We start from the raw sequence: 57,671 nt of genomic DNA on the forward strand, positions 1-57,671 counted from the left end.
CCTGTTGTAAATCTAAGGTTTGTTGCAGCCGGGCTATGGTATCACTCAGGCTCTGGATGGTTTCTTCCTGCAATGCGCTTTGTATTTCCAACTCTTCGATGCGGTGCTGCAATTCGATATGTGCTTCATGCATGTTGTTTTCCATAGTACGGCCATTTAGTCGGTAAATCTGATTTGTGTTTTATTATCCCTAATGAAAAAAACCTGAGCAATAAACTGCTCAGGTTTTTCAAACCAGTATGAAACAATTATTTCAGTTTGGTTTCTTTGTACATTACATGCTTACGCACTACTGGATCGAATTTTTTGATTTCGAATTTACCAGTCATGGTACGTTTATTTTTAGTAGTGGTATAGAAATGACCTGTACCAGCAGATGATTCCAGTTTGATTTTGTCGCGCATTGCTCTATCCTTAAATCACTATATGATTAAGCTTCACCGCGAGCGCGCAGGTCGGCCAATACTACTTCAATACCTAATTTGTCGATGGTGCGCAGAGCGGCGTTAGAAACGCGCAGGCGAACCCAACGGTTTTCACTTTCAACCCAGAAACGACGTGATTGCAGGTTAGGCAAGAAACGGCGTTTGGTTTTGTTGTTGGCGTGTGACACGTTGTTGCCACTCATCGGGCGCTTACCGGTCACTTTACATACACGTGCCATGGTTAACTCCAAACTTCTAATTAATTTTGTAAAACGCGATTTATACCATGAAAAGCGGAATCTATTCAAGGGTTAAATCATTTTGTATAGCACGAGCAGGTAAAAATGTTGCTGTTAAATCAGGCATTGGCTGCTATAACCTTGTCCGTGCACTGGCTGACTGATACCTTCAGATGGTAGCCAGTGCTATATTTTCAGCCACTGCTCGCGCTGCTAAAAGGATAGCTGGAACAATGCAGCCAGCCATCCTGACTGAGGTCACAATTACTGCACCGTTGTCGTTGTGGTGGTAGTTGTTGTGGTTACGGTGGTGTTTGCAGCTGGTGCTACAGTTTGCTGGTTGAGACCACCGCCCAGTGCTTTATAGATATCAGCACGGTTTTCCAGCAGGGTTTGCTGGGTGCGGAGCAATGCCTGCTGGGCTGCGTAGCTGTCGCGCTCGGCGTCTAGCTGTTCCAGTGAGCTGGCAATGCCATGTTTATAACGCAGCTGGGTGAGTCTGTAACGGTTGGTTTGTGCCTGCTCGCCACGCAGTTTCGCTTCATACTGCTTTTGCAGCGAATCGCGTGCTACCAGTGCATCAGCCACATCACGGAAAGCAGCCTGTACTGTTTGCTCATACTGTGCCACGGCGATGTTTTTACGTGCAGTAGCTAAATCCAGATTGCCTTTGTTTTGCCCCCAGGTGAAAATCGGCAAGGTAATCTGCGGTGTGAAGCTCCATGTACGATTTGGGCCATTGAACAGATGGCCAATATCATTGCTGCCAGAACCAATGCCACCAATCAGGCTGATGCGCGGGAAAAATGCTGCCCGTGCTGCACCAATATTGGCATTGGCGGATTTAAGTGCAAATTCAGCTGCACGTACATCCGGCCGCTGATACAGAATGGTAGACGGCAAGCCTACCGGCAGTTCGGCATTAACAAACTGGCGGCTTAATGGTGCTGCTGCGGGCAGGTCATCTGGTAATGGTTTGCCTACCAGCAGGGTTAAGGCATTATGCGCCTGATCACGTGCCTGTTTGGCGGCTGCATAATCTGCGCGCGCGGCTTCAATTTGCGCTTCGGCTACATCGACTTCTACCTGTGAAATCACACCCGATTTGAATTGCAGATCGGTCAGGCGTTTGCTTTCTTGACGAGATATCAAGACACGATTGGATAAGTCCATTTGTGCCTGAGCGATGCGTTCATTAAAGTAGGCTTTGGCCACGCTGGCTATCAGGCTGATTTGGGTGGAATCGCGTACCTGTTTCTGCTGGAAATACTGATTCAGAGCTGCATCAGACAGGCTTTTCACCCGTCCGAATAAGTCCAGCTCGAATGCGGTAACACCCAAACCAACATTATACGATTCAGCAATATAGCTGGTTTGCTGGCCAGTAGCGTCACGCATGGCACTCAAATCCCGCGCAACACGGGAACGGCCGCCATTGCCGGTAGCAGCCAGCGCAGGCAGACGATCGGCGCGCTGGATAACGTATTGGGCACGTACAGCTTCTACGTTTAAGGCAGCCACACGCAAATCACGGTTATTGGTCAATGCCAGACTGATAATCTGTTTCAGGCGTTCATCAGCAAAATAATCCTGCCAGCCCAGATTAGCCGCCGCTACAGCACCAGCCAGCTGGTTGTTGGCAGCTGCACGGGGGAAAGTTTCTGCCATTTCTACTTGTGGCTGGTGATAGCGCGGTGCCATTGAGCAGGCAGACATTACCCCGGCTGTTAATACAGCCAGCAGGGTAGGTTTTACTAGGTGTTTCATGCTTTATCCTCTTTGTCTGTCTGTACGGTCGCGCTGCCATCACTGTTTACGGTAATGGGCAGGTTTTTGCTGTTATCAGGCGTATGGCCACCTTTATCGTTCTTTTGTCTGCTGAACAGGCTACGTACAGTTGAGTAGAACACGGGCACAAAGAATACGGCCAGACAGGTACCTACTAACATCCCCCACAATACGCTGGTACCAATTGCACGCTGACTGGCAGAAGAAGCGCCACTGGCAAAATACAACGGTACTACACCCATAATGAAGGCGATAGAGGTCATCAGAATCGGGCGGAAACGCAGGTGCGCAGCGGCCAGCGCAGCTTCCAGTGGCGATTTGCCCTGCTCTTGCAGCTCTTTGGCAAATTCCACAATCAGAATGGCGTTTTTAGCACTCAAACCAATCACGGTAATCAGCCCCACCTGAAAATAGACGTCGTTTTCCATGCCACGCAGCCATGTGCCCAATACTACGCCAAGCAGACCAAGTGGTACCACCAGCATAACAGACAGTGGGATTGTCCAGCTTTCATACAGTGCGGCCAGACAGAGGAATACCGCCAGCAGGGAGAACATATAGAGGACGGTAGACTGGTTACCGGCGTCTTTTTCCTCTTTGGACAGACCTGTCCATTCGTAACCAAAACCATCAGGCAGTTTGCTGGCCATTTTTTCCATTTCGGCCATGGCATCACCAGTACTGTAACCCGGAGCTGCATTACCGGTAATAGACATGGCGGTATAGCCGTTATAGCGGACTGTTTGCGCCGGACCGGTGATCCAGTGGGTTTTCATGATGCCAGACAAGGGAACGGGTTGTCCCTGTGCATTGTTAACAGTGAGTTTGCTCAGGTCTTCCGGTGTCATGCGAGAGGCTACATCGGCCTGTACAATCACGCGCTGCATACGCCCTTTATTCGGGAAGTCGTTTACGTAATTGGAACCCAGTGCGGTACTCAGTACGGTGGTGATATCACCAAATGAAACACCTTGTGCATTAGCTGCATCACGGTCGATATCAATCTGTAATTGAGGTTCGTCTTCCATGCCATCCGGACGTACCTGTGTCAGCACTTTACTTTCACGCGCCATGCCCAGTAGCTGGTTACGTGCTGCCAGTAATGCTTCATGGCCTTTACCACCACGATCCTGTAGGCGGAAGCTGAAACCGGTACTGGTACCGAGTTCAGGGATGGATGGTGGCACCAGTGCAAAGATATAACCATCACGAACTGAACCCATCATGGCACCGGTAATGCGTTTGGCCAGTGAGTTGGCACTGTGTTCTGCGCCGTCACGCTCAGACCAGTCTTTCAGTACCAGAAAGCTCAAACCTACGTTCTGCCCCTGACCAGTCATACTGAAGCCCAATATTGATACCATATTTTTCACTTCAGGCTGATGGAGCGTGAAGTCTTCCATTTTCTTGAAGGTATCCAGTGTACGATGCTGGGTAGCGCCCGGTGGTAACTGAATCAATCCAATAGAGTAACCCTGATCTTCTTCCGGCAGGAATGAAGTCGGCAGGCGCCCCATCACAAACAGTGCACAGCCGGTAAGAATGGCATAGATGATAAACATGCGCACACTGCGATGCAGCATGTATGCTACTTTGGATTCGTATTTTTTGGTGCCACTGTTAAATTTGCGGTTAAACCAGCCATAGAAACCTTTTTTCTCGGCCTCGTGTTCGGCAATCGGCTTGAGCAAAGTGGCACACAGAGCCGGTGTCAAAGACAGTGCCAGAAAAGCAGAGAAGAAGATGGCCACTGACATAACGATAGAGAACTGGCGGTAAATATTACCGGTAGAACCAGAGAAAAACGCCATCGGGATAAATACAGTAATCAGTACCACGGTAATACCTACCACGGCGCCGGAAATCTGTCCCATGGCTTTTTCGGTAGCCGGTTTGGGCGGTAAATGCTCTTCCGCCATAATACGCTCAACGTTTTCCACCACCACGATGGCATCATCGACCACAATACCGATTACCAGCACCATGGCAAACATGGTCAGTACGTTAATTGACAGACCGGCAACATACATGATGGAAAAGGCACCCAGCAAGGCAATCGGTACCACAATGGTCGGAATCAGGGTGTAGCGGATATTTTGCAGGAACAGCAGCATTACCAAGAATACCAGTACGATGGCTTCTACCAGTGTATGTACCACTTTTTCAATAGAAATACTTACAAAAGTAGAGCTGTCATACGGAGCAGACCAGCTCATGCCAGCCGGAAAATACTTCTGCAAATCAGCCAGTTTGGCCTTAACGGCATTGGCTGTTGCCAGTGCATTACCTTTGGAGGTTAGCTGAATACCGGCACCTACCACGTCTTTACCATTCAGACGCGCACCAGTAGAGTAATCCTGTTTACCCAGCTCTACCCGGGCAACGTCTTTCAGGCGTACCAGCGAACCATCGGTATTGGCCTTGACAATAATATTTTCAAACTGTTCAACAGTTTTTAGCTGGCCGGGAACGACGATGGTCGCTGTGGTCTGAATATTGTCAGGAGATGGCAAGGCGCCCAGACTACCGGCAGAAATCTGCTGGTTCTGTGCCGCCACCGCAGCATTAACAGCGCCCGGTGTCAGATTCACGCTGCGTAATTTGTCTGAATCCAGCCAGATACGTATGGCACGTTCGGAACCGAACACCATTACGTTACCCACACCGTCAATACGCTGTAATTCCGGCTGAATGTTACGTGCCACGTAGTCTGCCATGTCTGCCGGTGTCAGGTTGGGATTATCACTGGTATACATGGTTACCATCAGGAAGTTACTGCGTGATTTGGCAATCTGTACACCAGTCTGTTTCACCATGGCAGGCAAACGCGGCTCTGCCCGAGACAAGGCATTCTGCACATTCATCTGGGCGATATCGTCATCGGTACCCGGATAGAAAGTTAAGGTTAATGTACCTGTACCATTGGACAGTGATTTGGCCTCCATATAATCCAGATTTTCCAGACCATTCATCTCACGTTCAATACGCGACAATACAGTATCTTCAATAGTCTGGGCATCGGCACCCGGATAGGCAATGGTCAGGGTAATGGAAGGAGGTGCTACAGTCGGATACTGGGCAACAGGTAGCTTGGTAATACACACTATACCGGCAATGATGATGAACAGTGCCACCACCCATGCAAAAATCGGTCGGTTAATAAAAAATCGTGACATATTACATATTCCTTACTTGGCCTGAGAGGCAGATGCCGCAGAGGCCTTAGGTGCAGAGGCAGCCTGAACAGGAGCTGATGCCTGAACAGGAGCTGCTGCCGGAGCATTGGCTGATGCCGGTTTCCACGGCTGGGTCTGAACTTTCTTCGCACCGGTTAATTGCACCAGTGCCAGTCCATCCATTGCTACTTTATCACCAGCGCGCAGACCACCGCTGATTACCCAGTCTGTGCCTTTTTGCTGAACAACGGTTACCGGACGAATAGCCAGACTGCCATCGGCATTAACCACAGTAACAGTATCACCGCTGGCGCCACGGGTTACCGCTTGCTGAGGCACCACAATGGCATTCTGGATTTCAGCCTGCGGAATTTCTACCCGCACAAACTGGCCTGGCAATAACATATCGTTATCATTTGGAATTTCGGCACGTACTTTAACTTCGCCCGTGCCCTCATCCACAGTCATATCGGTAAACAGCAGACGACCTTTTTGCGGATATTCACTGCCGTCATCCAGCTTGATGGCTACTTCCACAGCACCATTGATGGTTTTCATTCTGCCCGCGGCAATATCCTGACGGATTTTCATCGCCTGTGTCGCCGTCTGGGTCAGGTCAACATATAAAGTATGGGTTTGCTGAATCAGAGCCAGTTTAGTAACATCATTCTGGCCAACCAGTGCACCTTCAGTAACCAGTGCCTTACCAATGCGTCCTGAAATCGGCGCACGTACATATGCGTAGCCAACATTAATCTGTGCAGACTTAATTGCAGCCTGTGCACTGTCAATTTGTGCATGTGCCAGACGCTGTTGGGCAATCGCTTGATCAAATTCCTGTTTACTGATGGCATTAGCGGCTACCAGCGGGCGATACCGGGCAACATCGGCATCAGCTTTCGCTGCATTGGCCTGTGCTGTAGCCAAACTGGCGCGCGCAGATTGCAGGGAGGCCAGATAAGGCGCATTGTCAATTTGGAATAATGGCTGCCCTTGTTGAACATAGGTGCCTTCTGTAAATAAGCGTTTCAGCAAAACACCGGCTACACGGGCACGCACTTCTGACTCGCGAATCGGTTTTAAACGGCCAGTCAGCTCGGTATCTATAGTTACCGTTTGCGGACGTACAGTCAGTACACTGACCATTGGTGCTTGTGGCGCTGGTGCATTTTCTTTTTTGCCACAGGCAGCCAATGCCAGCGCACTGGCAAGTACTATCGCACTGATGCGCCATTTATCTGCTCTTCGATTCGTTCCCATACTCACCTCAATATGTGCATATATACTTAAAGATTAAATGAATTTTTACTCTGCTGTGCTAAAAATATGACACAAATAACGCCAGTATCGACACCACAGGCAGCCAGAACAGAAACTTCAGGCAATCTGCGATGCGACAACAGACGATTAAATAAAAATGGCTTTACGCTGCGCATTATACATGCAACAATGTATGTATACCAGATGTAATAAATTTAATACTTTAGTTATTTTAATCAAAAAAACCTGTGCTAATCTGGATTAAATACAGATTTGCCTAAATTTAATTTACAGATTAACGGAAATTTATTATGCGCAAGACCAAAGAGGAATCCCTGCAAACCAAAGAGGCTCTTATGGCTGCGGCATTGGACATTTTTTATCGGCGTGGCGTCAGCCGAGCTTCGCTACAGGAGATTGCCAGCGCAGCCGGTGTCACCCGCGGTGCTTTATACTGGCATTTCAAGAATAAAGAAGACCTGTTTGATGCATTATTCCAACAATTTTTCAGTAAATTGAGCGAGCAGCTACAACATGACATCGACACCAGCTCCCCGAATGCATTAAACAACCTGATGCAGGCATTAAAACAGATGTTTCAGCGCATGGCGGCTGATGATAATTACTGTAAATTCTGTTACATACTGCATCTGAATTGTGAACATACCGCCGACAACAGTGCCATAGTCGCATTGTTGCAAAAATACCAAAATTTATGGTGGCAGAACTTGTGTGCTGTGTTTCAGGTGTGCTGTCAGCAACATGTTCTGCCCGCAAATATCAATATCCAGCAGGCTGCCCTGTACTTTCAGGCACTGTTCATGGGGCTGACGAACTTATGGCTAACAACTCCGCATACCATAGATATAACCAGCATCGCACCCAATTTTATTAATATTGCGCTTGAGTCACTGCAACATAATCCGAATCTGCGCCAATGACTTACTGGCCATATAATAAGGTGCACATGCAGCAATGCCAGACAGCATCTAGTTCTGGCATTTACCTACTACACTGTCTGGTCTGACTGATAACTGCGGACAGCTAATTAATCATCATCCCGTACACGTAATAACATCACGGGAATATCAGACTGGCGTAAAACACCTTCCGCAACTGAACCCATTAAAATATGCATAAAACCACTAAAGCCATGGGTACCCATCACCAGTAAGTCTACATTGTGTTCAGTAGCTTCCTGAATCAGCATATCGGCTATCTTGTCACCGGCACTTTCCACCACCTCAATTTCATGATGTAAGCCAGATTCTTTAAGCAATTTCTCAGCCTGTTCCAAACCTTTCTTACCAGCTGCATTTACTGCCTTGCGTACTTCTTCAGAAGGCAACGCGCCAACACCACCCCAGCTAAATTGAGCCAGATCCACAACATTAACCACACGCAAGACAGCATTACATAATCTGGCCAGCATAATTGCTTCCTGCAATGCACGCATGGCGGCTGCGCTTTCATCTACCGGTACCATAATTTTGTGATACATCGTGATTCTCCCTGCTCAACAAACATAATCCTGTTCGTAAGAAACTGAAAAACAGCTATATAACCAGAAAAATACTGACAAAGCTTAGCACAAATTTGTCTGTTGCAAACACCGGCCAGCCCAGGGCATTGTAAAACCTGTTACTATCCAGCCTAAATTAAGTAAGGATAATCCATGAGCCGCATTCATATCGAACCACCTGAACACTGGTTATTTCATACCTGCATCAGTGTACATATCGGCGATATTAATTATGGTAACCATCTGGCCAATGATGCCATACTGCGCCTGTGCCATGAGGCACGCCTGCGTTTACTGGCGTCTTTAGGCTTCAGTGAGATGGATGCCGGTGGCACCGGCCTGATTATGCTGGATGCGGCACTACAATTTCAGGGACAGGGTTTTTATGGTGATAAACTCGACTTTGATTTGGGGATAACCGACCTGAACAATACTGGTTTCGGTCTGGTTTACCGCATTCGCCGAACCAATGATGGCACAGCCATTGCCATGGTAAAAACCAATATGGCCTTTTTTAACTACCAGCGCCAGCGTATCAGCCGTACACCGGAAATTTTTCGCAACGCCCTTGCCCAGAGTCATTAAATGCAGCCAGCACCTTCTCCGAACTGGATACTGTGGAATGAATTTTTCCAGCACCTACAGCAGCGCGGCTTATCACCGTTAACCAGCTCAGCCTATAACCGTGATCTGATTCAGCTAAGTCAGATTTTGCCCGCTAACCTTACCTCCACCGGCATTACTCGCCTGCATCTGGTTGGCGCACTGAAAAAGCTCAGTGGCATGGGTGATAAGCCTGCCTCACTGGCACGCAAACTGAGCACATGGCGCACTTACTTTAATTTTCTACAACAGCAGGGGCAAATTACCACCAATCCTACCAGCAACATTAAAGCACCCAAAGCAGGCGCACGCTTACCCAAAGCAGTACCGGCTGAAAAACTCAATCATGCTTTTGACCAGCCCACGGCCAACGATCCCTTATCGCTGCGTGATCAGGCTATCTTCGAACTGCTGTATGGCAGTGGTTTACGCTTGGGCGAACTGGTACAACTGGATTTACACCACCTGATGCTGGATGAACACTGGGTACATGTGCAAGGTAAAGGCAACAAACAGCGTCAGGTTCCCTTAGGCCAAAAAAGTATCGCAGCCTTACAGCGCTACCTGCCCCACCGATACGCAGTTGCCGGCGAAAACGCGGTATTTACCAGCCAGCGTGGCACACGCCTGAGTGCACGCCAAATTCAGAATCGCCTGAATGTCTGGTCGATTACCCATAGCAGCGACCGCCACCTATCTCCGCATATGTTGCGGCACAGTTTTGCCAGCCATGTGTTACAAAGTGCTCACGATATCCGTGCCGTACAAGAGCTGCTCGGCCATAAATCTATCAGCACCACCCAGCAATACACCAAACTGGACTTCAACCATCTGGCACAAATTTATGACAGCACCCATCCACGCGCCAAACGTCGTAACAAATAACCGTTTAATATCTGAACCTGCTTATACTTAGTTAAACCCAATCCATAATCGCCATTATCACTTTGCTGAACATGCTGGGACAGTTATTCCCAGAGCAAGAGATACTGCTTATCAGCAAAACTGCCCAAAATCATTCTTTAATCTGGGCAACGTTGCATCAATGGCAATGGTAGATACACACAAATCCACATCAAATATGCCTTTATAATTATTCTACAGCATTGGATATTACTTCCCCTGTGCTCACTGATCTGGCCGTTTTCATGACCACAAAGCGCATGAAAAATTAGGGTTTAAGTATAGACTTGTAAAAAGAAAAAAATATACTTTTCAACTCGATTGTTTCAGCTATTTGCCATTATTTATTAACCAGTCAGACCTAATTAAATTCCGCTTAAAAAAACTGAACAACTCAACTACCAAGTTTTTTAAGTAATGCCGTCAATCGACCGGACGCATTTTTATACGGAGAAGATGTATTCAGTTGAATCATTCGTCCTCGCGTGTATTTACCATACCAAGTAACCTCATATAAAGCTTCATTACTAAAGCCTTCAATAAGCTTGATTATGTCATTTTTATTTTTGTCCAAAAGACGAAGTAACGCATTATAATCATTTATATTTTTGTAGTCATAATAAAATTTCTGCGCTAATTGTCCTAATTCATTCCACTTAAAACCGACTTCAGGAAAAATGATTTCCTGCCCTTTCTCTTCCTGAACATGCCAAGACAATACTAATTCTCCCCAGCCAATTAAATAAGAAACCAATTGTGCCACACTCATCGTACTGCCTTTAACATGTCCTTGCATAAGAGGTTCAAATGCCTTTTGCGCAGGAACAGACATCAATTTTTTGATTAATAATGCATAATTCTTATTTATCGCTTCTATTAATTCATTTTTGGATTCAGGTATTGCCACAGTCTCCTCCCAATGGTCTATTCTGCATATTTCTAACTATTCTGTTCTATACCGCGCACAATAATTCTACTGCCTGTTGCAGCGTTTCCTGTTGCTTGGCAAAACATACCCGCACACACTGCTGGCTAAAACCATCATGATAAAATGCTGCCAAAGGTATCGTCGCCAGCCGGTGCTGAATCACTAGCTCACGCACAAACTCATTTTCTGGCGCAGAACTGATGGCACTGTAATCCAGCACAATAAAATACGTTCCCTGAGGCACATACACCCTAAAGCGCGAATCATGCAAACCGGCCAGCAGAAAATCACGTTTCTGCTGGAAAAACCGGCCTAAATTTTCATAGTGTGACGCATCGGCCAGATAATCAGCAATAGCATACTGCGTGGGGGTATGCACACTAAACACATTAAACTGATGTACTTTGCGAAATTCTGCCATAAGTGCCGGCGCAGCCACACAATAACCTACCTTCCAGCCAGTTGCATGTAACAGCTTGCCAAATGAACCCACAACAAAAGTCCGCTCGCGCAGCAATGGATGTCTTAACAGAGTTTGTGGCTGAATATCATCAAAAACCAAATGCTCATACACCTCATCACTTAGCACAAAAATATTATGGTTCTGCACCACCTCAGCCAAAGCAGCAATGTCAGCCATACTGAATACCCGACAGGCCGGATTATTCGGATTATTCACAATAATCAGCCGCGTACGCGGCGTAATTAATGATTTAACATAATCCCAGTCTACAGCAAATTCCGGTGCAACCAGTCGTACCGGTCTCATCGTGCCACCAAACAAAGTTACCGCGGGCGCATAACAATCATAAGCGGGTTCAAAACTGATTACCTCATCACCCGGGCGAATCAATGCAGCAATAGTCGTAAAAATCGCCTCAGTTCCTCCCGCAGTAACCGTAATTTCCTGCTCAGCATCAACAAGCAGCCCATGCACCCGCTGGAACTTTTCCTGAATGCGCTCACGTAATACGGCCACACCAGTCATCGGCGCATACTGATTAGTACCGGCACCTAAATAACGCTCAACCAACCCGATTAACTTCGGATCAACCGCATAATCTGGGAATCCTTGTGACAAATTCAGTGCACCATGTTCTGCCGCCAGTGCCGACATCACACTAAAAATTGTTGTCCCCACCGCAGGTAACTTAGAATCCAGAGTCAACATCACTCACACCAGAAAAAAGAAACATAATATGGCGACATGCTTAAATTAACAATAAATTTATCTTTCGCAACAAAAATAGTACAATTAATTACCTAATATGAATAAACCAAATAACTAATATACTAACAACACTCACATCATGAAAAAAATCATTTTAGTATTATGTCTTAGCCTTGGTCTGACTACCTCAGCCGTGGCCGAACATGCCCACTGGAGTTATCAAGGCGATAACGCACCGGAAAACTGGGGAAAAATAGCTGATGCGCATACTTGCGCCACTGGTAAAACCCAATCGCCGATTGACATCTTTGCCAGCAAAACCAACCAGCAATTACCCAAACTGAAATTTAACTATCGTCATGCCAACATTAACAAAATAGCCAACCACGGCCATTCACTTCATTTTTACTTTGGCTCAAACAGCACCCTTACCTACAACAACACAGTCTACACACTGGTTCAGTTTCACGCCCACGAACCAGCTGAGCACACCATCAATGGTGTACGCTATCCGCTAGAATTACACTTTGTCCATCAGGCAGCCGACCACAGTCATCTTGTAGTTACCGTATTTGTAGAGGAAAGCAAAGAAAACTCCTATTTTGAAAAAATGGCCATACTCAAAGAACTGGCCAAAAATAGTAACCAAAACACCAACATCTTATTCAATCCGGAACAACTTTACCCGCACAACCGTAGTTACTACCGCTATACCGGCTCACTCACCACCCCGCCATGCAGCGAATCAGTAACATGGATATTATTCCGGCAACCCATTACCCTGTCGAAAGCAGAAATCGAAGACATCTCCCAATATTTGGCCAAAAATAATAACCGCCCTATCCAGCCACTGAACAACCGCATTATCGAAAACAACTAAATCTACATAACTTACTAACAGTCAGGCCTAACCACATAACGCCTGACTGTTTTAACTATCTGATACTAGCCACTTCCTGCATATCGACCAAAATATTGGTTTACTAATTAAATATTTCCATACCAACAACAATTTCAGAACCACCTCCTCAATCAACCAGTCGCCCAAAATAATAACTGGCTGTTCGACATATTAGCGCGTGGATCAACCATAATACCCACCACATCAAAAGCCCTCACAGCAACTGTGGCAACAACAAGGTTTCACACCCAGCCTCACCATCGACAACCAATAAAAAATATTATCCCTATTTAGGTAAAACCGTATTCGGATCTGGCCGCAATATATATTTCAGCCTCAAATTATCATCCTGATTGCAACATATTCCCTATCCACCAGCTCAGATAAAAATCATTCGGGCAGACCTAATTACAACAATCCCCTTAATCACCTGATAAATTAACCAGCCATCAACCAGAGAAAATGTTATTCTATTTACCAATCAAACTACTTAACTCGGACAACAGGCTTTCAGTGTCCCCAGAAAAACACATGCAAATTACCACACTACTCTATCCAAATTTTGAAACACTGGATGTATTTGGTCCTGTAGAAATATTTGGCAAAGTACCAGATTGGAATATACAGTTTTACACCCAGAACGGCGGTCCAGTCAGCAATCAGGATGGCGTGTGCATTGCTACCGAAAGCTTTACTGCCATCCCGGCAAATATTGATACACTTTTTATCCCCGGCGGACAGGGCGCCCGCATCCTGATTCAACACACCGATTTTATAAACCAGCTAAAGTTACTGGCGCAAAAAAGCCAGTATGTACTAACCGTATGCACCGGCAGCGCCCTGCTGGCCAAAACAGGATTACTCAATGGACGACGGGCAACTTCCAACAAACGTGCCTTCGATTGGGTAAAAACCTCATCATCACAAACCCATTGGGTAGAAAAAGCCAGATGGATAACAGACGGTAAATACTATACCTCTTCCGGCATCAGTGCCGGCATGGACATGGCCTTAGCATTCGTACAAGACAGAGTCGACAAAAATACCGCCCAGTAAATTGCAACCAGAATCGAATATCACTGGCAGCAGAACAGCCAGCAGGATGAATTTTGTCCAAAATAAAGCACAGCCACCCTAACAGCAATAGCTAAATAACACATAAAGCATTATCATATTGGAACAGAAAATCACCCACCTGATTTATCCGTAACCCGAGCCTTTTCCATTTACACAGAATAACACCAGCCTGCGATACCATAAATACCCCCAAGCAGCCCAGTCAGAGCTAACTAGGAATAAACCATGCTGTTAAACGAGCAACAAAAAATTGGCCTGTTTTTCGTCGTACTGTATTCAATATTTTTCATCATATTTATGCAGACACACCTCATGTCCGGGGTTATTTCTGGCTTACTCACCTATACCCTTACCCAGAAGCTCGAAGATTTTCTGGCCAGAAAAATGCACCGCTGGGGTAACAAAGCAAAACTGTTTTCCGTATTACTGCTCTCACTGCTCATCATGGTTTTACTGATTGGCAGCTTTGGCTATCTCATCAGCTGGGTCATCAGCGTAGCCAAAGACCCGCAACAAACCCTCACCCACATTCAAAACCTATTTAACAGCATAGCCAACTCCCTGCCTAAAGAACTGAGTAATTATCTGCCTGATAACCTGATTGAGTTACGTGCCAACGCGCTAAACTTCATCAAAGAACATGTCCTATATCTTCAGTCAGTAATCAAACAACTATTCCACTCACTACTTATCATCATCATCGGCATGATTATCGGCTTAATAGCGGGCTATCAACAAAATAAACGCAACATCACCGAGACTTCCTCCACTTCCACCATCTACATGCAGGCACTAAAAGACGGTCTTGACCGCCTAATACTCGTATTCCAGTACGTCGCTTTCTCGCAAGTCATAATCGCCCTGTTTAACACCATTATGACTGCTATCTTCCTGCTTGTTGTCTTACCCCTATTCGGCATCCATCTGCCATTTAGCAAAAGCCTGATACTCGCCACCTTTATACTTGGCCTGATACCCATCATCGGTAACCTGATAGTTAATACCATCATGTGTCTGGTGGCCTTTACCATCTCATTCTGGATTGCCGTAATCGTACTGGCATACCTAATCATTATTCACAAAGTCGAATACATACTGAATGCCAAAATAGTAGGCACCAGAATCCATGCCGGCATCTGTGAGCTACTTATTGCCATGGTACTGTCCGAAACCCTGTTTGGCGTAATCGGGCTGGTATTTGCGCCTATTTTCTATGCTTTTCTGAAACTATCGCTAAAACAGCTCAAACTTATCTAATCCCGCTATACACCTGACAATAAAAATCAGCATCAATGATTTTTAATCACCGCAGTACTCATAGCATTCAGCATTAGATAACAGGGTCTAAAAAGACCCTATAAAAACTTTTTGTTTTAACTCTGGCCTGCATCTTCGCGTTTGTTTGCCTATTTGAATACGTTTAATCTGCTTCCTATACAACTCAATCAAGCTGCTTTTAATCGAACCATATACGCCTGATATTGCTACATTTCTGACATATTCGTATTCAAATACATAATCGAATGCTGCTTGATAAGCATCTGAATCTACATCAGTATAAGGGGTGAATTTCTGATACTCATATTTTTTCTTTTTTTGTCTATCAGCAAAATTTTTCTGCTTATTTGGATTTATTGTGTTCCGAATCCAATTCCATTCCCTTTAAAATACTTCAACCATGCTTAAATGGATATCCTGAGATTTTTACTAAATTCAGGTAACCATCAGTTGATGATTACCTGAATCAAACAATCACATAGACCAGCAGATATTATTTAACAGATAGTTTTTGCTGCAACTGCGCAACACAATCTCTTGCTGCCTGTTTAAGTTCACTGGCTTCTGGCTTGTAAAACTCTTTGTCAGCATACTGTTCGAATTGTTCCAGATTGCCAATGAGGAATTCATTCATAAAAATTTTAAACTCTTTATGCAGATAGGCAGCAAAAATCGTTTTCTTTTTAGAAGTACAGTTTTTTCGATAGGCAATGTTTTTTATCTTGTTAAGGCTCAGACGTAGCCATCTGACATCCAGATTTTCAGGCAAAGATCTGATGGCAGTATTTTTTAGATTTATGCCATGACTAAGTTTCAAATTATTCGGCAATTTACTGATTTTAGTGTCATTCAGTATCATGCATTTTCCTACTTTCAAACCTGCTGGCAAAGATTTAATTTTGGTTTTGCTTATATCAAGTGTATCACCTACATATAGATTGTCTGGCAGTTTTTTTATTTTGCTTTCACTTATTGTTAAATCAGTTTCTATGCGCAGATTATCAGGTAAACTTCTGATTTTGGTACCGGTTAAAACCAGTTCATTTATTTCTTGCAGATTTTCCGGTAGCCTGTCAATTGCGGTAAAACTGATATTCAGTCCATTTTTAACATTGAAATTTTTGGGTAATTTTTTAACTTTGGTTCCTCGCAAATCTAGAGTACCGCCAACGCTAAGGTTTTTTGGCAGCTTTTTAATTCCAGTCCATTCAAGATATAGTGCCCCGCCTACATTTAAATTTTTTGGCAATTTCTCAATCTGCGACTCCGCCAGAATTAAATCACCATTTATGCTTAGATTGTCTGGCAATTTTTTGATATCGGAAAATTCCAGATTTAAATCATTTCTTATTCTTATATTATCTGGAAGTTTCTTTATTCTATACAAAGTTAAATCCAGATTATTAAATGTGCCATTATAATTTTTCAATAGTTGATAGATTTGCGTGTTTGCTAAGGACAGCCAGCCGTTTACAGTAAGATTTGCCGGCAATTTTTTTATTTTTGTGCCATCCAGACTTAAGTTTCTATTAATAGTTAAATTAGGCGGCAATTTTTTTATATCAGTGCCACTTAAATACAGACTTCTCCCTACAACCAAATCATCAGGAAGTTTGTTTATTCTAGTATTATGCAGATTCAGGCTGCCGGCCACATTGAGATTTGCCGGAAGTTTATTAATTTGTGTATTGCTTAAATCCAGATCACCATTTACCTGTAAATTATCAGGTAAAATATTGATTTTGCTATCTTTCAGACATATACTGCCTTTTATATTGAACTTGTCTGGTAATTTGGTAATGGCGGTTTCTGAAGCATCAAGATTACCGACTACAGTTAAATTTTCTGGCAATTTCTCAATTTTAGTGCAATGTATACTCAAATCACCATTCACTGTTAAATCTTCTGGCAATATTGTGATATCGGTATAACTCAAATACAGATAACCGCCAACCTTTAAATCTGCCGGTAGTTCTTTAATTTGTGTACGTCCTAAGCATAACTTCCCTTGAACAGTCAAATTATCAGGCAGCTTTTTTATTTTAGTAGAAGATAAGTTTAGACCACCATAAACTGTTAAATTAGCAGGTAAATATTTAAGATTGGTTTGAAAAAAATTTAGATTTTGATGTACGCTGATAGCGTCATTTACAACCGTATATTTAATGCCTTTTTCATCCAATATTTTTATAAATTTTTCCATTTGTCTAAATCTGTGTAGTTATAAACATTAATAAAATATGATATAGAGCTTATTCAGATTATTTATGCATATGTAATATGCATTGATTCAATGACATTGATGCAAAAATAATTTAATAAGCATATTAAATAAATATAATCTGTAATCAGATATCACATGATTTTGCGTATTTTTCTTCAAAAAAATAATTATTATTTATTTGAGAAAGAAATAAACATGTGCAGATTAGCCGGAATCGGGCTGCTTTTGTGGTTGTTGAAAGAAAGAAAATTAATACAGCTACAATATAGAAATAATACATTGCTGAAAGTTGTTTAACTGCTAGCTCTAGCAGTAGTGAAGTACTGCAAATGTACACCAAAGAATAATATGTGTAAATATTATTCTAATGATAAATAGCCATTATTTGCGCAGTGTTGGTAAAAAACATCTTAAATAGTCATCCATACATTGCTGCCAGAACTTATTCAGGTAAATTATGCTGTTACGTTTTGGTGCTGGCTAACATCCTTTGCCGCTAAAAATTAGTGACGCTTTATTAATCTACTCTCGGTTTAATACAATCAGGCTATAATTACAGTAAGTTGCTCACACATGAGTTATTAATTAATGTAGTCAGACAAGACAGGTGGCGCACTGCTGCCTGATTGCTGGTTATTGCTTTGTTTTATTTAAAAATCATTACGGATAGTTTATGGCCATTCTGGTAACAGGCGGCGCCGGCTTTATCGGCTCCCATACCTCTGTACAATTACTCAATGACGGCCACGAGGTGGTTATTATTGATAATCTGTGCAATGCTTCACCTGCGGTATTCCCGCGTTTAAGCCAGATTACGGGTAAAGAAGTAACATTTTATCAGGGAGATATCCGCGATCGCAGCTTGCTGCAAGATATATTTGCCCGTCACAGCATTGAGCATGTGCTGCATTTTGCCGGCCTGAAAGCCGTAGGTGAAAGTGTGCGCGAACCACTGAAATATTATGATAATAATGTCAGTGGTAGCTTGATTTTGGTGGAAGAAATGGCGAAAGCAGGAATATTTAATCTGGTGTTCAGCTCTTCCGCCACCGTATACGGTACGCCGGATACAGTTCCGATTGATGAAACAGCTGCTACCGGTGGCACAACCAATCCATATGGCACCTCCAAATATATGGTGGAGCGGATGTTAATGGATACACAGGCGGCAGATGTGCGCTGGAGTATCACCTTACTGCGTTATTTCAATCCGGTAGGTGCACATGAATCCGGCCTGATTGGCGAAGACCCGAATGGTATTCCGAATAATCTGCTGCCGTATATCTGTCAGGTAGCGGTAGGCAAGCTGGCACAATTATCGGTATTTGGTGACGATTATCCTACTGCCGATGGTACAGGCGTACGCGATTATATTCATGTAATGGATTTGGCCGATGGGCATTTAAGTGCAATGCGTGCTACGGGCAACCGGCCGGGGGTGCATATTTACAATCTGGGTACGGGTCAGGGCTATTCGGTACTGGAAATTGTACGCGCATTTGAAGCAGCCAGCGGCCAGAAAATTCCCTATCAGATTGTTCCGCGCCGTGCCGGAGACATCGCCAGCTGCTATGCCAATCCTGAACGCGCAGCACAAGAACTGGGCTGGCAGGCACAGCGTGATCTGGCCTGTATGATGGCGGATGCTTGGCGCTGGCAGGAGCTCAATCCGCAAGGCTATGCCAGTGATAATTTGGTCTGATTGCTGAAAATGTGTTTTTTAAACACCAAACCCACTGAATTATCAGTGGGTTTGGTGTTTTCGGTTTTTGAGTTTTGATGCAAAATTTAACGCTAATCGTTAGCTCGCTCCTGAAAATAGGTTAAAAATTTTTGAGGTCATTACCAGTTAACTATCGCTAACTAACTGGTAAGACACATTATAATATAATGATAATAATTATCAATATCATTATAGTAATTTTTACATAATGTTTTTTCCTGTCACTAAAACAATACAATTTCTGCTGTTGATATGACTGATGGCTATCACACAGAGACAGCTTGTTTTCGGTATAATTGCCCACAATTGCATTGTGGTTAAACCTTTTTCCTGTTTGTGCTTTTTATCACCACCCAACTTGTTATTGCTCATGTCTATCTCTACCCAAACTGCTCAATTTGTTCACCAACAGCTACTGGCCGATAACGAGCTGGCTGTGGCTGATTTTACTCATGCATTGTCACTGATGGGAGCTCACCACATTGATTATGCCGATATCTACTGCCAGCGCAGTACCTATGAAAGCTGGCATTTGGAAGAAGGCATGGTGAAATCAGGCAGTTTCCAGATTGAGCAAGGCGTGGGGGTGCGTGCGGTAAGCGGGGAAAAAACGGCATTTGCCTATGCCGATAATCTGAATGTACAGGCATTAACCAATGCTGCGCAGGCGGTACGGGCGATTGGTCTGGCCGGCCAGCAACGCTCCGTTGGTTTAACTACGCAGCCACTGGCCAAACCGCTGTATGGGATGGCTAATCCGATGCTGAGTCTGGATGCGGCAGCCAAAGTGGCCTTATTGCAGCGAGTAGAAACACTGGCAAAAGCAGCAGATCCACGCATTGTGCAGGTAATGGCCGGGCTGGTATGTGAACACGAACTGATTTATCTGGCTCGGCTGGACGGACGGGTACATACAGATATCCGCCCGCTGGTACGTTTATCCGTTACTGTGATTGCCAAACAGGGAGAGCGGCGTGAACAAGGCAGCAGTGGCGGTGGCGGCCGCTTTGATTTGGGCTATTTTGATGAAGCCATGCTCAAATCGTATGTGGATACGGCTGTGGCACAGGCACTAACTAATCTGGAGGCACGTCCTGCACCAGCAGGTTTGATGACTGTGGTATTGGGTAACGGCTGGCCGGGTGTATTGTTGCATGAAGCAGTTGGTCATGGTTTGGAAGGCGATTTTAACCGTAAGGGTACCAGTGCATTTGCTGGCCGTCTGGGTGAACGTGTTGCCGCCAAAGGTGTTACTGTGGTGGATCAGGGCAATATTGCTGAACGTCGTGGCTCACTGAATATAGATGATGAAGGCAATGCCACCAGACGCACCGTGCTGATTGAAGACGGTATTTTATGCGGTTATTTGCAGGACGAAACCAATGCCCGCCTGATGAGTGTACCGGTAACCGGTAATGGCCGCCGTGAAAACTATGCCTCAGCACCGATGCCGCGTATGACTAATACCTATATGGAAAACGGCAAGCTTAATCCTGAAGAAATTATTGCGTCTGTTGATAAAGGTTTATATGCAGTAAATTTTGGTGGCGGGCAAGTAGACATTACTAGCGGCAAGTTTGTATTCAGCGCTTCAGAAGCATGGTGGGTTGAAAACGGCAAGCTACAATATCCGGTAAAAGGTGCCACCATCATCGGCAGCGGCCCTGAGGTATTGAAACACGTCAGTATGATTGGCAATAACACCAGTCTGGACAGCGGTGTAGGCGTATGTGGCAAAGACGGCCAGAGCGTTCCTGTAGGCGTGGGACAACCCACTTTACGTATTGATGCTGGTCTTACCGTTGGCGGTAGCCAAACCTAATCTGCACCAAACCAGTACACAAAAACGGGCAAATATTTCTGCGCCCGTTTTTATTTTAATCTGGCTATAGATGTAACAATCGGCTGGCGCTCAAATGGCCTGAGTAGAATCGTATACAGATTTTGATTGCGGTTATTAAAGTTAAATTCGCATTCGATCAGGCAGATGCTGATTATATTTATCGATGGCAATACCATTGAATACCACCAGCCACTGCGTCACCAATAACCAGCATGAAACCATCTGATGACGGTTTTATTTTGTCTGATTACTGTGATACAGGCACACACATTTATTTTCTCTCACATCAATCATCCTATAATCCCGATATCAGCAGCGTGCTGGCTGTACCATACAAATATCCATTTAGTACGGATACAATCCCGCAACAGTACCATACCATGTCCGGAAATGATTTCTATACTTAGCCTCGCCGTTGCCGCGTGATAAACCACCAATAAATTTTCAATGATTAATACTGTCGCAATGTGTACAAACAATTAGCAACAATCATGAATCAGGCATATCATAACCAATTCTGATTACATCCATGCCGGCAACGGCACAACTGATATGAACAGCTTGTATATAAGCTTATTGACATGAATATAGTAATATTTGTTAAATACTTTTATCGCATCACTTTAAGCTGTTTTTTCCAACAAAGTTATTCTCTGAGTTGCCATATGTTTATTACCCAAAAAATCAAATCTAAGCCAAGTCTGATTAAATTCATCATAATCAGCACTTTATTAACCCTAAACTTTAATCTTGCCATGGCACAGGATGCGCCGGATGGTGCAACACCACAGGCGCGGATACGTATATTCGGGCAAAATGGCAAGCCTACCAATATGAAATACAGCTTTCAGGGGCATGAGGTAAAAGAATCTACCGGCGGCAATCTGGGCGGAGCGTTTGCTTCCATGTTGGGAGTAGCCCGTAATAGCACTATTGGCATACCAGCCACGAATACGCTGGATACCATGAGACAGCATAATCATAATCTGTCCAAACTGTACTACCGTGAATTCACTATCCCGGCCAACGTACCTATTACCATATCCAATGCCATTATCGGCCTAACCAACGTTAACAATACCCATCATGATGGAAAAATAATTACTTATCAGCCATCATGCCAGAGTAACAAGCTTACATTTGTAGCCAGACCGGGTAGAGATTATGAGGCTATTGCGTCTTCCACATCGGCTCAATGTGGGGTTATTCTGCTGGAGGTAAATGCAGATGGTTCAACTACTCCATTGGTTAACGTAGAAGACTCAGCTGACCACTAAAATTACAAACTAGTGCTGCCTTATTCAAGATTACGTTCACAATCACAGATTTAAGATGGCTATAGCAATAATGATTTAAGCCAGCCAACTGGCTATATTGCCACTGGCTGGTAAAATTAAACGTTTATATAAAATTTGAATCTGGGTAAATAAAATACCCGCAGCCATATATCCCTTTTAACAAAAACCTGCCAGTCAGGCATTTTGCGTGTAGCAGCGGGAAAAGAAGGCGTGCTCCGATACTTCTGAATGAAATTTCAAGCTTCCCTGCATTTAAGCAAAATAATTAGCAGCGATATATTTCTGCTGCTAGTTCAAGCCACACAATTCTGATTATATTTATATAATTAGCGTGACATTAAAGCTAAACCCAATACCTGTTGTTATATTGTTCTATATGCTTCTTAACTGGCCATCTATAACCATTATCACAATGTTTGCCAGACTGTATAACTGTTATTTATTATTCAAAAATCAATAATATAAAACAAAAAAGTGATTGCTTTTGCCAGATAAATCCTGTTGGCAAAGACAACCACTTTTTATCAGAACAGCAATCAGTTAGATTCAACTGCCGAATTTACATCACTATAAGGCGCTTCTTTAGAGGCAGAATGTGTCGTAGCACAGGCAGACAGTAACAGAGCTGCCAGTAAAGCACCGATTCCCAATAACTTTTTCATCATCATATCCTTCGTGGTTAGTTTAAAACTGTTTCGCTAAGCCAACTTCACTCTACCACCATAACAGCCAGTCCATGTAAATTTTGCACTTTCCAACTGCAAGATATAACTATTTTACGACACTAAGTAATTCATATACGACAATAGCTTATACCAGCCAAATGACTTAAGTCGTAAACTTAATGTCCAGTATGAGACGATTCCACCCCACCTTTAAGCTGACCATATACCTCAGTCTGGCCACCGCCGGTGCCGGTGCCATGACTGGCACATCCAGCTAATACCAGTGCACTGCACAACAAGCCTAGAGACAAAAGTTTCTTCATTCCACTATCCTTTCTTTAAAGGGTTAACATGATAATTTTGCATAAGTTTAACATAATGTGCCGCAGAATACGGCAAAAATTCGCGTTCTTTTTCCGTTAACGGGCGAATTTGCTGCACGGGAGAACCCATATACAAATAGCCACTGGCCAGCCGTTTACGTGGCGGAACCAAGCTACCAGCGCCAATCATCACCTCATCTTCAATAACAGCATCATCCAGTACGATTGAATTAATACCCACCAGAACGCGATTGCCAATCGTACAGCCATGCAGATTAACATGATGACCAATAGTCACATCCTCACCAATCAGCAAGGGTGAACCATCCGGCTTGGCCGCTGTTTTATGGCTCACATGCAGCATACAGTGATCCTGAATATTACTTCTGGCACCAATCTGCATCCGGTTCACATCCGCACGAATCACCGCAAACGGCCATACAGATACCTGCTCGTGCAAAATCACATCCCCGATAACCACAGCCATATCATCTATATAACAACCATCAGCAATTTGTGGTTGCGTATCTAAATAAGAACGAATATTGTTTTTCATAGTTTTGACCTTATCCTATTGCATTATACAACATCATTTAGAGCAGAAGATAAACAGCAGCTCCTGTCCCATCCACCCGATTTACCTGAAAAGCCGCAAATTTACAGGTATTTTTCTCATGAGAATACTATGTCTGAAAATGTTTTATTGAATCTGGATAGCGAACCGCGCTTTGATGCCATCAGCGCCACCGATATTGAACCGGCCATGACCGAAGCCATGAATCAGGCCAATACCGCCATTACCGCGCTAAAAGCAGAATCTGGCATAAACTGGAATAACACAGTAGAAGCATTAACCAATATCACCGAACGTGTCGGCCGTATCTGGGGGGTAGTTGCCCATTTGAACAGCGTGGCCGATACACCTGAATTACGCGCAGCCTACAATGCCCTGATGCCCAAAGTGAGCGAATTTTTTACGGCCATCAGTCAGGATATCGCCTTATATGAGCGCTTCAAGAGTATCAAGGCCAGTGCAGAATATGCACAATTGAGCGCAGCACAGCAAACCAAACTGAATCATGATTTACGCGATTTTGTTCTAAGTGGTGCAGAACTGCCGGAACAGGAGCAGGCTGAATTTGCAGCCTTGCAGGCTGAGGGCGCACAACTGTCTGCTGCATTCAGCCAGAATGTACTTGATGCTACCGATGCGTTTGCGCTGTATTTTGCCAATGGCGAAGAATTAGCCGGTAAAGAGAATGCATCCGGCCACAGCAGCACCGCCGCCGATTTTGCCCACGACAGCGAAATCAGCGGGCTGACAGAAGAAGCACTGGCCATGTTTGCCGCCGCAGCCGAAGCCGAAGGCAAAACCGGCTATAAAATCGGCCTGCAAATGCCGCATTATCTGGCGGTAATGCAATACGCACACAATCGCGAACTGCGCCAACAGCTCTATCATGCCTACTCAACCCGAGCCAGCGAGCTGGGTGAGTCCAAATGGGATAATACTGCCAATATCAACCGTATCCTGCAAATCGCCGCACGTGAAGCACATTTACTGGGTTTCCAGAATTATGCTGAACTGTCTCTGGCCACCAAAATGGCCGATACACCGCAACAGGTACTGGCATTCCTGCAAGACTTGGCTCGTCGCGCCAAACCATTTGCCGAAAAAGATCTGGCCGAAGTTAAAGCCTTTGCCCATGAACAGCTCGGGCTGGATGATTTACAGCCATGGGATGTCACCTATGCCAGCGAAAAACTGCGTCAGGCCAAATATGCATTCAGCCAGACTGAAGTAAAAAAATATTTCCCCGCCGACCGCGTACTGGCCGGTCTGTTTGCCCAGATTGACAAACTGTATGGCGTACATTTTATCGAGAAACAGGTACCGGTATGGCACCCGGATGTACGCTACTATGAGCTGGAACAGGGCGGAGCCATTATTGGCGGCGTATACATGGATTTGTATGCCCGTGCCGGTAAGCGTGGCGGCGCATGGATGAATGACTACCGCGGCCGCCGCCGTTTCACCAGCGGAGATCATATCGGCCAGCTCCAGACACCAATTGCCTATCTGGTATGCAACTTTACCCCGCCCGTAGCCGGTAATACTGCACGCTTAAGCCACGATGAAATCCTGACTCTGTTCCACGAAACCGGCCACGGCCTGCATCATCTGCTTACTCAGGTAGATGAGCTGGGTGTATCCGGCATTAATGGCGTGGAATGGGATGCAGTGGAAATGCCCAGCCAGTTTATGGAAAACTTTGTCTGGGAATACGATGTGCTGGCTGGCATGAGTAGCCATCAGGATACCGGCGCGCCTTTACCTAAAGAGCTTTACGACAAAATGCTGGCGGCTAAAAACTTCCAGACCGGCCTGTTTATGCTGCGCCAGATGGAATTTGCCCAGTTTGATATGGAAATCTACAGCCATCCGGGCTGCGACTGGCAACAAACCTTGCAGGAAGTACGCCGTAGAGTAGCAGTGATGCCACAGCCAGACTTTAACCGCTTTGCCCATTCCTTCAGCCATATCTTTGCCGGTGGTTATTCTGCCGGTTACTACAGCTATAGCTGGGCAGAAGTGCTTTCTGCTGATATCTATGCTGCGTTTGAGGAAGAAGCTGATGCAGCCACCACAGGTAAGCGCTTCTGGCGTGAAGTCCTCGCGGTAGGCGGCTCCCGCCCGGCCATGGCGTCATTCAAAGCTTTCCGCGGCCGCGAGCCAAATATTGATGCACTGTTGCGTCATTGTGGTTTTAATGAAGCAGCCTGAATTTAGCTCAATACAGACAACGCGGTGTACAACACCGCGTTTTTATTTGACCAGAGTTTGGGGCAGATATTGTATTAGCTATTCTGAACCAGACAGAAATTCTGCTTGTATTCAAAATAATTACCATTAAATCTATGCTGATAAACTAAAGTTTATTATTAAAAACATTCTGTACTTAAAAAAACCGGCTTATTACTACTTAACGTAATTATGTTTAAAAATTAGCTATATTAATAAAAAATAATTAACATGATATGATTTGGCTACTGCTTATGACAATTTGCATAGATGAAGAAAATGGTTAATACAAATAAAAACTATTGGTTTTTAGGGGCTTGTTTTAATGATAATGATGACCAGAGTGAACATTTTATCAACAAAGGCGAATGGCTATACAACGGCAATAATAGCAAGGATATAGAGCTGATTCGTTTAATTAGCACTGGTGATCAGGTTGCAATCAAGGCTACTTACGTACAAACAGATGATTTGCCTTTCGATACACAAGGCTACCCTGTTTCGGTAATGAAAATTAAAGCCATCGGTACTGTTATCGACAATCCGGGCGATGGTAAATCCCTGAAAATCGAGTGGCAAAAATGCACTCCTGAAAAAAATGGTATTTTTATACCAGCTTAAAAACCATCTGGCAGGTAAATATTTCCAGCTGGCAATCTGAGCAATTAGTTAATTTCACCTTTCATAATCAGCCACAGGATATCAACAGATTTTGCAACGCACCCTATTGGCGGGAACGTTTTGGTGATATCAATCTTGCCAAACAACAATTAAATGACATTATAAATCAGGTGCAGGAAAATAATGGCTGGCAACAAACAGTACTGGGTTTCATTCAGGAGCTTTGTCAGCAAAATGATAGCGGTATTTTTACCCGGCAACAATTTCTGAATCAGTATCAGCAGCAGCTGCAAATACTATACCCAAATAATAAAACAATAGGCCAATCCGTGAGCCGAACCTTGCAGGAATTACGCGATAAAAAAATTTTGTTTTTTAAGGGAAATGGGCAATACAAACTATCAGATTATAATTCTGATACTACAGATGAAAAAGATACTGATATTCTGAAGAGTATTGACCAGCCTATAGTCAGAGAACCTTATACTCTGAACGACTTAATAGCAGAAGGCTGCTTTATCGATCCGGATCAGTTAGCAATCATTCAGGCAAGATTAACTGAAAAGAAAAACCTGATTTTACAGGGGCCACCCGGTACAGGAAAAACCTGGCTGGCCAAACGCTTGGCTCATGTAATAGTTGGCTATCGCGATTTTGATAATATTAGAGCGATCCAGTTTCATCCGAATATGTCATACGAGGATTTTATCCGTGGCTATCGCCCATCCAGTAATGGCAAGCTTGAATTGATTGATGGCCCTTTTATCGAAATAGCTAATCGGGCGAGAAACGATGCCAATACAAACTATGTAGTAGTAATTGAGGAAGTCAATCGTGGTAATCCGGCACAGATTTTTGGAGAAATGCTAACCCTGCTGGAAGCTAATAAGCGTACTGCCCATGAGGCACTGGAATTAACCTATAAACGTGAACATGAAAAGGGCTTTTTTATTCCAGATAATTTGTATGTAATCGGTACCATGAATATTGCCGATCGTTCACTGGCGATGGTTGATTTTGCCTTGCGGCGCCGCTTTGCATTCTTCAATCTGCACCCAAATTTTGGTGATATGTGGCGAGAATACATGGCTGAAAAAACTAATATTTCACCAGAAAAACTACAGGATTGGCAGCAACGAATGCACCAACTGAACCAGCTAATCAGTGACGATCCCATGCTGGGAGCTGCATTTACGATCGGGCACAGCTACCTGACCAGCAATAAGCCGATAGCAGACGCTGACAACTGGTTTAGGCATATCATTCAAACTGAAATCCAGCCCTTATTGGCGGAATACTGGTTTGATGAACCGGATAAAATTAAAGATGCCATAGAATTATTACTGTCTGATGCCAGCTAGCTGTTATGAATCTGTCTAATCAATCAACAGTAAAAACTACCGTAGCCACTGTACCTATTAGAAACATTTGGCTGCTTTTACTCTATGCTTCTGACCTGTACCAGACACTTGGCAAACAGCAACGGGTACAACTGGAAAATAACCCAGAGGATCTGATCAAGCTGGTGGCCAAACTGTATTGTCAGGCCGTAGGTAAAAGGCTGATGCGCTCATTATCCTGTGGCTATCAGCAACATGCTCAGGTACTGAATCGTGTCAGGGGAAAAATAGATATGCTTATCACAGCACGACAGCAATTACTGGAAAAAGGCCGAATTCAATGCCATTTTGATAATTTAACCATTGATACACCTAAAAACCGTTATATCCATGCGGCTGCACATGCCTTGCTGCCACAGTTACAGGATAAAATCCTAACTCGACAATGCCAGAAAATCATCAGCCGTTTTAAGGCGCTGAAAATAGGCCAGTCAACCCACTATGACTATTTAACCGACTATTTCGATCAATCAGGCAAACAGGATAAAACTCTGCTCACCCTGTGCCGGCTTATTTTTAATCTGGCCATTCCTACTGAGCTGGCAGGTGTACATCAGGTCGAACAGGTAAAGAAAACCGATCACTGGTTACGGCGTTTATTTGAAAAAGCAGTGGTTGGGTTTTGCCGGGCAAACCTGAATAGCAACGACTGGAAAACAAGCACAGGCAAACGGTTATACTGGCAGCAGGAACAGGCTAGCTCTGGCATAAAAAATTTTTTACCTAATATGCAAACAGATCTGATTATTGAGCATCGCAACTGCAATCATCGTCTGATTATTGATACCAAATGCACATCCATTCATCATCAGTCCCGCTACAAAAACAAGGTTTTTAAAAGCAGCCATATCTATCAGCTATATGCTTATCTGAGAAGTCAGGAAAATGCAGCCGATCCGCCATCGTGTAATGCAACTGGAATGCTGTTATATCCGGTGATAAATGACACAATTAATGAATATGTCACTATTCAAAACCATCAATTCAGATTTTGTACCATTGATTTAAGTCAGGAATCCAGCCTGATCAGAAAAAATCTGCTGAATTTATTATGCCATTGTCGATGTAGCTGAATAAGATTTCTGTATGTCTGAATTCATTATTCCATCCCGGCTATTCTGATAATAAATTAAAATTATGACGAAAATATTATTACTAATAGTTTTTCTATTATCTTATCCAGTTTACGCAAAACAGTGTTTGACTAATCAAACTATCATCTGTAGCAAACTATTAATTTTATAATTTACCCGTAGTTGGCAATATTATGTTTTCTCATTACAGCCTGAACAAGTACAGCGAGCTTTTCCAGCAGTTCATCCCAACTATTATCTTCAAGAAATAGAAATCCTTCTTTAAAAACCACTTTTCCCTGTTTTAACATTATCTTCTGAGCCTCTACCCATGCCATATACTCAAATGGCAGTTGCACCTGCTCCAGTGTATCTGTCAAAATTTTTTTTGAATCGGGATTAGTCGGTATACCCAGATACCAGGTAAAGCGGTTTTCAATACAAACCAGTCTGGATAAATCCAGTTCAAATAGGTATTCCTTCTGTGGGTTAAATAAAATAATATAAAATGGCCGTCCATTTCTCCATGTGGTATAACGAATCGAAGTCTGGTCAGGAAAGATTATTTTCTGGTAACAACCATCTATATTGTTTACAGCATGATGATCAATCTCTCCTAATGTAGCATTGGCAAGAGATTTACTCAGATACGCCATTATGTTGTAGCCAAATAGCTGGTACTGTAAAAACAATTTACTCAGTGGCACATTGTCATTATTCTGAGTCATAAATATCTCTATTGTTTGAATTAACCTCTTTTATTATTTATTTTAATATAAATTAAACAGTTAAAGTAAAATTTTTTAATTTCAATAGTATTTATTTACATGATTACCCGGCTATTCCAATATGCTCGCGGACATGATTAAGTCTTGCTATCTGAATATTAAATTTATACTGAAGCAATAAAAAAGCTGGCTATTTCATATTAATAGCCAGCTTTTTTATTTGGTATGATTTGATTACTCATCCTCAATCAACGCATCCACAAACGCGCGTGCATCAAACGGGCGTAAATCATCGATGCCTTCACCTACACCGATAAAACGTACCGGAATAGGGCGTTTGGCCGCCAGTGCGGCGAGAATACCGCCTTTGGCGGTGCCATCTAGTTTGGAAACAATCAGGCCGGTTAAGCCAAGGGCATCGTCGAAAGAGACTACTTGATTGATGGCATTCTGGCCAACGTTGGCATCCAGTACCAGCATCACTTCATGCGGTGCTTCAGGCAGGGATTTTTGCAGTACGCGTTTTACTTTTTTGATTTCTTCCATCAGATGTAGCTGGGTAGGCAGTCGGCCAGCAGTATCGGCCAGTACCACATCAATACCACGCGCCTTGGCTGCTTCCAGTGCATCAAAGCAAACCGCAGCCGAATCACCAGATTCCTGTGCGATTACAGTAACGTTATTGCGCTCCCCCCATTGCTGCAACTGTTCGCGCGCAGCAGCGCGGAAAGTATCACCAGCAGCCAATAGTACGCTTTTACCTTGACCCTGAAAATATTTAGCCAATTTACCGATGCTGGTGGTTTTGCCTGCGCCATTGACACCAGCCATCATAATCACAAACGGCTTTTTATCTGTGGGTAAAATCAGGGGCTGCTGTAGGGGCAGCAATAATTCATACAATGCTTCTTTCAGGGCACTGCGCAGTTCGTTACCGTTTTTCAGCCCTTTCAGGGTAACACGCTGGCGTACCTGTGCCAGCAGTTTTTCGGTGGCTTCAATACCCATATCGCTAGTCAGCAGTACGGTTTCCAGCTCCTCGTACAGGTCTTCATCAATTTTGCCACCGCCAAACACAGCGGCCAGCGATTTGGCCATTTGGTTACGCGATTTGCTCAATCCCTGTTTTAAGCGTGCTGCCCAACCAAGCTTGGCCGGTTTATCTGCCTCGCTACTGGTTTCTGCTGGTGCAACTGGGATAACCACGGCATTTTCACTTGCCGCGGTCTGAATTGGTGCTGTTTCTGTGGTTGTAACAATAGCTGCCGGTTCATCTACTACTGTCGGTACGATGATTTCTTCGGCTGTCTCGGTGGCCGGTTGGGCAGTTGCTTCGTCAGCTGGTGCTGCTTCGGCTGTAGTAGGGTGATTGGGTTCGGCTTCAGTTTTAACAGTTGTTTCAGCCGGGGCTGGCTCAGCAGTTGCATCTTGTGGCTGCTCTATAATTTCTGGCTGACTGGGCGTGGATACGGGTTGTTCCACTGCTGGCTCAGTATTTTTTTTTCTTTTAAAAAATCGAAACATGGGATATTCCTGATGCTAGGGTAAACCAAAGCTCAATAATCTCTTGTCTTTGGTAGTGAATGAATTGTGCTATTGTAGCCTAAGCAGATGCTTGTTTGATAATACATTATGACATTATTGCTATGTTATTCAGGCGATTTTGCTTATCCGCGTAATTCTTTTGCCGGTTTGTATTCATGAATAGTTATACAATCGTACAATCACGCCCACTTACAACAACAGCCTGTTGATTATTAAAGGGTATTAATTTTAAATGATTGCTATACTTCGCATAGATTTGCTGTACCGAATCTACAAAAGGTTCCTCGATATAATGCGGTAAGGGGTAGCAATCAATGACGTTTAAACCGGCATAGTTATCCAGTTCAGGCGCCAGACTGCTGTCGTCCATCATACTGCTATATTCAATGTCTGCGGCCAGAATAATTGCGCCTGCCGATTCGCCGATATAAATGCAGCCCTGTGCCAGCCTGTGTACAAGTAGCTGATCAAGATTTTTGCTTTTCAGTTGCTGCAATAAATAAAATGTATTGCCACCGGCTATGCAGATTATTTCGGCAGCGGCAAAGGCCTGATGGCACTGCTGGGTATCAGCACTGGCTATATCCAGTAATTCAAGCTGAAATCCAAGTTGTTGCAGTGCTGCTTTGCCTTCATCTATATATCCGGTGTAACTTTCAACGTTGCCGGCAGTAGGAATAAACAGGATATTTTTACTGTTTATTTGATTTTTCTGAACAAAATCTGCAAGCTGCCGAGTTGTGCCGGCAATATAGGAGGTTAAAAATATTGTTTTCACTGCTAATCTCCAATTTTCAATTTATGCCGTATGATCATTATTGCAATAATTCAGACCATGTTTCCGGTTGCGCCCAGTTTACCCGGCGCTGCTTGGTCTGACTTCGGTTGTAAGGTTGGTCGTAAATCCAGTGCTGCCACTGCGGTATCAGGCTACCACTTATCTGTGGTTTATCATCAATCAGAATATCACCACGTACCCAGGTTTTGTCTTTGGCTAAAATAATACGCTGTAGCCAGTCTTCCCCCAGATGCTGGCATACCCAGTCAAATTTTTCAGCGACACAGTAATGATAAGCCTGTATGGGTGAGGTACAGATACGCACATCATGGCCGGCTTCCAGTAAGCGTCTGGCCGCAGCAATGCCATGGCGCATTGGTGGTAAGGAGGAGAAAAAACCTTTGCTGCTATAAATCTGAGCTAGCTGCTGGTGATACTGGGGTGCCATATCTTCACACAGGTAAAAATGCCTGCGCTCAGCCAGTGGCAGTGGTTGTTCATAAGTTTGTTGCCATAGCTGCCGTACTCCCTGTTCAAAGTCGGCTAAAACGCCATCCTGATCCAGCAAAATCAATTTAGGTGCCATACAAATTCCTAGGGCGGCTTGTGTCATTATTAAACAGATAGTTATAGCATATTTTTTAAGGCCAGCCGTACGCCTTCACTGATATCAGTGCCAGCCGGTATATTTTTACAAGCAGTACGGGCTTCTTTGTCGGTATAGCCCAGAGCAAGCAGTGTATTGATAATATCTTCATTACTACCAGCAGTTTCTGCGGTAAACAGACCAGCAGCATTACCACTACCGGCAAGTTTGCCACGTAATTCCAGTACCATGCGTTCGGCGGTTTTTTTCCCGATACCGGGCGCGGCTGTCAGGCGTTTAATGTCTTCGGCGGCAATTGCAGCAGCCAATTCATCACTCGCGAGTGTGGATAATATGCCTAAGGCACTTTTAGCACCAATACCGCTTACTTTTACCAGTGCCCGAAATGTTTCCCGTTCTTCGCGGGAGCCAAAACCAAACAGCAAATGGGCATCTTCGCGTACTACCAGCTGTGTATACAAGGCCGTTTCTTCTCCCACTGCCGGCAAGGTGTAAAAGGTTTGCATGGATACCTGTGCCTCATAGCCTACACCATGAACATCCAGTACGACTACAGGCGGATTTTTTTCCAGCACAATTCCACGTAAGCGACCAATCATTATATTCCTTTTCCTACTAGCAAATAAACAAAAGCCCGTGCATGATACCACGGGCTTTTTTCCAAGCTGATAACAGGGTTTACAATGCGGTTAACATTGATTTTTTCGCTTCATCAGCACGTTGCTGCTGCTGAAAAGGCCCCATGCGGACAACATAGCTGTTGTTGACTTTGACCAGTTTGGTCTGCTGCTGGCTGCCGGCCGCCTGTAAATGACGCGAAGTTGCTTTCAGATACTGCTGGGCTTTTTCTTTACTACCAAAGCGCTGTAGATCGACATAAATATTGCCACCTGTGCCAGCCGGCTGGATACGTTCTCCGGGTACAATCTGTTCTACCCGTACCTGAGCAGTACCGGCACGAACAAAACCTAGCTGTTGCGCTGCGGCATAGGATAAATCCATTACGCGGTTAGCGTGAAACGGGCCACGATCGTTAACACGTACGACCACTGTCTTGCCATTGGACAGATTGGTTACCCGCGCATAACTGGGAATAGGCAAGGTCGGATGCGCGGCGGTAAGCATGTTGACATCAAAACGTTCACCGGAAGAAGTACGGCGACCCTGAAAATTTTTACCATAGTAGGAAGCACGTCCTACCTGATTGAAGCTGGCTACTTTTTGTAGAGGATAGTAGCGTTTTCCTGCTACCTGATAGCTAAGATTAGCTGTTTTATGCAGATGTTCTGCTGGTACTACTTTAAGATTAGATACTGATTTTTTAGCATGATAAACCGGCGCTGACAAATTACTGCTCTGTTTGGCATAAGCCATGCTAAAACCAAACATCATCGCCAGACTGACAAATAATACTTTAATCCTGATCAAACCGTATTTCCGTTTCTTTGAGTAAAAGACGCAAAAACCAGACGCACAACCATTGTTGTTTACAACAATACTTTATCCGGTAAAAACTGAATTTATACTAAGACAGCAAAAAACAGCGGCGGCCACGGTAAAATGTGGCGGGAGAGGCTATAACCTCAATTGGCAAGAACAAACGCCGGCTGTTATTTATTACAGCACATTGGCGGGTTCAAAAAGTTGCTTACTAATTGGCAAAATGCCAAAATTGTAACGCAGTTAATAATTGAATCAGTTATTTAACAGGGCGACACTATGCCAAATAGCCCTTTGTCTGTCAAAGATTTTTCATTCCGGATGCGCCAGTGTCCAGACATAAACGCGTGAGACACCTGATTTTTTAAGGGCTCGCGCCAACTCAGTAATTGTTGCACCTGTGGTCACAACATCATCAATTAACAACAGGTTACGTTTTTTTACTGCCTGATTAAAACGAAATATACCGCGTACATTGCGCGGCCGTACCGATTTTTTCAAAGTTGATTGTGGTGGCCGGTAGCAACGGTGTACGCAGTCTGGCCGCAGCACAGGCAGCGCATAATGCCGGGCAATGATTGTGGCAAGCAGCTGGCTCTGATTGAAACCGCGCTCAAACAGACGTTTACGGCTCAATGGCATAGCCAGCACAGCATCTATCTTTACTTGCTCCAGCCATTGCGGTGGCTGCGCCAGCATCAGTGCCGCCAATGTATCCAGCAAGGCGAGCTGCCGTTGATGCTTGAATGCGCTCAGCATCTGCTGCAATGGTGCTGCATAGCGATAACTGGCATATAAGGTGGTAAACGGCCATTGCTGCTGGCACTGCTCGCAAAAGCCAGCCGAAAGCCGGCCACCACAGCAACGCGGGCACAGATCTGTATCGGTACGCTGCAAATCAGCCATATCATCCCAGCACAGCCGGCACAAACCTGAGACATGTGCATAATCGTGGCATAATAAGCAATGTGGCACACCAATACAGGTATGCCAGAATGAAGTGAGTAATGAAATCATTCCCATGACTACACCTTCCCAAACCTTACTGATTCACGGCTGGGGCGCCAATCACCATATATTCGACCCTTTGCAGGCATATCTGCCTGCTGCTTGGCAAAAACACTGGGCTACGCCTGATTTGCCCGGTCATGGCTGCGCACCATTTGATGGTACTTTCAATATAGACAGTATTGCCGACCGGCTGGCCACACAACTAAGTTATCCTGCTCATTTACTTGGCTGGTCACTGGGTGGCATGGTGGCATTAAGTCTGGCTGCACGCTATCCAGACAAAGTAGCTTCGCTGTGCCTGACGGCCAGTCTGGCCAAACTAATAGCCAGCAGCGACTATCCGCAAGGTTTGCAACGTGTTAGCCTCAATATGATGGCCAGCAGGTTCAGCGAGGATTATCCCAAATACATGCATGAGTTTCTACAGTTGCAGATGCTGTATGCAGATCCTTCTGCACACGCCTGTCTCAACAGTCTGGTGCCTGCCATCTGCCAGTATGGGCCGCCGGCTGCGCTTAACGCTGCCTTGTATGCGTTAGAACAAGCTGATTTACGCCCTTTACTCAGTAGCATAAACTGTCCGGTATTACTGATTTATGGTGGCCGCGATGCAATTACGCCACCTCGCATGGGAGAATATCTGCATCAGCAGCTACCGCAAAGTGAATGGTGTCTCCTGCCACAGGCTGCACATACACCATTTTTAAGCCACCCTGATGAATTTGCCCGTGTACTGAGCCAATTTTGGGAACGATATTCATGACAACTCTGCCACACCAGCCAGACTGGTTTCTCCATGCCCATCTGGCCGCTACTCTGGACGAACGTCTGAGTATTCTGAGGCAGCCACCGGCGCACATCCTGCTGGCCGCCGCTGATGGTAATGAAAGTTACCGGCTGCTCAAGATGCGTTATCCACATGCCCGGTTTCAGGAATTTGACAGCCGTGATCGCTATTTACAGGCAGCGCAGGCCATGCGCAAAGCTAAACTCAACTGGTTGCAGAAGTTCAATAGCAGCCTGCCTGTACAAACCGTTTCTGATCAGCTTCCCAGCAATCAGGCTGCCGATATGGTGTGGAGTAATCTCGGTCTGATTCATCAGGCTGACCCCATAGCGGTGATAAATAACTGGGCGGGCGCTTTACGCCCAGATGGTTTACTTTTTTTCAGCCATTTTGGTGCGGATACCCTGAAAGAAGTGCTGACACTATGGCGCACGGCGGGTATAGTGGTTAAAACGCCACATTTGCTCGACATGCACGATCTTGGGGACATGCTGTATCAGCATGGCTTTTACGACCCTGTGATGGACATGAACATGCTTACCCTGCAATACACAAAAGCAGAACGCTTTATTGATGACATGCGCACAGCCGGCCTGTGGCAGAGCCTGCAATTTGATAACGAAATTGATGCGGTGCGCATTCTGGTTCAGGCTTGGAAAAACAATGATATCCATAACGTAACGCTTGAACTCGTATATGGACATGGCGTTAAAAAACAAATACTGCCAGACAATGCCACACCAATACAATTTTACCCATCCTCTCCAACTAAAACATTTAAACCTTAATATCATATGAAATTCACAGCATTGCTGCGCAATAGCGTACTGATTATTACCACATTTATCACCATTACTGCCTGTAAAAATACTGTTCCGCCCACACCAACGGCGCCGGCCAAGCCTCGTGCCGTCATCGGGCTGGCACTTGGTGGTGGCGTTTCCAAAGGTTTTGCCCATATCGGCGTGATTAAAGTATTACAGGAAAACCACATTCCGGTACGCATCGTTACCGGCACCAGCGCCGGCGCACTTGTGGGCAGCATGTATGCCTCAGGCATGAGCCCCGACCGACTGGAGCTGGAGGCTGAAATACTGAATAAATCAGACTTAGTCGACCCAGTATTGTCTACTTCCGGCTTTATCAAAGGGCAGAAACTGCAAGATTACATCAACACCAAAGTACGTAATAAACCGATTCAGCAATTTCCTATCCGCTTTGGCGCAGTAGCCACTGAATTTGGTACCGGACGCATGGCTGTATTCACCAGTGGTAATGCCGGGCAGGCAGTACGGGCTTCGGCCAGCATTCCCAATATTTTTCAGCCTGTAGTTATCGGTAATAAACGGTTTGTAGATGGCGGACTGGTTGCCCCTGTACCCGTTAGTGCCGCCAGACAGCTTGGTGCCAATGTGGTGATTGCCGTAGACATTTCCGCCAAACCTGCACGCCTCACCAGTGAAGGTTTCTTTTCTTACCTCGACCAGAGCCTTAATATTATGAGTGCTTCCGCATTAAGCAGCGAATTGAGCAAGGCACAAGTGATTATTCGCCCGCAGGTGCAAAAACTGGGCACTGTTGGTGGCTTTGACCAGAAAACTCAGGCTATCCAGCTAGGTGAACAGGCGGCTCGTGCCGCATTGCCGCAAATTCGCGCAGTACTGGCCAGATATCAGGTTAACTAAGTATACAAAATCAAAATAGCCTGCGCAGACTGCTTTTAAGCAGTCTGCATTTCTATTCTGGTTAATTCCGTTGAAAATTATGCAAAATAAATATATTGAATTTATTTATCATTAAACAGCACAATAGTACATTACCCATAGCCAGCAATATCTGCCAATATCCGCGTAAATACCCGAAGCTTAGTACCGTACTCACGTAAAAATCATGCGGCCTGTTTTAGTGTTCTATATTTTATTCATAGCCATATTATAAAAATAACATACAATAGTATGATTTCACTACATTAGATTCTCTTAACAAAACGGCCAAAATACTGAATACAAAGCTATATAAGCTTCTTAACCAGCATACCCGCCTCAGCTTTTTTCGAGATACATCAAATCATTAAGATAGATTAAATCACAGCTGGCTTTCCAGATCAGTCAAAAAACCATTGATCAATCTTCTGTTACTGGCAATATTGCTTTTAGAGATTTAATCGAAAAGGAATACCGTCAATTACTCAATAAAAAAACAGTCAGATAAATATTTATCTGACTGTTTTTATAGCCTCTGCAATTATTGGTTATAATCGGTTTTAACTTCCCGCCATGATAATCGTTTGAAGCTTATCGGGCACATTGGGACATTTTCTGCACCAGCCATGCCATTAGAACTGTGAACCTCGAGAGGTTTACGGGCACACATATCTTTATCTTGTTTCTTATGACCACCCACATCCTGATTTCCTGACACTAAAGTGTCTAAGTTGTTAAACTGACCGTTTCCATTAGTAACTATTCTCAATGCATACATGCCCACGATACTCTTGCTGCTGGAGCTTGAATCACCATCATTTGTAACAACACGCGGTGCATCCTGTGTAAGCGCGCCACCCGTTCTGACATTAAATTGTGTCAGGCGTGACAAAACTTTTGTTTCTTCGCTTGTGGTTGTTTGTCTGCAGGGATCGTCTAGCAAATCACCACTTCGCGTCACATTATAGGCTCGGGTAACCGCAACTCCTGTTGTTAGAAGACTTTCAATTCTGGTTACCACCCGCTCTCCATCTGTATTCAGTGTAAAGTACCAGCCCTTGTGCCGTGTAGGCTCAAATTTTGAGTTACTGAGTGTACCGTTACCGTTATCTCCGTTATAGGACATCGTTTGTTTCAGTAACTGATCATGAGTAATTACTGTATTAGCTGGCTGATCATAATCATCATATATGCCATATATTGCCTGCTGGTCTTTCTTATCTTTATCAGACTGGTATATATCGCTGCCTGTGCCAAAGACAATAATTATTTTGTGATCTGCACGCGGATCTTCAGGGTTTGGTTTAAATAAAGTAGGCGTTATGGTTATCGGACCTTGGGCAGTAAAGATTTTTCTGACTGTCCATTTATCCGGATCCGGATTGCGAATATCGAATCGATACAGGTTACCGCCATAGTCTCCGGCATAAACTATATCAGTCACACCATCATTGTTTATATCGTAGCCAACCGGGCCTGAAAGGCCACCTCCGTTAGTATCAGCTATTAGTTTTTTAATCAACTCTCCTTTATTGTATCCCGTTTTCTGGTAGCTGTCGGTTCCGATATCCACGCCTAAAATATCATAAAAATATAAGGCTGATTCATTATCAGAAACTTCTTTGCCTGGATAATTATAACCGTTATTAAGCACCGCCACTTCACGCAGATGATCGGTTATTGAAGTTGTTGAAGCTTGTGGATCTTTGTTAATGCGTACGATACCGACACCGGGTCTACCCAGAGTATAGCCAAATTCGTTGGCTAATCCACTAGGTGTTTGAAACAGGAATAAATCTTTATACCACGTATTACTACTCATATTATCCACAGCTATATTTCTGCCTGTGGCAATATCCTGCCCACCGATGTTGATTGCGAAAGCACCACGACCACCCTGTCCCATATTGGAGACCATGAAATACTGTTTGGGCTTGTTAGGTAAAGTAGGGGTGCCCACCACAACAAAACCACCATTAAGCAAATACTCGTGCGGGTGTGCATCGTCTTTGCCATAATTATTGGCAACCAAATTCTGGTAATGATAGCGGACAAGATCATCACTACCATCCCGATCCATTTGCATCGGCATATAATTAAATTTTAAATCATAGGGATGGCTTTCGTTATTGGCTGCCTGAAACACATAGACCATACCTTCGTTGGTGGAGGTAATCAGAAATTTCTGCAAGCCATATACCTCATCACCAATCGTCTCTATATCATTGTCTAAAATCTCTCCCATATCGTCGCGCTTACGATAATCCAGAACAAAATCTTGTGGCTTGTTCTGACTTTCATTATTAGAACGATTAAGCCAGTTTAACAGGCCATCGCGCCATTCAGTTGTATTTTTCTTTTCATTATCTGGGATTTTGAAATACTTATTGCTGAAGTCCTGCATAGAACCTGAATATAGGTAAGAAGTACCACCGTCATTCAGTACCAGTTGGCGATTGCTGAATGATGGCTGCACTTCACATGCTTTTATGTCCTCAGCAGTTGCATCAGGTTTGTTGATGCAAATCCGGCTGCTCCAGGTACCCGTATTAACCGTAGCCATAATCGAACGACTTGCAGTATTTGAGCTACTGGATACACCTATTTTAGGCGTTTTGGCCGTTGTAATTATGGTTCCTTCCGTTGTCTCGCCACCTATCTCTTTAAAAATACTTTCAAAAGCGTTTAAAATCTCATCTGCATTATCTGCCTTGAAAAAATAACGCTCCGGATCTTGTTTTGTCGGATCTCGCTCTGGTCTGGGAGATGCGCCATTTCTTAAATAATCAATAGCTTTCTGAATTGCGCCAAGGCCTGAGCCAATCGTGTAAGTTGTTACCGTCTGGGTAAACCTTTCTCCTGACTTTGAATCTGGTATTTCACTATCCCATGGTTTCCCGGCCTCATCCACCGTTCTCCTGAGACTATCACGCTTGGGGAGAATAGGCCACTTTTCATAGTAGTATGTCAATCCGTCGTCTTCGGTAGCGTAACGAGCCGTCCCTCCAAACTCATCTACAAATGATTTCTTATAGATATAGTTACCAAAGCTCTTTGTCCGTAAGATATCCGTATAATACTGTAATTTCTTAACCTCTGGTACGGATATAACTTCGCGAGGTTCTTTATTCTCATCAAAATAACCATCATAATAACCCGCCTGCCCTCCAAACCAATCACGAAATCTTGTTCGATCATCCAGAGGCCAAACGTCTGCTGCTTCGCCATCAGAGAAAATGATTAAATAAGATTTTTGACAACGATAGCGTAATTTATTGAAAACAGTATTTCTTACTATGGCATTTAACCGCTGATGAGTAAACGTACCTCCGCCCGGTAGCAAAGGATAAATGAATTTACTGCTATCACCGTTAATATAGTCTTTAAGCTGCCGATATTCTTCTGGTTTTGAGGTGTCGTAAAACTTATTAAAACTAATACGACGAAGAAAACCTGGTCTATTAGGATCCGCCTCATACCTCAACCAACCATTCATTGGCTGTAGCGCAAAATAAAATTTGTCGCTATATTTATCAATAACAGAATTGAGTGCATTTTTAACCGCATCTAGTCTCGTAACTCCATCATAGCGGCAACCCAAATAATAAGTTATTGTATGTTTTTCCGGTGATAGTTCCTTGGGATCATCTTTAATCACAGTCTGTGGTTCACCCCACTTAAGGGAAACCTCCTTGTTGGAAACTACCGCTCTTCCCCAATTTGCACACATGTGATTAGGAAACAAGCTCTGACATGTATAGGTATGGACTACAGGACACTTTAGAGTTAAATTTGTAACCATACTACCTGAATCATCGATATAAAGCGCAACATTAGGCTTAACGTTGTATGCCTTAGTTGTAGTAGTTTTACCCTGTAAATAGAAAGGAACCTCTGCAAAGTTATTGACCGCAGCGCGCGCTTGGGATAATGAAACGACTGCTAATGCGCTGCTGACAGCGAGAAATAGAAAATTTCTTTTTTGCATAATTTTGCTTTTCTTTGGTTTTATATTTACAGTGCTCATACGATGTCTCTCAGATTATTTAACTACGATACAGTCGCCTTACTTGAATCAATACCACCAAACTGTTAAATATTTTCCTGATTATACATAGGTATAATTAAAAATGTAAATATTTCACATTTTGTACCCGGTTCACATAGAAATTACGCAGCGGGTTTTATATGCAACGAATATTATATTTTAGTGCCTCTTGTGGCCTTCAGTGTTATAAATTGTTAATCATTTTGGTTATCTCTTTACTTGCGCAATGTTGCTAAAAGGTATCAATCCAATTGGAATGGCAACACCTATTCAAACAACAAAATTAAGGAATAGCTATTTGTTAAATTCTACCGCAGGCAAATAGCCTAAGGATGAATGTAAGCTTGATGATTGTACCAATAAGCATAAGCCACAAATGCTTGTTGTTATTCTTTTGAGGAAAACAGCAGTAACCATGTAATAGCCAGACAAGACGAAGATAAAATAATGAGCTTTAGCAATATCTTTTTCATAAACCACCTATATAAAATGATTTACTGTAATTTATGATTGCGTATGGTTTTGGAAAAATCATGCCCATCCAATCCATGATTTGTTGGGCAGATAAAGACATTATTTGTTTCATCAGGAAAAGCCATCATATCAACCAGTGATTCCTCACCAATATAGTCAAAGTAAGATACCCTCCACAATTCTTCTCCCTTTTTATTATATAAAACTGTGAAGTATTTATTGCCTCCCAGTATTTGCACTATAGAAATAGGTGATGTGGGCAAATGTTTATATATATTGGCATAGTATTCTCCATCGTCACTCCTTATTGTTGTATAAAGATTAAAATCACCATAAAAACTGGATGAGGAAAACAGGCATAACCAGTAAAAAAATGCAAAATAGCATATCCCTATGATGATTTTTATGATGCTTTTTATGATTTTTTTCATTATCTAAAACTCCGCTACCTGATGATAGGCTGGCTAAATCCACCGCTAACCATCTATGCTGATTTCTTTATTTTTTACCGTTTACTTGATTTATTTTATCCGTTAAATCTATCACTTCCCATTCTCCATTACTTGAATACCTTAATAAATTGCTTTTTTTAGTAGGAATAACCAAACCACCTATCGTATCACTTAAATAGGCATAATAAGGTGAATGCCATATCTCCTTGCCATCTTTATTATATAAAACTCAAAAATATTTGTCGTATCCATCTATTAGCTTATAGACCGCAATCTGTGTGGTGGGCAGATGTTGATACATATTTAAGTAATACTCACCATCATCGCCCTCTTTGGTGTAATACAAATTAAAATCACCATAAAAACAGGAAGAGGAGAAAAGTAACCACCATATAAACGCAATTAGTGTTAAAAGAATAAATATTAATTTTTTTACAAAATTTATATCTTTCCGCAGAATCGTTTTAATAAATATCTCAATAGCATTATATTTCACTTTTTATTTCCTCTGGGATGTAGGGAAGTGTTTATAAATAATCAGTTTATATTCTCCATTTTCGCTTAGGATAGAAGATTTCTGATTAAAATTGCCATAAATTGCTGAAGATGAAAAAATAATCTAAATAAATAAAGACGGCAATAAAGCTGAAACAATTATTTTTAAGATTATTTGTTTAATAACTCAATAATTCTATGCTTCGATAAAGGGGGGAATCCATAAAATATCTGAAAAAACAATAAAATCTATGCCGGTATTCCTTATGCGCTGCCATTGCCTGAAATCTTTGTTATATACGGGCACCGTCCATTGCATCTTCATATCATATAAGAGTTTCCACTTTTTAAGCTCGTAGGCATCCATATATAGCAATGCTTGTTTTTTGCTGAGTATGCCTTTTTTATTCCAGATCCCGAGAAATTCCTCACCGAAAAAATCATAGCTGTCTTTGATATAAAATCCGATGGCCTCGGTAATAAAGACATCTTTTCCCTGAAATTTATCCTGATACCCCTGTGGTGCAACTTTTAAATTTACCTTACCTATTGCGCCGAAATAATCATTAATGGTTTTTCCAAAACCCCATAGATAATCGCCTATTTTAGTCTTATTTACTACAGTTAATGTATCAATTTCCTTAACATCTCTATAATTTCTGAGAATACCATTATTCTTAATAAGTTTTTTGCCCAGTTGTTCTTTTCCTTTTGGGCTTGCCCAATCTTCTTTCAGTTTTGCAAAACCTTTCTGCACAGGTTTATATCTCAACGCCCACTCCATTTTCACAATAGAATCATTTACATGCTGTAATGGAATATTTATTGCCGGTCCCGTCATATAGGTATTTTTTGTGGCTTCAGTAAAACCTTTGGCCGGTTTTCCGCTAAACCAGTGCCGCATGAGTTGCGGTGCTACTTTTCAGCCCATGTTATCCATTGCAGCTGGAATCTGGTCTATGGAAAAAATATCTGCATTCAGGGTAATCTTGGGTGCAGATTTCATGGTATGGGTAATCAATTCTGGCATGGTTACATTCCTAATTTAGTCTGAATAAAATAGCTTACTTCTACCGACTCAGGTTGCGGGGTTTGTATCGATTCCAGATGACCATCCCAGCTTGATTCACCTTCCACTAGGTGTGAAGAGGTTTTGATGGCATAAGCCACACCATAAATTTTGATGTTTTCTGGTGATTGAGTATAAAAGCTGCGTGAATACGGCATACTTTTAATGGGTTTGGACAATGTGTCATCAATATAACTGTCGGTGATGGTTGGAATAAAGCGTGCATTACACGGGCAGGTACTGATGCTGCTGATTGAGCCGGCCAGTTTTTTGGTCGGGCTAAACATACTGCTTACTCCGCCTGTGATGCGATAGGTGCCGCTATGTTGTCCACAGGTAACCCAATCTCTTTCCCAGGCTGCGGCAATACCATGCCATAAAATCATGCTGTCACCACTGATTATTTTGCCACCACAAGTGGTGCGATCTCCAACCCTTAAAAATATCCTTTAGCCAATTTTCCCCCTAATAATAGTTAAGTATAAAATTTGACCATATAAGCTATGGTTTTGTCAGGTAATCAGATAAACTCATTCTTTATGACTGCAATATGTGCTTTGTATTGTTTGCCTTTTATTCTTTGACGACTGCTATTGTTTGCTGTCTCTTGTCTGGAATAAATATAGCTCCAATACCAAAATATTACTTTGCAATAAGTAGCATGTTAATCAATCAGTTAGTATTCAGTTATACAGTTAGATGCTAAACGGCAAGCGTTTGTATTACTGCTTCTGGCTGTAACAGGTTGCTTTATTAAAGAATAGCAATATTTTCAGCTTGTAATCATATAATTATGTATCAGGATAGACGTTTATATGCTGTTATGTTTGGTAGTTTAGGGAAAGTGATCTGTATCAAACAAATGCTGTGGCTATGGTTTTATTTTCATTACTATTTTATAGCAATTATGCAGTAAATATATGATTTATGCGGAAATGTGCCTGTATGTATCTGTCTAATACAGGGTATTTTATAGGCACATTTTATCCTGATTCGATTATTTGAATCCGTGAGTTGCTGGTATTTTCCTGAATGTTAGTTAAGGGAGCTGATACGGAAAACCGCTCCGGTTTTGTCGGAGCGGTTCGGTTGTGCATAACGCTAATCTGGTAGGTTTAGGCGTTTAATTCGGCACGTAGTTTTTTGGTAACATTAACCATCACTTGCAGGGCTGCGGTGGTTTCTGGCCAGCCACGGGTTTTGAGGCCGCAATCGGGATTTACCCATAATCGTCGCTGGTCGATTACTTTCAGTGCTTTTCGCAGCAGGTGTTCTACTTCTGCTTCGGTAGGTACACGCGGGCTGTGGATATCGTAAACGCCGGGGCCGATATCATTGGGGTAGCTGAATTTGACAAAGGCATCCAGTAATTCCATATCGGAACGTGAGGTTTCGATGGTAATTACATCAGCATCCATGCTGGCAATGGCGGGCAGTATGTCGTTGAATTCGGAATAACACATATGGGTGTGAATCTGGGTGCTGTCGTCGGCATCGGTTGAGGTAAGGCGGAATGATTCACATGCCCAAGCCAGATATTCATCCCATTGTGCACGTTTCAGTGGCAGGGCTTCACGAATGGCTGGTTCATCAATCTGGATTACGCGGATACCGGCTTTTTCCAGATCCAGTACTTCGTCGTTCAGTGCCAGTGCAATTTGTTTGCACACCAGACTCAATGGTACATCGTTACGCACAAAGCTCCATTTCATCATGGTTACCGGACCAGTTAACATGCCTTTCATCGGCCGTTTGGTTAGGGACTGGGCATAGGCAGACCAAGCAACGGTCATGGCTTTGGGACGGGCAACATCTCCAAAAATAATCGGGGGTTTTACGCAGCGGGAGCCGTAGCTTTGCACCCAGCCATACTGGGTAAAACAGTAGCCATCCAGTTGTTCACCAAAGTATTCGACCATGTCGTTGCGTTCGGCTTCACCATGCACCAGTACGTCGATATCCAGTTGTTCCTGCTGTTTTACACAGTAGGCAATGTCTTTTTTCATGGCGGCTTCGTAATCAGCCGCGCTCAGTTCGCCCTTTTTAAAGGCTGCACGTGCCTGCCGGATTTCCTGAGTTTGTGGGAATGAACCTATGGTTGTGGTGGGCAGTAAGGGCAGATTCATCCATGCCTGTTGTTTTTCAATCCGCTGTGCAAACGGGCTATGGCGCTGGTCGGCATGAGCGCGCAGGTTGGCTACGCGTTCTGCAACTTTGTCATTATGAATCAGTTTGCTGGTTTTGCGTCCGGCAGCGGCCACATCAGAAGTAGCGAGTGCTTCCTGTACGGTGTCTTTACCGTGCGCCAGTGCCTGTTTGATGATGCCCAGTTCCTGTAATTTCTGGGCAGCAAAGGCAAGCCAGTTTCTGATTTCGGGGTTAAGTTTCTCTTCTACGCTTAAATCCTGCGGGCTGTGTAACAGTGAGCAGCTTGGTGCAATCCATAAGTTGTTGCCTAACTGGGTGGCAACTGGTGCCAGTAAATCAATTACTTCACGCAGATTGGCACGCCAGACGTTGCGACCGTCAATCAGGCCAACAGACAGTACTTTGTTTTCCGGCCATGCATTGGCAAATTCGGCCAGTTGTTCCGGTGCCCGTACGCAATCGATATGTACGCCGTTTACTGGCAGGCTTTTGAGCAAATTAAGATGTTCGGCAACACTACCAAAATAGGTGCCAATGATGATCCGTGTGCCGGTAATAGCCAGTTCCTGATAGGTAGGCGCAAAAGCATCCAGCCATTCGCGGGCAATATCGACGGCAAGAATGGGTTCGTCAATCTGGATCCAGTCAACACCGGCATTAGCCAGTGCACGTAAAAGTTTCTGGTACTCAGGCAGCAGACGCGGCAATAGTTGCAGACGGTTATGGCCGGTATCTTTTTCTTTACCTAACCATAATAGGGTAAGCGGGCCTATTAGGGTGGGTTTGATATCATGTCCGGTGGCTTTGGCCTCTTCAATCTGGGCAATCAGGTTGGTTGCGTTGGCTTTAAAGCTGGTGTCCTGATGCCATTCTGGCACGATGTAGTGGTAGTTGGTATCAAACCATTTGGTCATTTCCATGGCTACCTGAGTGGCATTGCCGCGTGCCAGTTCGAAATACTGGCTTAATGTCAGGTTGGCTGCATCAAAACCAAAGCGTGCAGGAATGGCGCCAAGTGCACACAGGGTATCTAATACGTGGTCGTAATAGGAAAAGTCACCTACGGGCAGCAAATCTGCGCCGGCTGCAATCTGAGTTGCCCAGTTTTTCTGGCGAATATCGGCAGCAATCTGGCGCAGTTCGGCTTCACTTTTGCTGCCTTTCCAGAAAGCTTCAACCGCAAATTTTAATTCTCGTTTGGCGCCAACACGTGGGTAACCAGACAGATGGAATGTATTCATATTTATTTCTCTCTATTCTATGCGAATGATGGATTTCAATAATTAGCAGTGTGCGTGAGTTGTGGCATGACGGCAAGCGATAAATTTTGCTGTTCTGTATGAATATTTTTAATATTACATTTCAGTACAATCGGGATGAGAATATGATATGGTATATAAATGTCTAGTTGGGGAAATAGATAAATGGTTATCAGCAAGGTGCTAATTATGTTAGCCATATAATTTTTGTTTATATATAGTGCTGCTGTTTATGAATTTTTTAACTTGGATTCGTAGTTAAAATGCTAATAGAAGGTGGAGAACATGGAGTCGATTATTGAATTGCGCCATTTACGCTCTTTGCTGGCTCTGGAAGAAACCGGCAGTGTATCAATGGCTGCCAAGCGGGTTTTTCTGACTCAGTCTGCGCTGTCACATCAGATTCGTGTTCTGGAACAGTTTTATGGCACTCCTTTGTTTGAACGTAAATCCAACCCTATTCATTTTACACCGGTTGGTATGCGTCTGTTGCAATTAGCACACGAAATTACACCGCTGGCTACGGTAGCTGAGCTGGATATAGCACAGATTATTGAGGGGGGAGCAGGGGAGCTGCGCGTGGCGGTGGAGTGCCATACTTGTTTTGACTGGCTGATGCCGGCCATGGATGCTTTCCGGCCGCTGTGGCCGAAGGTGGAGCTGGATATTGTGTCCGGCTTTCAGGCTGATCCTGTGGGTTTGTTGCTGACTCATCGGGCTGATCTGGCCATTGTGTCTGAATATGCGCCACAGCCGGGTATTATTTTTCAACCGCTGTTTGCTTATGAGATGGTGGGTATCTGTGCCAAGGATCATCCGCTGGCATCTAAAAGTGTATGGCAGGCGCAGGATTTTGTGGATGAAACGCTTATCACTTATCCGGTACCAGATGATATGCTGGATTTATTGCGCAAGGTATTAAAACCGGCTGGTGTGCAGCCCGCGCGCCGCAATAGTGAATTAACTATTGCTATTATTCAGCTGGTATCAAGCCGGCGCGGTATTGCTGCCTTACCTTACTGGACGGTGATGCCGTATCTGGAAAAGGGTTATGTGGTAGCACGGCAGATTGGCGATATTCCGCTGCAAAGTGAGTTATATGCTGCAATACGTGAATCTGATGGTAATAAAAGCTATCTGGACAATTTCTGCCAGATTGTACGCGAACGCAGTTTTGCTGACTTACCGGGGCTGAGCCCGCTTAGTACACCTGATTAATTTGTACTGGCTGCTGTGGTATGAACTCTAAAAGCAGGATGAATTATCTGAGACTGGTGGCATCTGTGCTACTGACAGGTGAAAAGCTTCAGCCATTAAGTATGTTCGACGATACCAAAGTGTGCGTTATATAAATGATGCTTATCAGATATAGTACATCTTTGCCGCTGACAAAACTATGCCTTTGGCTAACGATAAAATTTCACTGGCCAAATTAAAATTGTCCAGATGCTGTTTTGAATGGACAATTTAATATAACCGTTCATGCGGGAGAGCAAAGGAAATCTGAAATTATTAAAGTGCTTGCTAAAGGTAAACATTAATACGATTAGTAAAATTTTAATAAGTTAAATTTCTCTTAGAGGCCATTATTGCCGCTGTTGGATGAGGTAAAGATGTAATTGTTATTAAACCGATTGATCGGCCAAAGACAATCATTGCCTGATAATCTTCTTACCAGACTGGGTAAGTATTAATAATGTGGAAGATGATTAGAATAACTTGTTTAAGGTCGTTAGTCAGTTCATAATAAATTCGTTGTTTTGATAATTGTTTCGACTCGGGGTGTTTTTGTTTGAATCAAAAACTGAGATTTTACCCGTTGAACCTGATCTGGGTTATACCAGCGTAGGGAAGTCTAAGCCATATTCATTGTAAATTGGCAAATTCTTCCCGATATTGAAAAGTTATTAATAAGGAAAGAATATGTCTGTATTAAAACCGCTGCAAGCTGCGCAAGCCATTCCTTTTATTAAACGTGTTAAGGATCAGTGCCCACTGGTACATTGCATTACTAATGATGTAGTACAGAATTTTACGGCTAATGTGCTACTTGCTATCGGGGCTTCGCCGGCAATGGTTATTGCGGAGCAAGAAGTCACTGCTTTTGTTAATGTTGCAAATAGTTTATTAGTTAATATTGGCACGATTAACAACAATACTGCCAAAAGTATGTTACTGGCAGCTGCTGAAACCCAGAAAAACCAATTACCTTGGGTTTTAGATCCGGTAGCAGTCGGCTCTGCTCTGATTTATCGCTCAGAAATTGCTCATCAATTATTATTATTAAAACCAACTGTTGTTCGGGGTAATGCTTCAGAAATATTAGCATTAAGCGGGCAGAATTCTTCTTCAAAGGGACCAGACAGTCAAGACTCGACTGAATCAGCTTTGAAGGCAGCTAATTTACTTGCCCAAAAATATCAAACTATCATTGCTATTACAGGCGATGTTGATTATGTGACAGATGGTCATAATACTTACAGTATAGCAGGCGGTGATATTAATTTAACTAAGGTGACGGGAACAGGCTGTTCACTATCGGCCATGGTTGCTGCTTTTATTGCAGTTTCTACTGATGCCTTATTAGCCACGGCTTCTGCTTGTTATATGATGAAACGGGCGGGTGAACTGGCCAATAAACAACAAGGATTAGGCACTTATGCTGTGTCACTTTTAGATCAGCTTTCGCTATTCGGTGATTCACATCAATAAAGAAGTAAATGAAAAAACAACTTGATTTAACCCTTTATTTGGTTCTCGATCCGCTACTCTGTGGCGGTATTGGTGGGATGGTTAATATAGCTAAAATTGCCGACTTTCGCTTTGCATACTGGTTTTCGGTTTTGGATAAATCAGACTGTACTTACGCGCAATAATGGCCAATCTATTGTATGTTCTGCAATGGTTATTGAAAAAGCTGGCTGGGCATGTCCTGAGTTTATGTGCAGGCACTATGGTACTTTGCTGTGCTATTTTCTGATTCATAAAGCGGTTACACGGAAATATAGTGCCCGTTTTTCCGGTGCTATCAGCCGGAATTTAACACTGCATGTATTATCCAGATTCAGCCAAGCGCGCCTGAACAGCAAGGTATACATTATTATTCAGCCATTTAAGTATGTACATCATAGACCACAGACATATTTTTCACAGCGATTTTTCAGCCTCAATCAGCTACAATAAGCACTATGGAAATTTTATCTTCTGCTGGCCTGCTGGCCGGCCTAAATAGTGAACAGTTAGCTGCCGTAACTTGGCCTGCGCAACCGGCGCTGGTGCTGGCGGGGGCAGGAAGTGGTAAAACCCGGGTTTTAACTACCCGTATTGCCTGGTTGTTGCAGACTGGTCAGGCCAGTGTACACAGCATTCTGGCGGTAACTTTTACCAATAAAGCGGCCAGAGAAATGCAATTGCGCCTGAGTGCGCTATTACCGGTTTCGGTACGCGCAATATGGCTGGGTACGTTTCATGGCCTGTGCCATCGTTTTTTGCGCCTGCACCATCAGGAAGCCGGACTGCCGAAAACATTTCAAATACTTGATATTGGCGACCAGCTAGCTGTAGTAAAGCGTTTACTCAAACAGTTGAATATTGCCGATGAAGTAATTGCACCGCGCAGTTTGCAGGGATTCATCAATGCACAAAAAGAAAATGGTCTGCGCGCGTCCCGTTTGACGGCGCGCGACCCGCATGAACGGCTGATGATTGAATGCTATGCTGCTTATGATAGTTTGTGCCAGAATGAAGGGGTAGTGGATTTTGCTGAGCTGATGTTGCGCAGTTATGAAATACTGCAAAGCAATGATGTGTTACGCTGCCATTACCAGAATCGTTTTAATCATGTTTTGATTGATGAATTTCAGGATACAAACAAATTACAGTATGCCTGGTTAAAGCTGCTGGCCGGTGAACATGCAGCGGTTTTTGCCGTTGGTGATGATGACCAGAGTATTTACCGTTTTCGTGGCGCGGAAGTAGCGAATATGACGCGTTTTCTGCACGAATTCGGTGTAAGTGAACCCATCCGGCTGGAGCAGAATTACCGTTCCGTCGGCAATATTCTTACCGCAGCCAATGCTGTGATTGCGCATAATGCCAGCCGTCTGGGTAAAAATCTGCACACAGAATCTGGCAGTGGTGAAAAAATCCGCGTACTTCAGGCGATCAATGATATAGAAGAAGCCCAGTTTGTGGTTGATGAAGTCAAGGCTTTACACCGTGAAGGGCTGGATTACATGCAGATGGGGATATTGTATCGCAGCAATGCCCAATCCCGTGTGCTGGAACAGGCTTTGTTTCGTGCCGGCATACCCTATAAAATTTATGGTGGTTTACGCTTTTATGAGCGTCAGGAAATCAAACATGCTCTGGCTTATCTTCGGCTGGCAGTCAATCCCGATGATGATAATGCATTATTACGGGTAATCAATGTACCCACACGCGGTATCGGCACACGCACTATTGAAAACATTCAGGCAGCAGCCAGTCAAACCGGTATTTCGCTGTGGCAGGCCGCCTCCAGTCTGGCCGCTAAGAACAGTAAAATTGCCGCTTTTGTACACCTGATTGAAAATTTACAGGCACAGACCGCACAAGTTTCGCTGCCGGAGCTGATGACCGCAGCCATTTACGATAGCGGCCTGATGGAATATTACCGTACTCAGAAAGGTGAGCAGCAGGAGCGTATCAATAATCTGGAGGAATTACTGAATGCTGCCGTGGCATTCAAACCGCAGGAATCTGGTTTTGACAGTGAACCAGAATATGATGAAAACGATCCGTTATTCGCTGTACTGTCCTTTTTAAGCACCGCTTCACTGGAAGCGGGTGAACATCAGGCCGGACAGGGGGAAGATGCCTTGCAGTTAATGACGGTACATGCAGCCAAAGGGCTGGAATTCGACGCAGTTTTTCTCACGGGATTAGAAGAAGGCTTGTTCCCGAGCGAGTACAGCATGGCGGAGAAGGATGGGCTGGAAGAAGAACGACGTCTGATGTATGTGGCCATTACCCGGGCACGCAAACGCCTGTATTTAACCATGGCACAACAACGCCTGTTGCACGGGCAGACTCACTTTGCCCTGCCGTCACGCTTTGTAGATGAAATACCGGAAAGTGTACTGCAATATCTATCAGCACATAAAAACACGCTGGTCGCCCGGCAGCAGACTACACAGCGTACTAATCCGTTTCACAGTAGTCGCAGCAAACTGGCAGACACACCAGCCAGTACTGATTTTGACGGCTTCCAGCTGGGGCAGAATGTTCACCATGAACGCTTTGGTACTGGCGTAATTATAGAAGCTAGTCACAAAGCGGAAGGTGCTCGTCTGACCATTAATTTTGGCAAACAGGGAATTAAAGAACTGGATACTGTATTTGCCAAAAGCAAGCTGACTATTATTTCTTAAACAATTGCTCAGGCTACAGCTGGTAAGCAGACAGGCCTGAGAGGAGACAGATCATGCAACAATATGACCGTAACAATATATTTGCCCGAATCATCCGCGGTGAAATACCCTGCCATAAAGTTTATGAAGATACTCAAACTCTGGCCTTTATGGATGTGATGCCACAGGCACGCGGCCACGTGCTGGTGATTCCGAAATGTGAGGTAATAGAATTAACCGACATGCCACAAGATTATCTTGTTGCGGTATTCAGTGCAGCCAAGAAAATCATTGGTGCACAGCGTAAAGTTTTACACCGCGATGGCATCGTTCAGTTACAACTATCTGGTGAACAGGCTGGCCAGTCTGTATTTCACTATCATATTCATCTGATTCCCGGCCATATTCATGAACTGGGAAAACACGAGAGTGTGGCTGCCGATCAGGCAGAACTGGCGCAGCTGGCAGCACAATTACGTGCTGAGCTGGACTGAGGTACAAGCTTGGTTTAGAAATTATCCACAGAATTATCCACAAACAATCTGTAAAAATAAACAGTTTTTATTGCACAAAACTCTTATTTTATAATTAGTTAAGCACACAAGCTGAATTTTATTCAGCCAAGCATATTAAAACTGTCCACAACAAATTATCCATTGTGCCAAAATTTCTGCATCGCTCCTGTGCTACCCGAACACAGGAGTGATGATTTATTTCCCATTCAATATCAGGTTATGTCCATCAGTAGCTTTCAGCCTAAAGCTTAAAACAGCTTTGCTATTTCCTACCAGCTTCATTCTGCGCATTTAGCAAAGTTTAAACAGCCCAAACTCAGACTTACTTTTTTCCTCAACAATAAAAGCAACAAACTATTCTCTGAAGCCAATATAATCCAGCTCAAGCCTTAAACTACTTATGTCTTTTCTTCCCATAACAAAATACCGCTGATTACATAAATCAGCGGTATTTACACCGAATAACCTGCATTAGGATTCACATATCTGAAATAAACAATTCTGAACTATTGATAGTGCAACTGTTTATTCAAACAGATCACGTAGCTTGTCCATAAAAGACTTCTGTCGCGGTGTTTGAGCACGATCCATTCCAGTAGAGATTTTCTCAAACTCTTCCAGTAGTTCACGCTGACGCTCAGTCAGATTTACTGGTGTTTCCACCACAATATGACAATATAAATCGCCCACAGCAGCCGACCGTAATGATTTAACGCCTTTACCACGCACACGCATACGGCGGCCGGTTTGTGTTTCTTTCGGGATATTCAGTTTTACTTTACCATCCAGTGTTGGTACTTCAACCTCACCACCAAGCGCTGCTGTAGTAAAGCTGATGGGCAGTTCACAGTGCAGATCCATACCGTCACGCTCGAAGACCTGATGCGGACGTACATTCACCATCACAAATAAATCACCCGCCGGCGCACCATGCTTACCCGGCTCACCCTCGCCACTCAACCGGATACGCTGCCCATCATCAATGCCGGCCGGAATAGAAATCTCAACCGTCTTGCGGGTTTTTACCAGCCCTTCGCCATGACATTTAACACACGGGTCTTTAATCTGTTTACCGCTACCATGACAAGTAGGGCACGTTTGCTGTAACTGGAAAATAGCCTGCCGTACATGTACAGCCCCACTACCGCCACACATACTACAGGTAGTAGCGGAAGTACCGGCCTTAGCACCACTGCCATGGCAGACATCACATTCTTCATGAGTAGGAATAGTGATTTTTTTCTTGATACCCCGAGCGGCTTCTTCCAGACTGATGTCTACATGATACTGTAAATCAGCACCCTGATGATTTTGCTGCCGTCCGCCGGCACTGCCGCCGAACATCTGACTGAAAATATCACCAAAATCAAAACCACCGGCAAAGCCGCCGCCACCAGCACCCATATTGCCATCTACGCCTGCATGGCCAAACTGGTCATAGGCTGCACGTTTTTGCGCATCAGACAATACTTCATAAGCGCGCTGTATTTCCTTGAATTTCTCTTCGGCACCCTTATCGCCCTGATTACGGTCGGGATGGTATTTCATAGCCAGCTTGCGATAAGCTTTTTTGATTTCCTCATCCCCTGCAGTACGGGTTACACCCAGCACTTCATAAAAATCTACTTCAGTCATAATTTTATTCCAAACGTTTGCAGGCAACCTGTTCCTGTGTAGCAGGCTGCCTGAAAAACAAAACCGGATAATACAAATGCAACTCATATATGGGCTGCATGTATAAAAACAAGGTTTTAAGCAAAAGTTAATTTAAATGAAACAAAACCGGCCAACTTAATTTATACACAGATAAACAACATCAGCTAAAGCAGCGTTATTATTCTGCCAGCAAAACAACCAATCTGATCATCATCAGCCAGCTATAAATCAAAAAATCTTTAACAACGATTTATCCAGACAATCAGACTCCTGCCACCGGCATCAGAACATTCACATAATTGAGCCCAACACTGACCTGCTCCAGATCAATTCCGGTTATCGCTACTTTCATCTGGCATTTAGGTATAACATCAATCGGCACACCGCTGACACGGCTAACCAGAGGCAAACCCTCAATGCGCACCAAATCATCGCGTATTAACCGGGCAGTCAATTCCTGCAATCGTTCCTGCTGAATATATATCAGGCTCCAGTACGCTTCCATATGACGTTGAAAATCATTATAGGCAGTATAAGCCGATTCAAAATCGCGCAATACCGCAAACAGCATGGCTTCCTGCGGTTCAAAGCGGGGCAGGGCAGTCTCATCAAGCAAACTAATTAACTGTTTCTGATTGATATAATCAGTAGCACGTCGCAACGGCGAAGTAAACCATGCATAATGCTTAAGCCCCAAGCCAACATGTGGTTCAGACTGAGTACTCATACGCACTCTGCCAGCTGGCTGCACCCGGAACAGCCCGGCCATACCGGCCTCATCCAGCATCTGTGCCCAGGTACTGTTAGCAAAAATCATCAGTTCACTGACCAGCGTATCTATCGGCGCACCACGCTCACGTACGCTTATACGCACCTTATTATCTGCTTCCAGCTTAATTCCGTAATCATACTGAGGTAAGCGTTCCGGATCATATTTCCCTCTAGCCTGCATTCTGGCCACGGCAAAATCATACAACCAGTTCATTTCATGCTGATGAGCAAAAACTTCAGCATTACTGCGCATCTGCTGAGGTTGAAATGCCTGCTCAATATTTTCAATGCGTAAATTACAGTCTATATAAACCGATTCAATACGCGATTCACAGTGCACAATCTCAAATTGTGGATTAACTTCAGCATACAGGCTGACAGCCGGCCGTGCAGCCCCTTCATCCAGACTGAAAGCAGCTATCCAGTTATCCGGCAACATCGTGATTTTACCGCCGGGATAATATACCGTACTCAAGCGTTCAAATATCAGTTTTTCCAGCGGAGATTCAGCAGTAATGGCCAGCGCAGGAGCGGCGATATGAATACCGACCAGTTTATTGCCATTAGGCAGATCGCGCACACTGAATGCATCATCCACCTCACTGGTTTCAATATCATCAATAGAAAATGCCCGTATTTCAGTATCAGCAACAGGCAAATTATTGATAACCGGCACAGGATAATCACCACAGCCTGCACCCTTAGGAAATTGAGTCAATAAAAAACCATCAAGAAAATATTCAGGTAATGGTGGCACCGCTCCCACACTCTGGAGCAAAGTAAACAAAGATGTTTTTTTCTGTTCAGCAGCTTTTATCACCGCCTTGTAACTGAGGCTCTGTTTATCTGGCGCATGTAGAATTACCTTAGCATCAGCAGCAATCGCAGCCGGCAGACTGCCTGCCAGCAACTGCTGTATCCAGCTATTAATTTGTGCTTCCTGCTGCTTGCGCCGCTCAATCGCCGCCAGAGCAAGCTGTAAGGCTTCTTCTGGCGCAGCCTTAAATACACCCTTATTTTTCTTGTAAAAATAAATAGGCGCAGCATATAAAGCCATTAATGTAGCTGCCAGCTCAACATTGCCGCTGTTGCCACCAAAATATTCTGTAGCGGCACTGGCTGCGGTAAATTCAGCCTCACTACCTACCGCTTCCCACAGCAAACTGATATCAATACCAGCAGCAGCATCGGCAGCCTGCTGTAAAAACTGACTAGCATCGCCATCAAATACCAGAAAAACATGGCTGGCCTTGATTTTAGCCCGCTTACCGTGCGCTGTATTAACCAGAAAAGTAGCATCGTTTTCCTGCACCACCTCAGCTACTTTAAACTGACCAGACTCCTCATAAAAAATTTGTTTACCCATAATGCCTACTTAAACCAAAGAAACTACCTTAGTAACCCGTAAAACAGATTGAAAAACCATCGATTTATCCGATTATAGACGAATATACAGCATTTCAGATTTTACGCCGGAACTACCATACTGCGTTCACACAGCATATCAGCACAAATAGTTCACCATTACTTCCCCTCAGGCTTTCCTGTTTT

48 protein-coding genes, 1 pseudogene and 1 riboswitch (1 of these 50 cut by a window edge) are annotated in these 57,671 nt (G+C 43.9%); of the genes and pseudogenes, 21 read left to right on the forward strand and 28 right to left on the reverse strand.

What is annotated here, in order from left to right; all coding sequences use genetic code 11:
• The 6 genes from J6578_RS03630 to J6578_RS03655 form a co-directional block, all read right to left on the reverse strand.
• Positions 1–133 carry the 5' portion of a SlyX family protein gene (locus tag J6578_RS03630; protein ID WP_037491028.1) on the reverse strand. 95 nt of this gene lie to the left of the window's left edge, so only the first 133 of its 228 coding nucleotides appear in the window; its start codon is at positions 131–133; its stop codon lies off the left edge, out of view.
• A gap of 115 nt (positions 134–248) precedes the next feature.
• Complete coding sequence (gene rpmG, locus J6578_RS03635; protein ID WP_037406801.1) at positions 249–404, reverse strand: 50S ribosomal protein L33; 156 nt, start codon at positions 402–404, stop codon at positions 249–251.
• 26 nt (positions 405–430) lie between these two features.
• Positions 431–664, reverse strand: coding sequence for a 50S ribosomal protein L28 (gene rpmB / locus J6578_RS03640; RefSeq protein WP_037406798.1), 234 nt, complete (start codon positions 662–664; stop codon positions 431–433).
• Positions 665–928: 264 nt separating this feature from the next.
• Positions 929–2,431, reverse strand: a complete 1,503-nt coding sequence (locus J6578_RS03645; RefSeq protein WP_100139500.1) for an efflux transporter outer membrane subunit — start codon at positions 2,429–2,431, stop codon at positions 929–931.
• The gene (locus J6578_RS03650) at positions 2,428–5,628 is read right to left on the reverse strand and encodes an efflux RND transporter permease subunit (RefSeq protein WP_093092597.1); all 3,201 of its coding nucleotides are present in this window, start codon (positions 5,626–5,628) and stop codon (positions 2,428–2,430) included. Before J6578_RS03650 ends, J6578_RS03645 begins: the two co-directional genes overlap by 4 nt.
• Positions 5,629–5,640: 12 nt before the next feature.
• Positions 5,641–6,888, reverse strand: coding sequence for an efflux RND transporter periplasmic adaptor subunit (locus tag J6578_RS03655; protein WP_037406795.1), 1,248 nt, complete (start codon positions 6,886–6,888; stop codon positions 5,641–5,643).
• 311 nt (positions 6,889–7,199) lie between these two features.
• On the opposite strand from J6578_RS03655, the gene J6578_RS03660 reads away from it, so the two are divergent.
• Complete coding sequence (locus tag J6578_RS03660; RefSeq protein WP_287953916.1) at positions 7,200–7,829, forward strand: TetR family transcriptional regulator; 630 nt, start codon at positions 7,200–7,202, stop codon at positions 7,827–7,829.
• 107 nt (positions 7,830–7,936) lie between these two features.
• On the opposite strand, the gene J6578_RS03665 is transcribed toward J6578_RS03660, so the two are convergent.
• Positions 7,937–8,389, reverse strand: coding sequence for a universal stress protein (locus J6578_RS03665; protein WP_037406790.1), 453 nt, complete (start codon positions 8,387–8,389; stop codon positions 7,937–7,939).
• A gap of 174 nt (positions 8,390–8,563) precedes the next feature.
• Between J6578_RS03665 and J6578_RS03670 the strand changes: the two genes are divergently transcribed.
• Together J6578_RS03670 and J6578_RS03675 are read left to right on the forward strand one after the other, a co-directional pair.
• Positions 8,564–8,995, forward strand: a complete 432-nt coding sequence (locus tag J6578_RS03670) for an acyl-CoA thioesterase (RefSeq protein ID WP_239363722.1) — start codon at positions 8,564–8,566, stop codon at positions 8,993–8,995.
• Positions 8,996–9,898: a tyrosine-type recombinase/integrase gene (locus J6578_RS03675; RefSeq protein ID WP_239363720.1), complete on the forward strand. Its 903-nt coding sequence runs from the start codon at positions 8,996–8,998 to the stop codon at positions 9,896–9,898.
• A 412-nt stretch (positions 9,899–10,310) separates the two neighbouring features.
• Here J6578_RS03675 and J6578_RS03680 read toward each other — a convergent pair whose 3' ends face one another.
• Positions 10,311–10,823, reverse strand: coding sequence for a ClbS/DfsB family four-helix bundle protein (locus J6578_RS03680; protein ID WP_093092587.1), 513 nt, complete (start codon positions 10,821–10,823; stop codon positions 10,311–10,313).
• 46 nt (positions 10,824–10,869) lie between these two features.
• Complete coding sequence (locus J6578_RS03685) at positions 10,870–12,015, reverse strand: methionine aminotransferase (protein WP_100149378.1); 1,146 nt, start codon at positions 12,013–12,015, stop codon at positions 10,870–10,872.
• A 139-nt stretch (positions 12,016–12,154) separates the two neighbouring features.
• On the opposite strand from J6578_RS03685, the gene J6578_RS03690 reads away from it, so the two are divergent.
• From J6578_RS03690 to J6578_RS03700, 3 genes are all read left to right on the forward strand, one after another.
• Positions 12,155–12,895, forward strand: a complete 741-nt coding sequence (locus J6578_RS03690) for a carbonic anhydrase (RefSeq protein ID WP_287953917.1) — start codon at positions 12,155–12,157, stop codon at positions 12,893–12,895.
• 552 nt (positions 12,896–13,447) lie between these two features.
• Positions 13,448–13,972 carry a DJ-1/PfpI family protein gene (locus tag J6578_RS03695; protein WP_287953918.1) on the forward strand — a complete coding sequence of 175 codons (525 nt, stop codon included), beginning with the start codon at positions 13,448–13,450 and terminating at the stop codon, positions 13,970–13,972.
• Between the two features lie 246 nt (positions 13,973–14,218).
• Positions 14,219–15,250 (forward strand): AI-2E family transporter, encoded by a 1,032-nt coding sequence (locus J6578_RS03700; RefSeq protein ID WP_093092579.1) that lies wholly within the window; start codon positions 14,219–14,221, stop codon positions 15,248–15,250.
• Between the two features lie 87 nt (positions 15,251–15,337).
• Here the strand turns inward: J6578_RS03700 and J6578_RS10290 are convergent, their stop codons facing one another.
• Both J6578_RS10290 and J6578_RS03705 read right to left on the reverse strand, forming a co-directional pair.
• Positions 15,338–15,640, reverse strand: coding sequence for a YobI family P-loop NTPase (locus J6578_RS10290; RefSeq protein WP_353846653.1), 303 nt, complete (start codon positions 15,638–15,640; stop codon positions 15,338–15,340).
• Between the two features lie 124 nt (positions 15,641–15,764).
• Positions 15,765–17,474, reverse strand: a complete 1,710-nt coding sequence (locus J6578_RS03705) for a leucine-rich repeat domain-containing protein (protein WP_287953919.1) — start codon at positions 17,472–17,474, stop codon at positions 15,765–15,767.
• A gap of 694 nt (positions 17,475–18,168) precedes the next feature.
• Here J6578_RS03705 and galE point away from each other — a divergent pair.
• The 3 genes from galE (at position 18,169) to J6578_RS03720 (ending at position 22,338) form a co-directional block, all read left to right on the forward strand.
• A complete protein-coding gene (galE, locus tag J6578_RS03710; protein WP_287953920.1) occupies positions 18,169–19,197 on the forward strand; it encodes a UDP-glucose 4-epimerase GalE in 1,029 nt (342 codons plus the stop codon).
• Positions 19,198–19,588: 391 nt separating this feature from the next.
• On the forward strand, positions 19,589–21,040 hold the full coding sequence (gene tldD, locus J6578_RS03715; RefSeq protein WP_287953921.1) for a metalloprotease TldD: 1,452 nt from the start codon (positions 19,589–19,591) through the stop codon (positions 21,038–21,040).
• A 686-nt stretch (positions 21,041–21,726) separates the two neighbouring features.
• Positions 21,727–22,338 carry a hypothetical protein gene (locus tag J6578_RS03720; RefSeq protein WP_287953922.1) on the forward strand — a complete coding sequence of 204 codons (612 nt, stop codon included), beginning with the start codon at positions 21,727–21,729 and terminating at the stop codon, positions 22,336–22,338.
• A gap of 557 nt (positions 22,339–22,895) precedes the next feature.
• On the opposite strand, the gene J6578_RS03725 is transcribed toward J6578_RS03720, so the two are convergent.
• The 3 genes from J6578_RS03725 to J6578_RS03735 form a co-directional block, all read right to left on the reverse strand.
• Entirely contained in the window at positions 22,896–23,021 is a 126-nt protein-coding gene (locus J6578_RS03725; RefSeq protein ID WP_255356354.1) for a hypothetical protein, read from the reverse strand.
• Between the two features lie 179 nt (positions 23,022–23,200).
• A complete protein-coding gene (locus J6578_RS03730; RefSeq protein WP_180296291.1) occupies positions 23,201–23,347 on the reverse strand; it encodes a hypothetical protein in 147 nt (48 codons plus the stop codon).
• A gap of 4 nt (positions 23,348–23,351) precedes the next feature.
• Positions 23,352–23,903 (reverse strand): gamma carbonic anhydrase family protein, encoded by a 552-nt coding sequence (locus J6578_RS03735; protein WP_287953923.1) that lies wholly within the window; start codon positions 23,901–23,903, stop codon positions 23,352–23,354.
• Positions 23,904–24,032: 129 nt separating this feature from the next.
• Between J6578_RS03735 and J6578_RS03740 the strand changes: the two genes are divergently transcribed.
• The 4 genes from J6578_RS03740 to J6578_RS03755 all read left to right on the forward strand — a co-directional run bounded on the left by J6578_RS03740 (position 24,033) and on the right by J6578_RS03755 (position 29,244).
• A complete protein-coding gene (locus J6578_RS03740; protein WP_287953924.1) occupies positions 24,033–26,132 on the forward strand; it encodes a M3 family metallopeptidase in 2,100 nt (699 codons plus the stop codon).
• Between the two features lie 288 nt (positions 26,133–26,420).
• The gene (locus J6578_RS03745; protein ID WP_287953925.1) at positions 26,421–26,771 is read left to right on the forward strand and encodes a hypothetical protein; all 351 of its coding nucleotides are present in this window, start codon (positions 26,421–26,423) and stop codon (positions 26,769–26,771) included.
• Positions 26,772–26,941: 170 nt separating this feature from the next.
• Positions 26,942–28,132 (forward strand): AAA family ATPase, encoded by a 1,191-nt coding sequence (locus tag J6578_RS03750; RefSeq protein ID WP_287953926.1) that lies wholly within the window; start codon positions 26,942–26,944, stop codon positions 28,130–28,132.
• 5 nt (positions 28,133–28,137) lie between these two features.
• On the forward strand, positions 28,138–29,244 hold the full coding sequence (locus J6578_RS03755) for a 5-methylcytosine restriction system specificity protein McrC (protein WP_287953927.1): 1,107 nt from the start codon (positions 28,138–28,140) through the stop codon (positions 29,242–29,244).
• Positions 29,245–29,417: 173 nt separating this feature from the next.
• Here the strand turns inward: J6578_RS03755 and J6578_RS03760 are convergent, their stop codons facing one another.
• The 7 genes from J6578_RS03760 to J6578_RS03790 form a co-directional block, all read right to left on the reverse strand.
• Entirely contained in the window at positions 29,418–29,972 is a 555-nt protein-coding gene (locus tag J6578_RS03760) for a hypothetical protein (protein ID WP_093092561.1), read from the reverse strand.
• Between the two features lie 234 nt (positions 29,973–30,206).
• Positions 30,207–31,496 (reverse strand): signal recognition particle-docking protein FtsY, encoded by a 1,290-nt coding sequence (gene ftsY, locus J6578_RS03765; RefSeq protein WP_287953928.1) that lies wholly within the window; start codon positions 31,494–31,496, stop codon positions 30,207–30,209.
• Positions 31,497–31,680: 184 nt separating this feature from the next.
• Complete coding sequence (locus J6578_RS03770) at positions 31,681–32,295, reverse strand: Type 1 glutamine amidotransferase-like domain-containing protein (RefSeq protein ID WP_037491625.1); 615 nt, start codon at positions 32,293–32,295, stop codon at positions 31,681–31,683.
• Between the two features lie 37 nt (positions 32,296–32,332).
• Complete coding sequence (locus J6578_RS03775; RefSeq protein WP_093092557.1) at positions 32,333–32,881, reverse strand: 5' nucleotidase, NT5C type; 549 nt, start codon at positions 32,879–32,881, stop codon at positions 32,333–32,335.
• Between the two features lie 41 nt (positions 32,882–32,922).
• A complete protein-coding gene (ruvA, locus tag J6578_RS03780; protein WP_093092555.1) occupies positions 32,923–33,501 on the reverse strand; it encodes a Holliday junction branch migration protein RuvA in 579 nt (192 codons plus the stop codon).
• A gap of 79 nt (positions 33,502–33,580) precedes the next feature.
• The gene (locus J6578_RS03785) at positions 33,581–34,330 is read right to left on the reverse strand and encodes a septal ring lytic transglycosylase RlpA family protein (protein ID WP_239363695.1); all 750 of its coding nucleotides are present in this window, start codon (positions 34,328–34,330) and stop codon (positions 33,581–33,583) included.
• 324 nt (positions 34,331–34,654) lie between these two features.
• The gene (locus J6578_RS03790) at positions 34,655–35,365 is read right to left on the reverse strand and encodes a ComF family protein (RefSeq protein ID WP_287953929.1); all 711 of its coding nucleotides are present in this window, start codon (positions 35,363–35,365) and stop codon (positions 34,655–34,657) included.
• Between J6578_RS03790 and bioH the strand changes: the two genes are divergently transcribed.
• The 3 genes from bioH to J6578_RS03805 are packed head-to-tail and all read left to right on the forward strand — an operon-like array spanning position 35,364 to position 37,825.
• Positions 35,364–36,116 carry a pimeloyl-ACP methyl ester esterase BioH gene (gene bioH / locus J6578_RS03795; protein ID WP_287953930.1) on the forward strand — a complete coding sequence of 251 codons (753 nt, stop codon included), beginning with the start codon at positions 35,364–35,366 and terminating at the stop codon, positions 36,114–36,116. The two genes, J6578_RS03790 and bioH, sit on opposite strands and share 2 nt — an antisense overlap.
• Complete coding sequence (locus tag J6578_RS03800) at positions 36,113–36,928, forward strand: class I SAM-dependent methyltransferase (RefSeq protein WP_287953931.1); 816 nt, start codon at positions 36,113–36,115, stop codon at positions 36,926–36,928. The genes bioH and J6578_RS03800 overlap by 4 nt, the downstream gene beginning before the upstream one ends.
• Positions 36,929–36,934: 6 nt before the next feature.
• Positions 36,935–37,825 (forward strand): patatin-like phospholipase family protein, encoded by an 891-nt coding sequence (locus tag J6578_RS03805; protein WP_093092549.1) that lies wholly within the window; start codon positions 36,935–36,937, stop codon positions 37,823–37,825.
• A gap of 559 nt (positions 37,826–38,384) precedes the next feature.
• Here J6578_RS03805 and J6578_RS03810 read toward each other — a convergent pair.
• The 5 genes and pseudogenes from J6578_RS03810 to metE all read right to left on the reverse strand — a co-directional run bounded on the left by J6578_RS03810 (position 38,385) and on the right by metE (position 47,770).
• Positions 38,385–41,870, reverse strand: a complete 3,486-nt coding sequence (locus tag J6578_RS03810) for a PilC/PilY family type IV pilus protein (RefSeq protein WP_287953932.1) — start codon at positions 41,868–41,870, stop codon at positions 38,385–38,387.
• A 515-nt stretch (positions 41,871–42,385) separates the two neighbouring features.
• A complete protein-coding gene (locus J6578_RS03815; RefSeq protein ID WP_287953933.1) occupies positions 42,386–42,796 on the reverse strand; it encodes a DUF6201 family protein in 411 nt (136 codons plus the stop codon).
• Between the two features lie 712 nt (positions 42,797–43,508).
• Positions 43,509–44,222: pseudogene (locus J6578_RS03820) on the reverse strand (DUF6402 family protein); the annotation flags it as partial.
• A gap of 122 nt (positions 44,223–44,344) precedes the next feature.
• Positions 44,345–44,827 carry a PAAR domain-containing protein gene (locus tag J6578_RS03825; RefSeq protein WP_287953965.1) on the reverse strand — a complete coding sequence of 161 codons (483 nt, stop codon included), beginning with the start codon at positions 44,825–44,827 and terminating at the stop codon, positions 44,345–44,347.
• Between the two features lie 669 nt (positions 44,828–45,496).
• Entirely contained in the window at positions 45,497–47,770 is a 2,274-nt protein-coding gene (gene metE / locus J6578_RS03830) for a 5-methyltetrahydropteroyltriglutamate--homocysteine S-methyltransferase (protein WP_287953934.1), read from the reverse strand.
• 303 nt (positions 47,771–48,073) lie between these two features.
• Here metE and J6578_RS03835 point away from each other — a divergent pair, with 303 nt between their 5' ends.
• The 5 genes from J6578_RS03835 to J6578_RS03855 all read left to right on the forward strand — a co-directional run bounded on the left by J6578_RS03835 (position 48,074) and on the right by J6578_RS03855 (position 53,672).
• Positions 48,074–49,006 (forward strand): LysR family transcriptional regulator, encoded by a 933-nt coding sequence (locus J6578_RS03835; protein WP_093093849.1) that lies wholly within the window; start codon positions 48,074–48,076, stop codon positions 49,004–49,006.
• Between the two features lie 550 nt (positions 49,007–49,556).
• Positions 49,557–49,657, forward strand: a riboswitch (TPP riboswitch).
• A gap of 54 nt (positions 49,658–49,711) precedes the next feature.
• On the forward strand, positions 49,712–50,500 hold the full coding sequence (gene thiM, locus J6578_RS03840) for a hydroxyethylthiazole kinase (protein ID WP_287953935.1): 789 nt from the start codon (positions 49,712–49,714) through the stop codon (positions 50,498–50,500).
• Positions 50,501–50,508: 8 nt separating this feature from the next.
• Complete coding sequence (locus J6578_RS03845) at positions 50,509–50,664, forward strand: hypothetical protein (RefSeq protein ID WP_239424509.1); 156 nt, start codon at positions 50,509–50,511, stop codon at positions 50,662–50,664.
• A gap of 312 nt (positions 50,665–50,976) precedes the next feature.
• The gene (locus tag J6578_RS03850; RefSeq protein ID WP_287953936.1) at positions 50,977–53,199 is read left to right on the forward strand and encodes a UvrD-helicase domain-containing protein; all 2,223 of its coding nucleotides are present in this window, start codon (positions 50,977–50,979) and stop codon (positions 53,197–53,199) included.
• A gap of 53 nt (positions 53,200–53,252) precedes the next feature.
• Positions 53,253–53,672, forward strand: a complete 420-nt coding sequence (locus J6578_RS03855) for an HIT family protein (protein ID WP_287953937.1) — start codon at positions 53,253–53,255, stop codon at positions 53,670–53,672.
• Between the two features lie 546 nt (positions 53,673–54,218).
• Here J6578_RS03855 and dnaJ read toward each other — a convergent pair.
• Both dnaJ and J6578_RS03865 read right to left on the reverse strand, forming a co-directional pair.
• On the reverse strand, positions 54,219–55,328 hold the full coding sequence (gene dnaJ, locus J6578_RS03860; RefSeq protein WP_093093839.1) for a molecular chaperone DnaJ: 1,110 nt from the start codon (positions 55,326–55,328) through the stop codon (positions 54,219–54,221).
• Between the two features lie 283 nt (positions 55,329–55,611).
• Complete coding sequence (locus tag J6578_RS03865) at positions 55,612–57,486, reverse strand: ribonuclease catalytic domain-containing protein (protein WP_093093837.1); 1,875 nt, start codon at positions 57,484–57,486, stop codon at positions 55,612–55,614.
• Between the last annotated feature and the right edge of the window lie 185 nt (positions 57,487–57,671).

It is taken from the genome of Snodgrassella sp. (assembly GCF_024103505.1).
Lineage (GTDB): Bacteria > Pseudomonadota > Gammaproteobacteria > Burkholderiales > Neisseriaceae > Snodgrassella > Snodgrassella communis.

Coding starts and splice junctions, on each gene's coding strand:
- J6578_RS03685 (WP_100149378.1), bottom strand. CDS start 12,015: ATGTTGACTCTGGATTCTAAGTTACCTGCGGTGGGGACAACAATTTTT.
- J6578_RS03695 (WP_287953918.1), top strand. CDS start 13,448: ATGCAAATTACCACACTACTCTATCCAAATTTTGAAACACTGGATGTA.
- J6578_RS03730 (WP_180296291.1), bottom strand. CDS start 23,347: ATGAAGAAACTTTTGTCTCTAGGCTTGTTGTGCAGTGCACTGGTATTA.
- J6578_RS03815 (WP_287953933.1), bottom strand. CDS start 42,796: ATGAAAAAAATCATAAAAAGCATCATAAAAATCATCATAGGGATATGC.
- metE (WP_287953934.1), bottom strand. CDS start 47,770: ATGAATACATTCCATCTGTCTGGTTACCCACGTGTTGGCGCCAAACGA.
- J6578_RS03850 (WP_287953936.1), top strand. CDS start 50,977: ATGGAAATTTTATCTTCTGCTGGCCTGCTGGCCGGCCTAAATAGTGAA.
- J6578_RS03810 (WP_287953932.1), bottom strand. CDS start 41,870: ATGAGCACTGTAAATATAAAACCAAAGAAAAGCAAAATTATGCAAAAA.
- rpmG (WP_037406801.1), bottom strand. CDS start 404: ATGCGCGACAAAATCAAACTGGAATCATCTGCTGGTACAGGTCATTTC.
- J6578_RS03865 (WP_093093837.1), bottom strand. CDS start 57,486: ATGGGTAAACAAATTTTTTATGAGGAGTCTGGTCAGTTTAAAGTAGCT.
- J6578_RS03645 (WP_100139500.1), bottom strand. CDS start 2,431: ATGAAACACCTAGTAAAACCTACCCTGCTGGCTGTATTAACAGCCGGG.
- rpmB (WP_037406798.1), bottom strand. CDS start 664: ATGGCACGTGTATGTAAAGTGACCGGTAAGCGCCCGATGAGTGGCAAC.
- thiM (WP_287953935.1), top strand. CDS start 49,712: ATGTCTGTATTAAAACCGCTGCAAGCTGCGCAAGCCATTCCTTTTATT.
- J6578_RS03720 (WP_287953922.1), top strand. CDS start 21,727: ATGTTTATTACCCAAAAAATCAAATCTAAGCCAAGTCTGATTAAATTC.
- J6578_RS03755 (WP_287953927.1), top strand. CDS start 28,138: ATGAATCTGTCTAATCAATCAACAGTAAAAACTACCGTAGCCACTGTA.
- J6578_RS03665 (WP_037406790.1), bottom strand. CDS start 8,389: ATGTATCACAAAATTATGGTACCGGTAGATGAAAGCGCAGCCGCCATG.
- ruvA (WP_093092555.1), bottom strand. CDS start 33,501: ATGATTGGTCGCTTACGTGGAATTGTGCTGGAAAAAAATCCGCCTGTA.
- J6578_RS03805 (WP_093092549.1), top strand. CDS start 36,935: ATGAAATTCACAGCATTGCTGCGCAATAGCGTACTGATTATTACCACA.
- J6578_RS03775 (WP_093092557.1), bottom strand. CDS start 32,881: ATGGCACCTAAATTGATTTTGCTGGATCAGGATGGCGTTTTAGCCGAC.
- tldD (WP_287953921.1), top strand. CDS start 19,589: ATGTCTATCTCTACCCAAACTGCTCAATTTGTTCACCAACAGCTACTG.
- J6578_RS03725 (WP_255356354.1), bottom strand. CDS start 23,021: ATGAAAAAGTTATTGGGAATCGGTGCTTTACTGGCAGCTCTGTTACTG.
- J6578_RS03855 (WP_287953937.1), top strand. CDS start 53,253: ATGCAACAATATGACCGTAACAATATATTTGCCCGAATCATCCGCGGT.
- J6578_RS03655 (WP_037406795.1), bottom strand. CDS start 6,888: ATGGGAACGAATCGAAGAGCAGATAAATGGCGCATCAGTGCGATAGTA.
- J6578_RS03650 (WP_093092597.1), bottom strand. CDS start 5,628: ATGTCACGATTTTTTATTAACCGACCGATTTTTGCATGGGTGGTGGCA.
- J6578_RS03745 (WP_287953925.1), top strand. CDS start 26,421: ATGAAGAAAATGGTTAATACAAATAAAAACTATTGGTTTTTAGGGGCT.
- ftsY (WP_287953928.1), bottom strand. CDS start 31,496: ATGTTTCGATTTTTTAAAAGAAAAAAAAATACTGAGCCAGCAGTGGAA.
- J6578_RS03835 (WP_093093849.1), top strand. CDS start 48,074: ATGGAGTCGATTATTGAATTGCGCCATTTACGCTCTTTGCTGGCTCTG.
- dnaJ (WP_093093839.1), bottom strand. CDS start 55,328: ATGACTGAAGTAGATTTTTATGAAGTGCTGGGTGTAACCCGTACTGCA.
- J6578_RS03845 (WP_239424509.1), top strand. CDS start 50,509: ATGAAAAAACAACTTGATTTAACCCTTTATTTGGTTCTCGATCCGCTA.
- J6578_RS03800 (WP_287953931.1), top strand. CDS start 36,113: ATGACAACTCTGCCACACCAGCCAGACTGGTTTCTCCATGCCCATCTG.
- J6578_RS03700 (WP_093092579.1), top strand. CDS start 14,219: ATGCTGTTAAACGAGCAACAAAAAATTGGCCTGTTTTTCGTCGTACTG.
- J6578_RS03675 (WP_239363720.1), top strand. CDS start 8,996: ATGCAGCCAGCACCTTCTCCGAACTGGATACTGTGGAATGAATTTTTC.
- J6578_RS03740 (WP_287953924.1), top strand. CDS start 24,033: ATGTCTGAAAATGTTTTATTGAATCTGGATAGCGAACCGCGCTTTGAT.
- bioH (WP_287953930.1), top strand. CDS start 35,364: ATGACTACACCTTCCCAAACCTTACTGATTCACGGCTGGGGCGCCAAT.
- J6578_RS03690 (WP_287953917.1), top strand. CDS start 12,155: ATGAAAAAAATCATTTTAGTATTATGTCTTAGCCTTGGTCTGACTACC.
- J6578_RS03790 (WP_287953929.1), bottom strand. CDS start 35,365: ATGGGAATGATTTCATTACTCACTTCATTCTGGCATACCTGTATTGGT.
- J6578_RS03705 (WP_287953919.1), bottom strand. CDS start 17,474: ATGGAAAAATTTATAAAAATATTGGATGAAAAAGGCATTAAATATACG.
- J6578_RS03760 (WP_093092561.1), bottom strand. CDS start 29,972: ATGACTCAGAATAATGACAATGTGCCACTGAGTAAATTGTTTTTACAG.
- J6578_RS03660 (WP_287953916.1), top strand. CDS start 7,200: ATGCGCAAGACCAAAGAGGAATCCCTGCAAACCAAAGAGGCTCTTATG.
- J6578_RS03670 (WP_239363722.1), top strand. CDS start 8,564: ATGAGCCGCATTCATATCGAACCACCTGAACACTGGTTATTTCATACC.
- galE (WP_287953920.1), top strand. CDS start 18,169: ATGGCCATTCTGGTAACAGGCGGCGCCGGCTTTATCGGCTCCCATACC.
- J6578_RS03735 (WP_287953923.1), bottom strand. CDS start 23,903: ATGAAAAACAATATTCGTTCTTATTTAGATACGCAACCACAAATTGCT.